This is a genomic window from Ectopseudomonas toyotomiensis, from assembly GCF_017167985.1.
Taxonomy (GTDB): domain Bacteria; phylum Pseudomonadota; class Gammaproteobacteria; order Pseudomonadales; family Pseudomonadaceae; genus Aquipseudomonas; species Aquipseudomonas toyotomiensis.
Map to the genome: position 1 here is coordinate 1,635,398 of NZ_CP070505.1, position 57,671 is coordinate 1,693,068.

General features: G+C 63.1%; 47 protein-coding genes (2 of these 47 running past the window's edge). 19 read left to right on the top strand and 28 right to left on the bottom strand.

Annotated features, from left to right (window positions below; translation table 11 throughout):
* The 4 genes from trhP to JWV26_RS07560 form a co-directional block, all read right to left on the bottom strand.
* A protein-coding gene (gene trhP, locus JWV26_RS07545) for a prephenate-dependent tRNA uridine(34) hydroxylase TrhP (protein WP_206418741.1) crosses the window boundary here: on the bottom strand, window positions 1-1,182 show its 5' portion. 126 nt of this gene lie to the left of the window's left edge; 1,182 of the gene's 1,308 nt are visible here — the first part of the coding sequence; its start codon is at window positions 1,180-1,182; the stop codon falls past the left edge of the window.
* Between the two features lie 244 nt (window positions 1,183-1,426).
* Window positions 1,427-1,933 (bottom strand): hypothetical protein, encoded by a 507-nt coding sequence (locus JWV26_RS07550; RefSeq protein ID WP_072424954.1) that lies wholly within the window; start codon window positions 1,931-1,933, stop codon window positions 1,427-1,429.
* A 91-nt stretch (window positions 1,934-2,024) separates the two neighbouring features.
* Window positions 2,025-3,794 (bottom strand): sodium:solute symporter family protein, encoded by a 1,770-nt coding sequence (locus tag JWV26_RS07555; protein WP_206418742.1) that lies wholly within the window; start codon window positions 3,792-3,794, stop codon window positions 2,025-2,027.
* A 3-nt stretch (window positions 3,795-3,797) separates the two neighbouring features.
* Window positions 3,798-4,058 (bottom strand): DUF4212 domain-containing protein, encoded by a 261-nt coding sequence (locus tag JWV26_RS07560; protein WP_013717468.1) that lies wholly within the window; start codon window positions 4,056-4,058, stop codon window positions 3,798-3,800.
* Window positions 4,059-4,304: 246 nt separating this feature from the next.
* Between JWV26_RS07560 and JWV26_RS07565 the strand changes: the two genes are divergently transcribed.
* Window positions 4,305-6,437 (top strand): TonB-dependent siderophore receptor, encoded by a 2,133-nt coding sequence (locus JWV26_RS07565; RefSeq protein ID WP_206418743.1) that lies wholly within the window; start codon window positions 4,305-4,307, stop codon window positions 6,435-6,437.
* A gap of 108 nt (window positions 6,438-6,545) precedes the next feature.
* On the opposite strand, the gene JWV26_RS07570 is transcribed toward JWV26_RS07565, so the two are convergent.
* The 4 genes from JWV26_RS07570 to JWV26_RS07585 all read right to left on the bottom strand — a co-directional run bounded on the left by JWV26_RS07570 (window position 6,546) and on the right by JWV26_RS07585 (window position 9,775).
* A complete protein-coding gene (locus JWV26_RS07570) occupies window positions 6,546-7,334 on the bottom strand; it encodes a PA3715 family protein (RefSeq protein ID WP_206418744.1) in 789 nt (262 codons plus the stop codon).
* A 144-nt stretch (window positions 7,335-7,478) separates the two neighbouring features.
* Window positions 7,479-7,781: a hypothetical protein gene (locus JWV26_RS07575; protein WP_206418745.1), complete on the bottom strand. Its 303-nt coding sequence runs from the start codon at window positions 7,779-7,781 to the stop codon at window positions 7,479-7,481.
* A 48-nt stretch (window positions 7,782-7,829) separates the two neighbouring features.
* Window positions 7,830-9,173 carry a cell envelope integrity protein CreD gene (gene creD / locus JWV26_RS07580; protein WP_206418746.1) on the bottom strand — a complete coding sequence of 448 codons (1,344 nt, stop codon included), beginning with the start codon at window positions 9,171-9,173 and terminating at the stop codon, window positions 7,830-7,832.
* Between the two features lie 179 nt (window positions 9,174-9,352).
* Window positions 9,353-9,775 carry a phage infection protein gene (locus JWV26_RS07585; RefSeq protein ID WP_206418747.1) on the bottom strand — a complete coding sequence of 141 codons (423 nt, stop codon included), beginning with the start codon at window positions 9,773-9,775 and terminating at the stop codon, window positions 9,353-9,355.
* A gap of 247 nt (window positions 9,776-10,022) precedes the next feature.
* Between JWV26_RS07585 and JWV26_RS07590 the strand changes: the two genes are divergently transcribed.
* Together JWV26_RS07590 and JWV26_RS07595 are read left to right on the top strand one after the other, a co-directional pair.
* Complete coding sequence (locus JWV26_RS07590) at window positions 10,023-11,654, top strand: VRR-NUC domain-containing protein (RefSeq protein WP_206418748.1); 1,632 nt, start codon at window positions 10,023-10,025, stop codon at window positions 11,652-11,654.
* Window positions 11,651-13,939, top strand: a complete 2,289-nt coding sequence (locus JWV26_RS07595; RefSeq protein WP_206418749.1) for an ATP-dependent DNA helicase — start codon at window positions 11,651-11,653, stop codon at window positions 13,937-13,939. Before JWV26_RS07590 ends, JWV26_RS07595 begins: the two co-directional genes overlap by 4 nt.
* Before the next feature lie 14 nt (window positions 13,940-13,953).
* Here the strand turns inward: JWV26_RS07595 and creC are convergent, their stop codons facing one another.
* The 6 genes from creC to JWV26_RS07625 all read right to left on the bottom strand — a co-directional run bounded on the left by creC (window position 13,954) and on the right by JWV26_RS07625 (window position 21,174).
* Entirely contained in the window at window positions 13,954-15,378 is a 1,425-nt protein-coding gene (gene creC, locus JWV26_RS07600) for a two-component system sensor histidine kinase CreC (RefSeq protein WP_072424946.1), read from the bottom strand.
* 3 nt (window positions 15,379-15,381) lie between these two features.
* Window positions 15,382-16,062 carry a two-component system response regulator CreB gene (gene creB, locus JWV26_RS07605; RefSeq protein WP_074917378.1) on the bottom strand — a complete coding sequence of 227 codons (681 nt, stop codon included), beginning with the start codon at window positions 16,060-16,062 and terminating at the stop codon, window positions 15,382-15,384.
* A gap of 276 nt (window positions 16,063-16,338) precedes the next feature.
* Window positions 16,339-16,779: a CBS domain-containing protein gene (locus JWV26_RS07610; RefSeq protein WP_017675802.1), complete on the bottom strand. Its 441-nt coding sequence runs from the start codon at window positions 16,777-16,779 to the stop codon at window positions 16,339-16,341.
* Between the two features lie 58 nt (window positions 16,780-16,837).
* Entirely contained in the window at window positions 16,838-18,868 is a 2,031-nt protein-coding gene (locus JWV26_RS07615; protein ID WP_206418750.1) for a methyl-accepting chemotaxis protein, read from the bottom strand.
* A gap of 318 nt (window positions 18,869-19,186) precedes the next feature.
* Entirely contained in the window at window positions 19,187-19,696 is a 510-nt protein-coding gene (gene rloA2 / locus JWV26_RS07620; RefSeq protein WP_017675804.1) for a retropepsin-like aspartic peptidase RloA2, read from the bottom strand.
* A gap of 239 nt (window positions 19,697-19,935) precedes the next feature.
* A complete protein-coding gene (locus JWV26_RS07625; RefSeq protein WP_021490381.1) occupies window positions 19,936-21,174 on the bottom strand; it encodes an HD-GYP domain-containing protein in 1,239 nt (412 codons plus the stop codon).
* Window positions 21,175-21,336: 162 nt separating this feature from the next.
* On the opposite strand from JWV26_RS07625, the gene JWV26_RS07630 reads away from it, so the two are divergent.
* From JWV26_RS07630 to aauR, 7 genes are all read left to right on the top strand, one after another.
* Complete coding sequence (locus tag JWV26_RS07630; RefSeq protein WP_206418751.1) at window positions 21,337-22,230, top strand: acyltransferase; 894 nt, start codon at window positions 21,337-21,339, stop codon at window positions 22,228-22,230.
* A gap of 257 nt (window positions 22,231-22,487) precedes the next feature.
* Window positions 22,488-23,396: a glutamate/aspartate ABC transporter substrate-binding protein gene (locus tag JWV26_RS07635; protein ID WP_021490383.1), complete on the top strand. Its 909-nt coding sequence runs from the start codon at window positions 22,488-22,490 to the stop codon at window positions 23,394-23,396.
* Between the two features lie 295 nt (window positions 23,397-23,691).
* Complete coding sequence (locus tag JWV26_RS07640) at window positions 23,692-24,438, top strand: amino acid ABC transporter permease (RefSeq protein WP_072424940.1); 747 nt, start codon at window positions 23,692-23,694, stop codon at window positions 24,436-24,438.
* Window positions 24,435-25,103 carry an amino acid ABC transporter permease gene (locus JWV26_RS07645; RefSeq protein ID WP_162843951.1) on the top strand — a complete coding sequence of 223 codons (669 nt, stop codon included), beginning with the start codon at window positions 24,435-24,437 and terminating at the stop codon, window positions 25,101-25,103. Before JWV26_RS07640 ends, JWV26_RS07645 begins: the two co-directional genes overlap by 4 nt.
* A complete protein-coding gene (locus JWV26_RS07650) occupies window positions 25,100-25,834 on the top strand; it encodes an amino acid ABC transporter ATP-binding protein (protein ID WP_017675811.1) in 735 nt (244 codons plus the stop codon). Before JWV26_RS07645 ends, JWV26_RS07650 begins: the two co-directional genes overlap by 4 nt.
* 73 nt (window positions 25,835-25,907) lie before the next feature.
* On the top strand, window positions 25,908-27,776 hold the full coding sequence (locus tag JWV26_RS07655) for a sensor histidine kinase (RefSeq protein ID WP_206418752.1): 1,869 nt from the start codon (window positions 25,908-25,910) through the stop codon (window positions 27,774-27,776).
* On the top strand, window positions 27,773-29,092 hold the full coding sequence (aauR, locus tag JWV26_RS07660; RefSeq protein ID WP_072424937.1) for a two-component response regulator AauR: 1,320 nt from the start codon (window positions 27,773-27,775) through the stop codon (window positions 29,090-29,092). Before JWV26_RS07655 ends, aauR begins: the two co-directional genes overlap by 4 nt.
* A 163-nt stretch (window positions 29,093-29,255) precedes the next feature.
* Here aauR and fdhA read toward each other — a convergent pair whose 3' ends face one another.
* The 8 genes from fdhA to JWV26_RS07700 all read right to left on the bottom strand — a co-directional run bounded on the left by fdhA (window position 29,256) and on the right by JWV26_RS07700 (window position 39,480).
* The gene (fdhA, locus tag JWV26_RS07665) at window positions 29,256-30,455 is read right to left on the bottom strand and encodes a formaldehyde dehydrogenase, glutathione-independent (RefSeq protein ID WP_021490386.1); all 1,200 of its coding nucleotides are present in this window, start codon (window positions 30,453-30,455) and stop codon (window positions 29,256-29,258) included.
* 271 nt (window positions 30,456-30,726) lie between these two features.
* Window positions 30,727-31,590 (bottom strand): formyltetrahydrofolate deformylase, encoded by an 864-nt coding sequence (gene purU / locus JWV26_RS07670; RefSeq protein ID WP_072424936.1) that lies wholly within the window; start codon window positions 31,588-31,590, stop codon window positions 30,727-30,729.
* Between the two features lie 123 nt (window positions 31,591-31,713).
* On the bottom strand, window positions 31,714-32,343 hold the full coding sequence (locus tag JWV26_RS07675; RefSeq protein ID WP_206418753.1) for a sarcosine oxidase subunit gamma: 630 nt from the start codon (window positions 32,341-32,343) through the stop codon (window positions 31,714-31,716).
* Window positions 32,336-35,359 carry a sarcosine oxidase subunit alpha gene (locus JWV26_RS07680; RefSeq protein ID WP_206418754.1) on the bottom strand — a complete coding sequence of 1,008 codons (3,024 nt, stop codon included), beginning with the start codon at window positions 35,357-35,359 and terminating at the stop codon, window positions 32,336-32,338. Before JWV26_RS07680 ends, JWV26_RS07675 begins: the two co-directional genes overlap by 8 nt.
* Window positions 35,356-35,682, bottom strand: coding sequence for a sarcosine oxidase subunit delta (locus JWV26_RS07685; RefSeq protein WP_072424933.1), 327 nt, complete (start codon window positions 35,680-35,682; stop codon window positions 35,356-35,358). The genes JWV26_RS07680 and JWV26_RS07685 overlap by 4 nt, the downstream gene beginning before the upstream one ends.
* Before the next feature lie 234 nt (window positions 35,683-35,916).
* Window positions 35,917-37,167 (bottom strand): sarcosine oxidase subunit beta family protein, encoded by a 1,251-nt coding sequence (locus JWV26_RS07690; RefSeq protein WP_021490391.1) that lies wholly within the window; start codon window positions 37,165-37,167, stop codon window positions 35,917-35,919.
* 66 nt (window positions 37,168-37,233) lie between these two features.
* Window positions 37,234-38,487, bottom strand: a complete 1,254-nt coding sequence (gene glyA, locus JWV26_RS07695; RefSeq protein ID WP_074917399.1) for a serine hydroxymethyltransferase — start codon at window positions 38,485-38,487, stop codon at window positions 37,234-37,236.
* A 693-nt stretch (window positions 38,488-39,180) separates the two neighbouring features.
* Complete coding sequence (locus tag JWV26_RS07700; protein ID WP_072424931.1) at window positions 39,181-39,480, bottom strand: hypothetical protein; 300 nt, start codon at window positions 39,478-39,480, stop codon at window positions 39,181-39,183.
* Between the two features lie 238 nt (window positions 39,481-39,718).
* Between JWV26_RS07700 and JWV26_RS07705 the strand changes: the two genes are divergently transcribed.
* Complete coding sequence (locus JWV26_RS07705) at window positions 39,719-40,759, top strand: threonine aldolase family protein (RefSeq protein WP_072424930.1); 1,041 nt, start codon at window positions 39,719-39,721, stop codon at window positions 40,757-40,759.
* 76 nt (window positions 40,760-40,835) lie between these two features.
* On the opposite strand, the gene gbcB is transcribed toward JWV26_RS07705, so the two are convergent.
* Entirely contained in the window at window positions 40,836-41,939 is a 1,104-nt protein-coding gene (gene gbcB, locus JWV26_RS07710) for a glycine-betaine demethylase subunit GbcB (RefSeq protein WP_072424929.1), read from the bottom strand.
* 313 nt (window positions 41,940-42,252) lie between these two features.
* On the opposite strand from gbcB, the gene gbcA reads away from it, so the two are divergent.
* Entirely contained in the window at window positions 42,253-43,545 is a 1,293-nt protein-coding gene (gene gbcA, locus JWV26_RS07715; RefSeq protein WP_196459282.1) for a glycine-betaine demethylase subunit GbcA, read from the top strand.
* A gap of 167 nt (window positions 43,546-43,712) precedes the next feature.
* On the opposite strand, the gene typA is transcribed toward gbcA, so the two are convergent.
* Together typA and thiI are read right to left on the bottom strand one after the other, a co-directional pair.
* Window positions 43,713-45,536 carry a translational GTPase TypA gene (typA, locus tag JWV26_RS07720; RefSeq protein WP_072424927.1) on the bottom strand — a complete coding sequence of 608 codons (1,824 nt, stop codon included), beginning with the start codon at window positions 45,534-45,536 and terminating at the stop codon, window positions 43,713-43,715.
* A gap of 150 nt (window positions 45,537-45,686) precedes the next feature.
* Window positions 45,687-47,141 carry a tRNA uracil 4-sulfurtransferase ThiI gene (gene thiI / locus JWV26_RS07725; protein ID WP_206418755.1) on the bottom strand — a complete coding sequence of 485 codons (1,455 nt, stop codon included), beginning with the start codon at window positions 47,139-47,141 and terminating at the stop codon, window positions 45,687-45,689.
* Window positions 47,142-47,469: 328 nt separating this feature from the next.
* On the opposite strand from thiI, the gene glnA reads away from it, so the two are divergent.
* The 5 genes from glnA to ntrC all read left to right on the top strand — a co-directional run bounded on the left by glnA (window position 47,470) and on the right by ntrC (window position 53,054).
* A complete protein-coding gene (gene glnA, locus JWV26_RS07730) occupies window positions 47,470-48,876 on the top strand; it encodes a glutamate--ammonia ligase (RefSeq protein ID WP_072424925.1) in 1,407 nt (468 codons plus the stop codon).
* A gap of 281 nt (window positions 48,877-49,157) precedes the next feature.
* Window positions 49,158-49,724, top strand: coding sequence for a DUF4124 domain-containing protein (locus JWV26_RS07735; RefSeq protein WP_072424924.1), 567 nt, complete (start codon window positions 49,158-49,160; stop codon window positions 49,722-49,724).
* A 5-nt stretch (window positions 49,725-49,729) separates the two neighbouring features.
* Entirely contained in the window at window positions 49,730-50,347 is a 618-nt protein-coding gene (locus JWV26_RS07740; RefSeq protein ID WP_079782579.1) for a DUF4124 domain-containing protein, read from the top strand.
* Window positions 50,348-50,535: 188 nt separating this feature from the next.
* Window positions 50,536-51,624 (top strand): nitrogen regulation protein NR(II), encoded by a 1,089-nt coding sequence (glnL, locus tag JWV26_RS07745; protein ID WP_017675830.1) that lies wholly within the window; start codon window positions 50,536-50,538, stop codon window positions 51,622-51,624.
* Window positions 51,621-53,054, top strand: coding sequence for a nitrogen regulation protein NR(I) (gene ntrC, locus JWV26_RS07750; RefSeq protein WP_072424922.1), 1,434 nt, complete (start codon window positions 51,621-51,623; stop codon window positions 53,052-53,054). The genes glnL and ntrC overlap by 4 nt, the downstream gene beginning before the upstream one ends.
* A gap of 124 nt (window positions 53,055-53,178) precedes the next feature.
* Here ntrC and JWV26_RS07755 read toward each other — a convergent pair whose 3' ends face one another.
* Window positions 53,179-53,577 carry an NINE protein gene (locus JWV26_RS07755; protein WP_072424921.1) on the bottom strand — a complete coding sequence of 133 codons (399 nt, stop codon included), beginning with the start codon at window positions 53,575-53,577 and terminating at the stop codon, window positions 53,179-53,181.
* 146 nt (window positions 53,578-53,723) lie between these two features.
* On the opposite strand from JWV26_RS07755, the gene JWV26_RS07760 reads away from it, so the two are divergent.
* Window positions 53,724-54,935: a putative DNA modification/repair radical SAM protein gene (locus JWV26_RS07760; protein WP_196459265.1), complete on the top strand. Its 1,212-nt coding sequence runs from the start codon at window positions 53,724-53,726 to the stop codon at window positions 54,933-54,935.
* Window positions 54,935-55,822: a TIGR03915 family putative DNA repair protein gene (locus JWV26_RS07765; protein ID WP_072424919.1), complete on the top strand. Its 888-nt coding sequence runs from the start codon at window positions 54,935-54,937 to the stop codon at window positions 55,820-55,822. The genes JWV26_RS07760 and JWV26_RS07765 overlap by 1 nt, the downstream gene beginning before the upstream one ends.
* Here JWV26_RS07765 and JWV26_RS07770 read toward each other — a convergent pair.
* Together JWV26_RS07770 and pilT are read right to left on the bottom strand one after the other, a co-directional pair.
* A complete protein-coding gene (locus JWV26_RS07770) occupies window positions 55,788-56,933 on the bottom strand; it encodes a PilT/PilU family type 4a pilus ATPase (RefSeq protein WP_045735677.1) in 1,146 nt (381 codons plus the stop codon). The genes JWV26_RS07765 and JWV26_RS07770 overlap by 35 nt on opposite strands.
* Before the next feature lie 127 nt (window positions 56,934-57,060).
* Window positions 57,061-57,671 carry the 3' portion of a type IV pilus twitching motility protein PilT gene (pilT, locus tag JWV26_RS07775; protein WP_003463935.1) on the bottom strand. Its footprint extends 424 nt past the window's final position, so only the last 611 of its 1,035 coding nucleotides appear in the window; its start codon lies beyond the right edge, outside the window; its stop codon occupies window positions 57,061-57,063.

Consider the following 57,671-nt stretch of genomic DNA (forward strand, 5'->3'; position numbering starts at 1 on the left):
AGTGAAGCGCAGGTTGCCCTGCGGGGTCATCAGCTCCAGCCCATCGCCCACGGCGAAACGATTCTTCACCCGCACCTCGACCAGTTCGCCACGGCGCTCGCCGGTCAGCTCGCCAACGAACTGCTGGCGCTCCGACACCGAGCTGCCGCGCTGGTAATTCTGGTATTCGTCGTGAACATGGCGGCGCAGGAAGCCCTCGGTGTAGCCGCGATGGGCCAGAGACTCCAGACTGCCCAGCAGGCTCGGGTCGAAGGGTTTGCCGGCCAGCGCGTCGTCAATGGCGCGGCGGTAGACCTGCGCAGTACGCGCCACGTAGAAGTGGCTTTTGGTACGCCCCTCGATCTTCAGCGAGTGCACGCCCATGCGCACCAGCCGCTCGATGTGCTGCACCGCGCGCAGGTCCTTGGAATTCATGATGTAGGTGCCGTGCTCGTCCTCATAGGCGGCCATTTCCTCACCCGGACGCCCAGCCTCTTCGAGCACGAAGGCCTGCGTCGTCGGTGCGCCCTGCCCTAGCGTCGGGTCGACCACGCGGACTATCTCGCCCAACTCGTTCTCGGTCGCGGGCGTGGTCTGGTATTGCCAGCGGCAGGCGTTGGTGCAGGTGCCCTGGTTGGGGTCGCGACGATTGATGTAGCCCGACAGCAGGCAGCGCCCGGAATAGGCCATGCACAGGGCGCCGTGGACGAACACCTCCAGCTCCATGCCCGGCACCTCACTGCGGATCTCCTCGATCTCTTCCAGCGCCAGCTCACGCGACAGGATCACCCGCGTCAGTCCCTGCTGGCGCCAGAACTCGACACTGGCCCAGTTCACCGCATTGGCCTGCACCGAGAGATGAATCGGCATCTGCGGATAATGCTGACGCACCAGCATGATCAGGCCCGGGTCGGACATGATCAGCGCATCCGGCGCCATCTCGATCACCGGCGCCAGGTCCTTGAGAAAGGTCTTCAGCTTGGCGTTGTGCGGGGCGATGTTGACCACCACGTAGAACTGCTTGCCCTGCGCGTGCGCCTCAGCGATGCCAAGGGCCAGGTTGGCGTGGTCGAACTCGTTGTTGCGTACGCGCAGGCTGTAACGCGGCTGACCGGCATACACCGCATCGGCGCCGTAGGCGAAGGCGTAGCGCATGTTCTTCAGGGTGCCGGCTGGCGACAACAGTTCGGGGAAACGGGGCATGACCGCAAGCTCGAAAAATCAGGGCTGGCGATTCTATGCAGGTGACAGGCGTGGATATTGATCTGGGTCTATCGGGCGCTGAAAAGCAGCCGAGTCAGGCACCATCGGTGAAGGGTCGGTGCGCACGGCGCACCCTACAGTGAAAGGCGTCCGCAAATAGGGAGTGGCCGCCCAGGTCACGCGCACCGATGCGCTTTCGGGTAGGGTGCGCTGCGCGCACCACCCCCGTAACGCACGGATAGCGCTAGCGACACACCTGACGATACAGCGCGTCTTCCTTGTCGATACGCTTGAGCTGGGCCAGCTGAGGCTGTTTCTTATCGTCCAGCGGCAACAACTCGCCGGTTGCGCAATTGAGCAGATGGGCGCGGTGCGAAACGTGGTCGATGTGCTGCTTCTCGAAGCGATAGAGCATGAACTCGGCCACCGGTGCGTCCGCCACCTGCTCGCGCACGACGCTCTTGCTGTCGAGCACGGTGAAGGCGGTGATCATCGGTACGAAGTAGCTCCACGGGCGCCAGAATACGTGGCCCGCTTCGGTCGCGACCACGACCGACTCCTTGGGCTGGCGCGCCTGCTGATGCTCGAACCAGGAATACTCGTAGAACACCTGATAACCCAGCATCCCCAGACCACCGAACAGCGGCACGATCCACTTCGGCAGTTTGTTACGCGTCAGTTTGCGCAGCAGCAGAGCGATACCGGCAGCGCCGAGCCCCGCCACCACGATGGCAAGCAAAGTCCACAACATATGGTTGTTCCCGAAAAAAGACGGGCCTCCAGTGGAGGCCCGTCTGTCAGACCCTGGACCATCGACAGATGGCGTCAGGCCAGGATTATGCTTAGTGGCTCAGAGCGGCACCAGCACCTTTGGGGGTACGTACGCTTTCCACCAGATCCTGGATTTCCTGCGGCGGCTCGGCGGTGACCATCGATACGCCGTAGGCCACGGCGAAGTTGATCAGGGCGCCGACGGTACCGAAGGAAGCCGGGGAGATACCCATGAACCACTGGTCCGGGGTGTTTGGCAGCATGTTGGTCCCCGGAATGAAGAACCAGCCCAGGTAGGTGAAGATGTACAGCAGGGTGATCACCAGGCCGGCGACCATGCCGCAGATCGCACCCTTGTCGTTCATGCGCTTGGAGAAGATCCCCATCATCAGCACCGGGAACAGGGTCGCCGCGGCGATACCGAAGGCCAACGCCACCACCTGCGCGGCGAACCCTGGTGGATTCAGGCCCAGGTAGGTCGCCAGCAGAATCGCGCAGGCCATGGAGATCCGCGCTGCGCGCATTTCCCCCTTCTCGCTGATCTTCGGATTGATCAAGGTCTTGATCAGGTCATGACTGATCGCCGAAGAAATCGCCAGCAACAATCCCGCAGCCGTCGACAGTGCCGCCGCAATGGCGCCCGCCGCGATCAGGCCGACCACCCAACCAGGCAGGTTGGCGATCTCCGGGTTGGCCAGAACCAGGATGTCGTTGTTCACGGTCAGCTCGTTACCGCTCCAGCCACGCTCCTGAGCGGTCGCGGTGAAGGCCGGTGCGGCATCGTTGTACATCTGGATGCGACCGTCGCCATTCTTGTCTTCCCACTTGATCAGACCGGTCTGTTCCCAGTTCTTGACCCACTGCGGACGCTCGTCATAGGACAGCGCCGGAGCAGAAGCGCCTTCCGGATAGATGGTGGTGACCAGGTTCAGACGCGCCATCGAGGCAACGGCCGGAGCGGTGAGGTACAGCAGAGCGATGAAGATCAGGGTCCAGCCAGCCGACCAGCGTGCGTCGGAAACCTTCGGCACGGTGAAGAAGCGGATGATCACGTGCGGCAGACCGGCAGTACCGATCATCAGCGACATGGTGAACAGCACCATGTTCAGCTTGTTGTCGACATCGGCGGTGTAGGCAGCGAAGCCCAGGTCACGCACCACTTCATCGAGCTTCTGCAGCAGCGGCACACCGGACTCGACGTGGTCACCGAACAGGCCCAGCGGCGGGATCGGGTTACCGGTCAGCTGCAGGGAGATGAAGATCGCCGGGATGGTGTAGGCCACGATCAGTACCACGTACTGAGCGACCTGGGTGTAGGTGATGCCCTTCATGCCGCCAAATACGGCGTAGGCAAATACCACCGCTGCTGCGATCCAGATACCAGTGGAGTTGCTCACTTCGAGGAAGCGCGAGAAGGCAACACCGGCACCGGCCATCTGACCGATCACGTAGGTCACGGAGATGATCACCAGGCAGATCACCGCAGTCAGGCGCGCGCCACGACTGTAGAAGCGATCACCGATGAAATCCGGCACGGTGAACTTGCCGAACTTGCGCAGGTAGGGTGCCAGCAGCATCGCCAGCAGCACGTAGCCGCCAGTCCAGCCCATGAGGAAAGTGGAGTTGGCATAGCCGCCGGCGGCAATCAGGCCCGCCATGGAAATGAAGGATGCAGCGGACATCCAGTCGGCGGCAGTCGCCATGCCGTTGGTGACCGGATGCACACCACCGCCAGCGACGTAGAACTCCTTGGTGGAGCCGGCACGCGCCCAGATGGCGATACCGATGTAGAGCGCGAAGGACGCGCCTACGAACAACATGTTGATGACGAACTGGCTCATGACTTACTCCTCGACGCCGAATTCTTTATCGAGTTTGTTCAGTCTCCACGCGTAGTGAAAAATGAGTCCGATAAACACGAGGATGGAGCCTTGCTGCGCGAACCAGAATCCGAGGTCGGAACCGCCGACGGAGATTCCCGCGACCATCGGGCGCAGAATCATGGCGAATCCGTAGGAAACCAGCGCCCAGACAATCAGGCTCCAGGTGATGAGCCGCACATTGGCCTTCCAATAGGCCGCGGCATTTGTTTGTTCAGAAGTCATAGACGCCTCCGGTTATTGTTATTCTGATGCAGCTTCAAGCTAGCAGCAGGCCAGCACCGACCGACAGATAGACATTGGTATTAGCCGCATCGCGACGTTTCGTGGATTCATTGCAAGCGCTGAAAACCCTAGTAGAGAAGCGGCATCTTTCAAGCGATTCACTGCGATAAATCCGCATTTGATAATGATTCTCTAAAACACTAGAATCCCGGGCCCTCACCTACCCCCGGCCCAAGGATTCACACCATGCGACGCCTGGTCGTACCGCTCCTCGCCCTGCCCGCTCTCACTTGCCACAGTGCCTTTGCCAGCACCGATAACGACACACCGCTGGCACTGGAAGAAATGCAGATCACCGCCCCTTCGGAACAAGCCGATGGCCCGGTAGACGGCTATCGGGCCACCCGCTCGGCCAGTGCGACCCGTACCGATACGCCGATCCATGAAATCCCACAGTCGATCAGCGTGGTCCCGGAACAGGTGGTGCAGGACATCGGCGCAGTGCGCCTGGAAGATGCGCTGGACTACGCCGGCGGCGTGGAGCGCGGCAACAACTTCGGCGGCCAGGGCCTGACCGAATTTCTGATTCGCGGTTTCAACAGTCAGGAGTTCTACCGCAACGGTTTCGCCGTCAACCGTGGCTACCCGAACATGCCCGACGCCAGCACCATCGAGCGCATCGAAGTGCTACGCGGCCCGGCGGCCATGCTCTACGGCCGCAGCGATCCTGGCGGCACCTTCAACATCGTCAGCAAGCAGCCACAGGCCGAGCGCCGCACCGTACTGGGTAGCCAGGTCAACAGCGAAGGCCTGCGTCGTGGCACCCTCGACACCACCGGTGCCCTGGACGAGCAAGCCGCCTTCACCTACCGCCTGAACCTGGTGGCCGAGGGCGGCGACAGCTTCCGCGATGATGTCGAGAGCGAGCGCTACAACGTCGCCCCAGTGCTGCGCTGGCAGCTCAACGAGGACACCTCCGTCACCCTCGAAGGCGACTACCTGCACAACCGCCACCCGCTCGACCGTGGCGTCACCCGCTATTCCAACCAGAACGGCAAGCTGCCGCGCGACCGCTTCCTGAGCGAGGAGTCCGCCGGCAAGCTGACCAACGAGAACGCCAGCACGCAACTGCGCATCGAGCACCTGCTCAATGACAGCTGGACCCTGCGCGGCGGCGTGCAGTATCTCGATGGCAAGATCTACGGCGGCGCCGTGGAGAACAACAGCAACGCCTACACCGGCTTGCCTGCAGGCGCCAGCAGCGTCGGGCGCAACTACAACGAGCGCTGGCTGAACTGGAATGACGTCAACGCCCAAGCCAACGCCGAAGGCAACTTCGACCTCGGCGGCTTCGCCCACACCCTGCTGGTGGGCGTGGAGTACGACAAGTTCAACTACAACTCGCTGATCATCCGCTCGCCGGGCGGCGGCGCTTACCCCATCGACCTGTACAACCCGGTGCACGGCCAGCCGCTGCCGGCGCTGACCCGTACCACCACGCATGATGCCGAAACGCTGGAGTCCTACGCCTTCTACCTGCAGGACCAGATCGCCCTGACCGAACGCCTCAAGGCGCAGGTGGGTGCGCGTATCGAGCGCTTCGAGCAGAGCTACGAAGACAAGCTCACCACCAGCGGCGACTGGGATCAGGCGCACAACGCCGTAACCCCGCGCTTCGGCCTGATCTACGACCTCACCGACGAGCTGGCGGTTTTCGCCAATACCTCGCGTTCGTTCAAGCCCAACCGTGGCGCTGACCGCCTGGGCAATGCCTTCGACCCGGAAAAAGGTGTCGCTCACGAGGTCGGTATCAAGTACGACATGGCCGACCGTGACCTGAGCCTGACCGCGGCGCTGTTCCATATCGTCAAGGAAAACGTGCTGACCAGCGACCCGCTGGATAGCACGCGCAGCGTCGCCGCCGGTGAAATACGCAGCCGTGGTTTCGATATCAACGTGGCCGGCAATATCACTCCGCAATGGCGGGTTATTGGCGGCTATGCCTACGTCGACGCCGAAGTCACCGAAAGCACCAGCGCCACCATGCCGGCAGGCTCGCGCCTGGCCAACGTGCCACGCCACAGCTTCAACCTGCTCGACACGTACGAGTTCGACAGCGGCACCCTGGCCGGCCTTGGCCTGGGCGTTGGCCTGAAATACGTCAGCGAGCGTCAGGGCCAGACCAGCAACAACACCTTCGACATGGACGGCTATGGCCTGGTCGACCTGTTGGCCTACTACCCGCTTACCGAGAACGTGCGCCTGAACCTCAACCTCAACAACGTCTTCGACAAACACTACGAAGAACGCGCCTGGAACGTCTGGAGCTATCCGGGCGAGCCGCGCACGCTGCAGGCGGGGATTTCGGTCAGTTTGTAAGGATGAGGCCGGGTGAACGATGCTCACCCGGCTTACCTCGTCGTAGCCCGGATGCAATCCGGGATGGCCTGTCGTGCTGCTCCCGGATTACATCCGGACCATGTGCCGTCAGAGCGGGTCGGAGACCAGCTCGATTGGCAGCAGATAGCGCTCTTCAGCGTACTCAATACGGAACTGAACGCGGCGTGTATCGGCTTCGATGGTCTGGCATTCGCCATCTGCCGCCTCCATTCGCCGGCCAGTATGAGTTCGCTTGAAGATCAGGTCGCGGTAGCCATTGCGGCCAACCTTGTCCGTAACGATGAGCACGCCCTTGGCCTCGTCGAACGAAGCCGTGCAATCGTCGTCTCGTTCACCGCCGAAGCTCTCCACCACCAGCCCTCCCATCAAGGTGCGCAACCCTTGCTCTTTCAACTCGTAGAGAGCGAGCTCGGTTTCCGCGAAAGGATTCAGTCGCGACCAGTTGCGGCGGCTGATCCGAACAGCAAACGCCAGGTCATCCCCACGCAGGCGATAAGGCGCAGTATCCAAGGCCAACCTGTCCGCATAGATCGCGTCCCAATCCAACCGATTGGGCTCCACCAGCCGTGCCAGAACCTGTTGCTCGGCGCTATTGAGCACCAGCACTTCCAGGTCCGCCTCGCCATGACTGTCGTGCTCTGCGCGCAGCAGTGGCATCGCGATCAGCGTCAGCTCAGGCCGCGCTGGCCAGACCTTGCAAATACTCTGTTCGGCATCCACCCGATAACGCCCGCGCTCATCCTCGAGCACCTGACTGGCTGTATGGCCTGGGTGGGCTATCTCGATCCAGGTGAGCAACTGCTGCCGGCAATCATCGGCCTGTACCAGGCTCGCCAGCAGCAGACCGCCGAGGGCGGTGGTCAGTCTCTTTTTCATCCTTGAAGTACTCCCGTTCAACGAACCGCGAGTCTACGCGGTGGTCCGCCCACTGCCCATGGCGCGCATCGCGAAACAACCAGGTGATGCGCAGCGCCAGCAGATGTCCGGCACGCGCCTCTTCGCGCAAACCGATATTCCCGCTCATGCCCGATACCACAGGCGCATGAAGCCCAGCGCCAGCAGCAGGCCAACCTGGCCCAATGCCGCGCATAGAGACAGAAAGGAACGCAACGTGCTGTTTTGCGCCGCGTCCTGAATGCCGGTCAGCGTGCTCCAGAAGCCCTCCGGCAGCACCATCAGGCTCAGGCTGGCCAGCGGTTTGCCGGTCAGCATCAGGCCGTCGATCAGGTTGAACCAGCCGCAGAACATCAAGCCGATCAGGATCATCACCGCCACCACCAGGCCGAGGCCCAGGCAGGCGGAAAATTGCATGAGAAGACGCATGGGATCACCTCCAGAGAAGGGGCGCGACACTCGCCGCGCCGATTGGATTCAGGCTTGCGGAGCGCTGCGACCGACGCCGTACCAATCCAGTTTGCGGGTCAGCACCATCACGCTGCCGAGTACGCCGAACACCAGCAGCGAGCCCATCAGCAAGGCGTAGTCTTCGGCATTGAGCAGGCCGTAGAGCATGGCGTACAGAGCGGCCAGCAGGCTGCCGAAGCCCAACCCGCGCCGCCAGCTGTGGAGCACGAAGCTGACGTAGAAACCGATAAGGCCGACGCAAGCGCTGGCTGACAACGCATAGGCCAAGGCGAAGTCCAGATGCTCGGAGAGCGACAACAGCAGCAGGTAGAACAGCGCCAGCGACAGGCCGACCAGCGCGTACTGCACCGGGTGCACAGCCAGGCGCTTGAGCACTTCGAAGAGGAAGAAGGTGGCGAAGGTCAGGGCGATGAACAGCAGCGCATATTTGATTGCGCGATCGGTCTTCAGGTACTGATCCACCGGGTCGACGAAACTCACCCCGAAGTTGCGCCCGAACAGATCCTGGCAACGGTCAGCCCCCACGCAGCCGCGCAATGCCTCTTCCAGATTGGTGGCGAAGAAGCTGGTCTGCCATTCGGCGCTGAAGCCCTTGTCAGAGATTTCGCGGCGGCTCGGCAGGTATTCGCCGACGAAGCTCGGGTGCGGCCAGTCGGAGGTCAAGTTGACCCGGCTATCACGCCCGACCGGCACGATCGACAATTGCTCGGTGCCCTGCAGCTTGAGGTCGAAGGCGAACTCCAGTGTCTGCCCACCCTGGGCATCCAGAGCCGGGAGCGGTGCATGCACACCGGCGCCGAAGTTATCGTCAGCACTGCCCGGCGCGAAGCTCAGGGTCTGGCCATTCAGACGCAGTTGCAGGTCGTTGCTGATGCCACGGATATCGCTGATGCCGACCGAGAGGAAGGGTTTCTCGAAGCGGTAGAAGCCCAGCTCGTCACCCAGTCCCAGGCGCGCCGGCAGGCGGAATTGGCCGCTGACCTGGCTGTCACTGCGGTACAGGCGCGCTTCATAGATGCCACGGGCACGCAGCTCGGTACCCACCTGACCTTCAAGCACGAAGCGCTCCGGAAGGAAGTACAGGCGACCGCGACGCTGACGCTCTTCGCTATAGCGCTCACCGGTCTTCTCGTTGGTCTTCCACTCATGGGTGGTCTTGATATACGGCAGCACCAGGATCGGCCCGGTGATCTGCTGGCGGTAGCTGGAGCTGCGGGCGATATCCTGCAGCACCTCATGGCGCAGGCCTTGGCGCTCGTCGACCAGGCCATCGATCATCAGCAGGGGAATCATCAGTAGCAGAATCAGCAGGGCAATGGCGCCCAGCTTGAAGCCCAGGGAACGGGTCATGGTACGGCTCTCCGTAGCGAGTGAAGGTACGGCAGAGTCTGGGCAAGGGCGGTGGGAGGCGTATGGGGCGAGCGTGGAGATTGTGTGGAGAATGGGTGAAAGAGAAAGGGCGCCGATTCAGGGCGCCCTTTCTAACTGCAATGCGGCATAAGACTGCTCCCGCGTGATGGATATCCGGATCAGCTGATACGGCTGGCACCTACGCGGTCGGCACCATCTTCGGCTACACGGTTCAGGCCTACGCGGTCAGCACCACCTTCGGCTACGCGGTTCGGACCAACGCGATCAGCACCACCTTCAGCTACGCGATTCAGGCCCACGCGGTCAGCACCACCTTCAGCTACGCGGTTCAGGCCCACGCGGTCAGCACCACCTTCGGCAACACGGTTCGGACCAACGCGATCAGCACCATCTTCAGCTACGCGGAAACGCTCCAGAGTACGTTCGGCACCGCCTTCGGCTACACGATTCACGCCGACACGATCTGCGCCATCTTCAGCGACTACAGGGGCTGCAGACTGTTGAGCGTTGATCTGCGGCAGGGCGAAAGCACTGGCGGACAGGGCGGCGATGACGAGGCTGGCGAGGATTTGCTTTTTCATGTTCGTTCTCCTGAGAGGGGTGAGTAACTGGCTACGGTTGCCATGTTACGCACGCCCCAGAACGGCAAAAGGCACATCTCGGGATAGTGACAATCGACGCCATCGATACCTGAAAAAGCGCTTATCGATCAGACAGATAGTTGCCACAGGCAGCAGAACAATGCCGCCCTCGCCTTCCATCCACCTCAGTACTCCAGCCGGTGAACGGCACTAGCATCTGTATAAAAAACCAGTGAAACTTTGCAGCATGCTCAGCCTCGACGCTCCCGAACTCTATTACTTGGCCAATTTCCGCAAGGCCCTCGCCTGGCTCGACGCCCATCACCGTGACCTGATGGATGACGTCGAGCACGCCTTCGTCGCGGACTTCCCCCAGGTGCCACTGCCCGCCCAGGCGCTGCTGGTACGTCTGGTGATGCGCAAGGGTGTGCACTTTCGTGTCAGCAAACTGCGCTATGCCGAGATCGGCGACATCCCGACCGCTGCCGCTCCGCTGCTGGAACTGGGCTGGCTGATCGACTGCGCCGCACTGAGCTTCGACGAACTCGGCGCCCTGCTGCTCAAGGACGAACTGGCCGCGCATTTCGCCAGCGATCTGCCACGCAGCAACCTGAAGAAGAGCGAAGTGCTCGACCATCTGCGCGAGCTGCACAGCGAACCCCGCAGCCTGGCCGACTGGTGCCCGCACCTGGACGAGCGCCTGCTGAGCCTGGCCATCGGCCCGCTGTGCGACCGCCTGCGCCTGATGTTCTTCGGCAACCTGGCGCAGGACTGGTCGGAGTTCGTGCTCGCCGACCTGGGCATTTTCCGTTACGAGCAAGTTCCGATCACCCCAGGTTCGCGCGGCTTTCGCCATCGCCAGGACGTCGACGACTACCTGCACCTGCGCACCTGCCGTGAGGCCTTCGAGGCGGGCATGGCGGTTGCCGAGGTGCTGCAGCAGCTCGGCGATTTCTGCAGCGACAGCCCGCATATCGGCGAACGCCACCAGCGCCTGCTGCTGCAACTGGCGCAACACCTGGAACGCGCCGGTGAACTTGAGTCGGCGTTAGCGCTGTACCGCGACACCCGCGCGGTGGGCTCACGGCAACGGCAGATCCGCGTGCTGGAGCGCCTGGGTCAGGATGCCGAAGCGCTGGTCCTGGCCGAGCAGGTGCTCAAAGCGCCGCACAATGCCGAAGAGCCGCAACTGGCCGAACGGGCACGCACGCGCCTGCGCAAACGCCTCGGCCTGCCGCCAGTAGCCAAGGCGGCGAAACTTGTCGAGGATCGCCTCGACCTGTGCCTGCCGCGCGCCGCCAGCGTCGAGCTGGCCGTGGCCATGCACCTGACCGAGCCGGATGCGTCCGTGCATTACGTGGAGAACACATTGATCTGCGGGCTGTTCGGCCTGCTCTGCTGGGAGGCGATCTTCGCCCCGCTGCCCGGCGCCTTCTTCCATCCCTTCCATACCGGCCCGGTGGATCTGCACCGCGCCGACTTTCACGCCCGCCGCGCCGAGCTGTTCGCCGCCTGTCTGGCACGTCTGGAGGACGGCAGCTACCTCGAGACCATGCGCCGCACCCACACCGAGAAATTCGGCATCCAGTCGCCCTTCGTGTTCTGGGAGCTGCTCGATACCGAACGCCTGGAACAGGCGCTGGCCTGCCTGCCACCGGCGCACCTGGGCGCCTGGTTTCGCCGCCTGCTGGCCGATATCCGCGAAAACCGCGCCGGCATGCCCGACCTGATCCAGTTCTGGCCGGCCGAGGGCCGCTACCGAATGATCGAGGTGAAAGGCCCGGGCGACCGCCTGCAGGACAACCAGAAACGCTGGCTGGCCTTCTGCGCCGAGCACGGCATGCCGGTCAGCGTGTGCTACGTGGAGTGGAGCGATTGAGCCTGCGCATCGCCGTGCGCGAGCTGTGCGAGTTCACCGCCAAGGAGGGTGATCTCGACCTGCGCTTCACCCCCTCACCCACCGCGCAGGAGGGCATGGCCGGGCACGCCACGGTGGTGAGCCGGCGCGGCCCGGATTACGTTGCCGAGCTGCCACTGATCGGCCAGTTCGAGGGGCTGACGGTCAGTGGCCGCGCTGATGGCTTCGACCCCGAGTTTCGCCTGCTGGAAGAGATCAAGACCCACCGCGGCGACATCTCGCGCATCCCGGCCAACCACCGCCTGCTGCACTGGGCGCAGGTGAAGATCTACGGTTGGCTGCTGTGCCAGGAACTGGGCTTCGAGGAACTGGATCTGGCGGTGGTGTACTTCAACGTCATGACCCAGCAAGAAACGGTATTCCGCGAGCGCCACAGCGCCGCGTCGCTGGGTGAATTCTTCGCCCTGCACTGCCGCCGCTATATCGATTGGGCGCGGCAGGAACAGGCGCATCAGCAGGCTCGCAACCAGGCATTGGAGGTGCTGGAGTTTCCCTACGGCGAATTTCGCCATGGCCAGCGACAACTGGCCGAGGCTGTGTATCGCGCTGCGCGTGACGGCCATTACCTGCTGGCGCAGGCCACCACCGGCATCGGCAAGACTCTTGGCACCCTGTTCCCGCAGCTCAAGGCCATGCCCGGCCAGCAGCTCGACCGCCTGTTCTTCTTGAGCGCCAAGACGCCGGGCCGGCGCCTGGCACTGGATGCCCTGCAACGCCTGCGCGAACCAGAAACGCCGCTGCGCGTGCTGGAACATGTGGCCCGCGACAAGGCCTGCGAACACCCGAGTAAGGCCTGCCATGGCGACTCCTGCCCGCTGGCCAAGGGCTTCTACGACCGCCTGCCGGCAGCGCGCAGTGCGGCGCTCAAGGAACGCTGGCTGGATCAGCAGGCCGTGCGCAATATCGCCATCGCCCACGGCGTGTGCCCCTACTACCTGAGCCAGGAGCTGTGCCGCTGGAGCGACGTGGTGGTGTGCGACTACAACTACTACTTCGACCTCGGCGCCCTGCTGCACAGCCTCACCCTGATCAACCAGTGGCGCGTCTGCCTGCTGGTGGACGAAGCGCACAACCTGGTGGAACGCGGGCGCGGCATGTACAGCGCCGAGCTGGATCAGGCGCGCTTCAAAGCCATGTGTCGCGAAGCGCCGAAGCGCCTGAAAAGCGTGCTGGAACGGGTCGACCGCCACTGGGATCAACTGCACCGCGAGCAGCAGGTGCCCTACCAGGTCTACCCGCTGGCGCCGGACTTGCTGCTCGCCGCGCTGGGCAAGGCGGTCAGTGCCATCACCGACCTGCTTACCGACCAGCCCGAAGGCAATGGCGGCGAGCTGCTCAGTTTCTACCTGGACGCCATGCTGTTCTGCCGCCTGGCGGAAAGCTTCGGCGCACATTCGCTGTTCGACATCAACCGCATCGAGGCCGGCAACGGGCGAAGTTATTCGACCCTGTGCATCCGCAATATCCTGCCGGCGCCCTTCCTCGGCCCACGCTTTGAGGACGCCCACAGTGCCACGCTGTTCTCCGCTACTCTCAGCCCCAACCCTTACTACCTCGACCTTCTCGGCCTGCCGGAAGAGACCCAGTGCCTGGACGTCGCCTCGCCGTTCAGCGCCGAGCAACTACACGTGCAGGTGGTGCGTAACCTGTCGACCCGCTACCAGCACCGCGACGCCTCGCTGGCGCCGATCTGCCAATTGATGGCGCGCCAGTACGCCGAACGCCCGGGCAACTACCTGGCGTTCTTCAGCAGCTATCAATATCTGGAACAGGTACTGCAGGAGCTGCGCCGCGACCACCCGCAGATCCCGGTATGGACGCAGTCCCGGCAGATGGACGAAGCGGCGCGTCAGGGCTTTATCGAACGCTTCCAGATCGGCGGACGCGGCATCGGCTTCGCCGTGCTCGGTGGCGTATTCGGCGAAGGTGTGGATCTACCCGGCGAACGCCTGATCGGCGCCTTCGTCGCCACCCTCGGCCTGGCCCAGCTCAACCCGATCAACGAAGAAATCCGCCAACGCATGGACGCTCTGTTCGGCAATGGCTACGACTACACCTACCTCTACCCCGGCTTGCAAAAGGTCGTGCAAGCCGCCGGCCGGGTGATCCGCACGCCGGAAGACCAGGGCGTGCTCTACCTGATCGACGACCGCTTCGCCCGCCCCGAAGTACGCAAACTGCTGCCGACCTGGTGGCAGGTTGAGCTGCTGCGCTTGCCCGTCACGCTGCCTTTGCTGGAAAGCTGACAACACGCACCAGATCAAGCGCCCGGCAGCTGCAGGATGACCTCCACGCCGCCCTCGACATTGCCGATGCGCAGCTCGCCGCCATGCAGCTCGGCCACCTCTTGGACGAAGTTCAGGCCCAGCCCGGTGCTCTTGCGGCCGCTGTTGGGACGGGCCAAGGAGTAGAAGCGCTCAGTCAGGCGCGCCAGGGCGTAGTCGGGGATGGCTTCGCCCTGGTTGAACAGGCGCAGGACGATACGCTCGCCATCGCGCTCGGCGGCGATGCGGATACGCCCGCCGGGCGGAGTGAAGTCGAGGGCGTTGTCCAGCAGGTTGGCCAGTGCCTGGCGTAGCAGGAAGCGCTCGCCGCGCAGGCTGAGGCCTGCTGGCACAACCTGTTCGATCTGCAGGTTGGCGGCGGTGATACGCGCCTGCTGCGCTTGCAGCAGCTCGCCCACCAGCGGCGCCAGCGGCACTGCCACGCGCTCTTCCAGACCTTGACGCTGCTCCACTTGAGCCAGGTGCAGCAGGCGTTCGATCAGGTTCTGCAGGCGCGCGCTTTCCTGCTGGATATTGGCCACGAACCGCTGGCGCTGCTCGACCGGCATGTCGCCGTCGAGCAGTTCGGCGGCGCCGCGGATGGCCGCCAGCGGGCTCTTCAGCTCGTGGGTCAGGGTGTGCACGTAGCGCTCGACGTAGGCCTTGCCTTCCAGCTCGGTGCGCATACGCTCCACCGCCTTGGCCAGTTGCCCCAGTTCGCCGCCGCGCACAGTGGGCATCTCGGCGCGTTGGCCCTCGCTGACAGCCTGGGCGTAGCGAGTGAGCTTGCCCAGTGCGGCGCTGAGCCACCAGGACAGCCCCGCACCAATCAACAGGCCAAGGCCGATCAACCCGGCACCGAGCCAGCCAAGACGCGTTTGCGAGCGCTCGATATAGGGCTGCAGGGTGCGGTTGGGTTTGGCCACCGAGACCACGCCGATGATTCGCTCGCCGTCCTTGATCGGCGCGGCGACATACATCACCGAAGAGTCGGGATCGTCCGGGTCTTCGCGGGTCGAGCGGGCGCCGTACTGGCCGCGCAGGGTCAGCAGCACATCGTTCCAGCGCGAATAATCCTGGCCGACCGCCAGGCCTGTGGAGTCGAGCAGGACGATGCCCTGGGCGTCGGTGACGTAGATGCGGTGGTTGACCTCGGCCTTGGTCAGCCCCCAGATGCTGGCCTGCGGCTGGCGCCGGCCATAGGCTTCCAGCGCTTCGTGCAGACGGCCTTGGCCGAGGGTGCCGGCCTTGACCTCGTCGCGCAGGATCTCGGCCAGCAGGTTGGCGGTATCGACCAGGGTTTCCTCGGTGCTCTGGCGTACGCCGGGGCGAATCTCGTCCATCACCGTGCTCAGCACGAACCAGCCGGCCAGGCCAACAAAGAGGAAGTAGACGAGGAAGATGCGCACGCCCAGTGGCATGACTCAGGCCTCCGGTTCGAAACTGTAGCCCAGCCCGCGATGGGTCTGGATCGGCTCTTCGCTCGGGGCGATGGCGCGCAGTTTGGCGCGCACACTCTTGATATGGCTGTCGATGTTGCGCTCGTAGCCGGCCTCGCTGGCCACGCCGAGGGCATCGAGCAATTGCTCGCGCGAATAGACCCGGCGTGGCTGACCGAGCAGCGTGCGCAGCAGGCGAAATTCGTGGCGGGTCAGGCTCAGGGCTTGGCCATGGTAGTGAATGCGAAAGGCGGCATCGTCGATCTGAAAGGTGCTTGGCGCGCTGGCTGCTGGTGCTTCTCGCGGCGCCACGCGCTTGAGGATGGCCTTGACCCGAGCGGCCACCTCACGCGGGCTGAAGGGTTTGACCACGTAGTCGTCGGCGCCGATTTCCAGGCCCACCACGCGGTCGATCTCCTCGCTGCGTGCGGTGAGGAAGATCACCGGCACCTCGGAGAAGCGGCGCAGGCGCTTGCACAGTTCGAAGCCGCTGATATCGGGCAGGCCGACATCGAGAATCGCCAGGTCGAAGGTGCCGTTTTCCAGTAGCGTCAGCGCCTCGCCGCCCAGGCTCGACCAGTGTGTGACGAAGCCTTCGGCCTGCAGGGCATAGACCAGCGTATCGGCAATCGCGGCTTCGTCTTCGACTATGAGTATCTGCGGCATCGGGCGTCCTGCACCTGTTGGGCAACGGCGGCAGACTGCCGGGGGCCGGATCATGCGTCAAGCAGGCGATAACGTAGGAAGGGGGCAAGCCGTCAGCGGAGGTTGGCGGGTTACACCCGCCCTACGCGACAGCGCCGCTGCGACTGCATGGATGCAGAAGGTAGAACGAAGCAGGATGCCAGAGTCGAAAGCGCCTCCCGCAAGGTTTTCGCTCACCTGGAGCCCAATCCGGGAAATCGTGCCATTCGTTCCCCGGATTGCATCCGGGCCACGCGCTCAGGGAATCTCGCCGCGGATGTACTGCTCCAGCTGACGGATCAGGTCGGCCTGTTCGGCAATGGTTTCCTTGACCAGGTCACCGATGGACAGCAGGCCAATCAGTTCGCCCTCGGCCAGCACCGGCAGGTGACGCAGGCGGCGCTCGGTCATCAGCTCCATGCAGTACTGCACGCTGTCACGCGGGCCGACGCTGATGACGTCGCTGGTCATGATTTCACTGATCTTGGTGTTGAGCAGCGAACGCTCGGCCAGCGCTACCTTGCGCACGTAGTCACGCTCGCTGACGATGCCTACCAGGCGCCCGCCGGAGAGCACCACCAGTGCCCCGACACCCTTTTCGGCCAGCACACGCAAACCGTCGAGCAGCGAATCCTCACGGTCGACGCTGTAAACGTAGGCATGGGCTTTATTGCGAAGAACTTCTGCGGCGGTTTTCATGCTGACGACTCCTTTTGTTGTTATCCGTTTTTAGCAGAGTTGGCCGCCGCGGTCAGCCTCACTCGAGGCTGAATCGTCCAGTATTCTGCGCCAGCCCTTCGCTGCCTCGGCGCAGTTGCTCGGCGGCGCTGCTCACGGCCTGGGCGCCATCGAGCAGTTGTCCGGCGGCCTGATCGACCTGCTGGATATTGCCACTGACCTCATCGGCGGTGGCCGCCTGCTGCTCGGCAGCCGTGGCGATCTGCGCCAGGCGGTCGCTGACGCGCTGCACCGAGTCGACGATGTTCTGCAATTCATCACCCATGGCCAGCACGCTGCCGATGTCGCCGTCGGCCTGGCTGCAGGCTTCTTCCATCAGGGTGACCGACTGACCAACCACGCGCTGCAGGTTGTCCACGGTCTGGGCGATTTCCTGGGTCGAGTCCTGGGTGCGCTTGGACAGCGAGCGCACTTCGTCGGCAACCACGGCAAAGCCTCGACCGGCCTCGCCCGCGCGCGCCGCCTCGATGGCGGCATTGAGTGCCAGCAGGTTGGTCTGCTCGGCAATGCCCTTGATCACCTCGACCACGCGGTTGATCTGCTGGGTCTGATCACGCAGTTGCTGCAACGCAGCGGCGCTGTCGCCGAGACGGCTGCTGAGGTGGCGCATGCTGGCGCTGGTGCGCTCACTGCGCTGGTTGCTGCTCAACGCCACCTCGCGTGTCTGCTGCGCTTCCACCGCTGCCTGCTCGCAGCTTTGCGCCACGCTCTGCGCGGTGGCGGCCATCTGCGTCGCGGCGGTGGCGATCTGGCTCATCTGCGCCTGCTGCTGCTCGACGGCGTCCAGCGCATCACGCGCCTGACCACCGAGCAATTGCACCGTGCTGTCCAGTTGCTGGCTTTCGCGGTTGACGCCCTGCAGCGAGTCGCGCATCTGCTCGACCGCAGTATTCAGCGCCTGGGCGATGGCGGCCAGGTCGTCACGGCCGTTGACCTCCATGCGCACGCGCAGGTCGCCGTCACGCAGACCACGCGCGGCTTCGATAATGTTGCTGGTACTGATGCGGATCGAGGCGTTCAGGCATATCAGTACGTACATCGCCAGCAGGGTCAGCACGATGAAGGCGCCGATCACCTCGATCATCGAGTGCAGCGCCTGCTGCCGGTAATGACCGAGGCTGGCGCTGAACTGCTGATAGAGCGCTTGCTGCAGGCCCTGCAGCTGGCTCTCCAGCGCCTCGACGCGCTGCACGAACTGCTCGGGCGTGAGCGCCATCGGGCTGGCTTCGAACATGTCGCGATCGATCTGGGTGAGGAAGTCGTCGAATGCCTTGAGCGAGGCGTCAAAGGGCGCGCTCAGCTGGCGCATGGCCTGCGGCGCCTCGCGTGACAGGGTGATCTGCGCCTTGACCAGTTGCGCCCGCTGCTCGTCGAGGCTGCGGCGCAGGTCGCGGATCAGCACCCGGCTCTGCAGGGTGAAATGCTGCGAAACCACGGCGCCATGACCCTGAGCGGCGAAGGTGCCAAGCTGCTCGAGCAGCCGCGGCATGACGTAGGTGATCTGCTCCATCATCAGGTAGGTGTCGAGGCGCGGATCGAGAATCAGGGTGCTGTCGGTCGCCACCTGCTCGCGCAGGGCGATCAGGTACAACAGCGCCTTCTGGTAGCGCTCCAGTGCATCGGGCAAGGGAACCTTGGTCAGCCCAGCAGCTCGCAGACCGTCGCGCTCACCCTGCAGGGCCTGGAAATGCTGGCGCGCCTGATCACTGATCAGCTCGCTCTGCAGCGGCTCGGCGGCCTGCTGCAAAGCCTCGTCGAGCCTGGCCTCGCGCTGCTGCAGCAGCCCCTGCGCGGCATTCTCGGTGCCTTTCCAACGCGCCAGCAGGGTGCGCTGGGCAATCAGCTCATGCTGCACCTGCGCCATGCGCTCCAGCGCTTGCGCACCTTCCACCTCGAAGTCCACGGACTGCAGACGTGACAAGTAATCACTGCTGATGACCCACAACGCGTATCCGAGCGGAAGCGCGAACAACAGGAACACCAGCTGAAACTTGTGGGCAAAACTGAAACGCTGCAGCAGCCGTACACCCGGCTTGAGTACTCCCGTCATAGCGACACCTCAACGACCTAAAGGGCCTACAGGCCTGGCAAAGAATTGCATATAGCAAAAAGCAGGCCCGACGCTAACGCCGATCAGATGAGGTTCCCAAAGTAGCCGTTGGTAGGAGCCCCGCCCCGGGGCGAAGCTTCTCGAGTCCGCTCCGCCTGGGTTCGCGGCGGAGCGCCGCTCCTACGTGTGCGGTGCATTGAGGCTCAACTGAGTGGCGCTAGGTCCAACACCCCTGGGGGCAAGGAAGTCGATACTGGGCACTCTCGACGAGTGTAATGGCCAATGAGTATCAGCCTTTTCCGAAATGCGACAATTAACTCAGCATTGGGGACGATCGCGGGTGTAACGCTCGGCCGGGTCCACGGCTGCACCAAGATCGCGCATGGCGCTGGCACCGATCAGCAGCGGATAGCTGAAGGTGCTGCGATCCGTCAGGTTGACTTCGATGGTGCGTTCCTCTTCGCCCAGGCAGATCGGCATCTCGATCACCGGACGCTGCGAGTAGGCGACTTCCTTGATTTCGGCGTCACTCTCTTCAGCGCGCTTCTTGATCTCGGCGATGCGCACCAGCGGGTGTTCGTAAACCGTATCCTCGGCGCCATCGACGGCCAGGCGGAAGCGTACCCAGTCTTCGCCGTCGCGCTTGAAGGGTTCGATGTCCTTGGCCGATAGCGACGCGGTCATTGCGCCGGTGTCCATCTTGGCCTTGAGGGTCTGGCCCAGAGCAGGGAGCTTGATCAGTTCGTAACGGCCGTAAAGGTCCGGTTGTTCATCGGCCATGGTCGGCAGACTGATGGCGGCGGCCAGCAGGAGCAGAGCGTATTTCAAGGTCAGGTCCTCTCGTTTGCTGTGACCGAACCTACGACTGCCAGGCGCCTGCCGCGTTCCACCAGAAGCGTTACAACATGCTGCGTGCAAGCGCTATTTTTTAACCTGAGGTTTCCGCACGCCGTCAGGGAAACACTGAAAAAATCGTCATGCCCGCGCAAGCGGGTATCCAAAATCTGCGAAGCATCTGGGCTCACGCCTTCGCGGGAGTGACGACAGATGGCTTTTGCAGAGCAGCCTCAGCGGCCGCGCCCCTCCAGATCCATCCCACTCCACAACTCGTCGAGCCGCTCAAAGCCCCACTCTTCGGCCGACTCACGCCCGACGATGCGGTCCTGATCGGTGATCTTGCTCAGATCGACGACGCTCTGCGGCAACGGCAAACGTGACTTGGCCGAGAAGAACACCTTGACCCTGGGCGCCAGCAGCGCCTTGGGATTCTGCTCCATGACTACCGCCAGGCGTCCACTCTGCAAACGCACCAGCGCGCCGACCGGGTAGATGCCGACGGTCTTGACGAAGGCCTGGAACACCAGCTCGTCGAAATGCCCCTTCCACTCGGCCATCTTGCGGATCGACTCGGCCGGGTCCCAGCCCTGTTTGTAGGGACGGTTGGAGGTGATGGCATCGTAAACGTCGCAGACCGCGCCCATTTTCGCCATCAGGCTGATCTGCTCGCCCTGCAGGCGGTGTGGATAACCGCTGCCATCGACCTTCTCGTGGTGATGCAGGCACACGTCGAGGACCAACGCACTGACCTGTTTGCTGGCGATCAGAATGCCGCCGCCCTCCTCCGGATGCTTGCGCACCTTGGCGAACTCGTTGTCGGTGAGCTTGCCGGGCTTGTCCAGCAGCTCCTGCGGTACGGCCATCTTGCCGATATCGTGCAGCAAACCGGCCAGCCCGGCCTCGCGCACAGCCGCTTCGGGCAGGCCGAGCTGGCGTGCCAGGGCGATCATCAGCGCGCACACCGCGACCGAGTGCATGTAGGTGTATTCATTGCTGTGCTTGAGCCGTGCCAGGCTGATCAAGGCATTGGGGTGGCGCATCACCGACTCGGAAATTTCCTCGACCAGCGATTCGGCCTGCTCGAACTGCAGCGCCTGGCCCATGCGCGCATCACAGAACATGTCCATCACCGCCTGCTTGGAGCGCGCGCAGAGCTTCACGGCCTGCTCCAGCTCCTGCTCCATCGACAGCGCCTTGACCTTGGGCGGCTCGATAGCGGCCAGTAACCGCGCCTCGGCTTCGCACTCGACCTCGGCTTCTGTGGCGGCCTTCACGCCAACGGCGACATCGCTGCCCTTGCTGACGTCGATCCACAACTCGGTGATCGCACTATCGCGAATACGAGCGAGGTCTTTTTCGGAGTTGAGGACAAACTTGGACTTCCAGAAGGGATGATCCATCCAGGAGCCGCAGAACTCCTGGATGAACATTCCGACGCGTAGATCAGCGACGGCGATCCGTTTGAGCATGGTGCATACCGGCAGGTTGAAGCGCCTTCCGTGGGCGGGATGTCCCGTGGTGACGATCATTGGCTTATAGACGCTGATCTGGCAATAGGCCAGTGGGGGGAGCTTTGAGCAAAATGCCGTGCTTGCATAAGATGGCCGCTCACTGCCCGCCATGGAGTCGACATGCGCCCTCTGCTGACCGGCCTTGCCAACATCGTCCTGCTGCTCGCCAACACCCTGATCCTGATCGGCCCGTTGCTGCTGATCGCCCTCGCCAAGCTCGTCTTGCCCGGACAAAGCGCCCGCGACACCTGTTCGCGCGGGGTGATGTGGGTGGCCGAATTTTGGGCGGAGAACTGCAAACGCATCTTCGCCCTGCTGACGCCGACACACTGGGACATCCGCGGCAACGCCGAGATGCGCAGAGACCGCTCCTACCTGGTGATCAGCAATCACCAGTCCTGGGTCGACATTCCCGCCCTGGTGCAGGCCTTCAACCGCAGGACGCCCTACTTCAAGTTCTTCCTCAAGCAGCAACTGATCTGGGTGCCCTTTCTCGGCCTGGCCTTCTGGGCGCTCGATTACCCCTTCATGAAGCGTTACTCCAAGGCGTTCCTGGACAAGAACCCGCACATGAAGGGCAAGGATCTGGAGATCACCAAGGCTGCCTGCGAGAAGTTCAAGCGCCTGCCGGTCACCGTGGTCAACTATCTCGAAGGCACCCGTTTCACTGCGGCCAAGCAGGCGCAGCAGGAGTCGCCCTACCGCTACCTGCTCAAGCCCAAGGCCGGCGGCGTGGCGTTCGTACTCGCGACGCTGGGTGAACAGATCGACGCCGTGCTGGACGTGACGCTGGTGTATCCCGGCAGGCAGGTGCCAGGGTTCTGGGCACTGCTCAGCGGCCAGGTGCCGAAGGTGATCATGGATATTCAGACACTCGAACTCGACCCGGCGCTGTGTCAGGGCGATTACGAGAACGACCCGGTTTTCCGCCTGCAGGTGCAGGACTGGGTTTCGGACCTGTGGCTGGCCAAGGACAAACGCATCGAGCAGTTGCGCAGCGAAAAACACGACTGACCGTCGGCACCGAACCGGGCATCGTTCGGATTTCCGAATACGCCCGCACGCGTTGGTCGGAAGAGCGAACGAGCAACAAATGAAGACAACCTGAAGTTAAAAACTTAATTCATACAAATCAAATACTTAACGAATTATCGAAGCCCTCGAACACGCTGGCACACAACCTGCTCAAGTCACTGCAGGAATGCAATAGACCTTCCATGAGCAAAGTGGCGCACCCCGCCATCACAACAACAACATCGAGGATTCGATTCATGCGTACCTTCCACCGTGTACTGAGCGTGGCCATTGCCGCCGCCGTCCTTTCCACCCCGGTAACCGCTGCGGAACTGACCGGCACCCTGAAGAAGATCAAGGACAGCGGCACCATCACCCTGGGCCACCGCGACTCGTCCATTCCCTTCTCCTACTTCGGCGACAACTCGCGCCAGCCGATCGGCTACTCCCATGACCTGCAGCTGAAGGTGGTCGAGGCGATCAAGCAGGAACTGGGCATGCCGGACCTGAAGGTACGCTACAACCTGGTCACTTCGCAGACCCGCATCCCGCTGGTGCAGAACGGCACCGTCGACCTGGAATGCGGCTCCACCACCAACAACATCGAGCGCCAGCAGCAGGTCGATTTCTCCGTTGGCATCTTCGAGGTGGGCACCCGCCTGCTGGCCAAGAAGACCAGCGGCATCAACGATTTCGAAGACCTCAAGGGCAAGAACGTGGTGACCACCGCCGGTACCACGTCCGAGCGCCTGATCAAGTCGATGAACGCCGAGAAGAAGATGGGCATGAACGTGATTTCCGCCAAGGATCACGGCGAGTCCTTCCTGATGCTCGAATCCAACCGCGCCGTCGCCTTCATGATGGACGACGCCCTGCTCGCCGGCGAAATGGCCAAGGCCAAGAAGCCGGATGACTGGGCCGTGGTCGGTACCCCGCAGTCCTTCGAAATCTATGGCTGCATGGTGCGCAAGGGCGATGCCGGCTTCAAGCAGGTGGTCGACAAGGCCATCAGCGCCACCTTCGCCTCCGGCGAGATCAACGACATCTATGCCAAATGGTTCCTCCAGCCGGTGCCGCCGAAGGGCCTGAACCTGAATTTCCCCATGAGCGACGAGCTGAAGAAGCTGATCGCCAACCCGACCGACAAATCTGCAGAACAGATCTGACGGTGATGCGCCGCCATGCTCACAAGGCGTGACGGCGCGGGGACTCCGGGGAAGCCAGCGGCTTCCCCTACCTAATTCCTGACGAAGCCGAGACCGTCCGCCCAGGCGGATACGGGCAGCTGTTGCCCGCCTTACGCTTCGCCATCGTCGCCGTACCCAGGATCTCGCGAGCTGAAGCCGCTTGACTCGCGTTGCTCACCCTTCGGGCCAGCCTGCGGCTGTTACTCCCGTTGGTCGTAGCAACGCAGCAGGGCCGACGCGCAGCAGATCCTGTCCTCACGAGAGGGTATCTGTAATGAATTACAACTGGGACTGGGGTATTTACTTCAAGTCCACCGGCATCGGCAGCGAAACCTACCTGGACTGGTTCATCACCGGCCTGGGCTGGACCATCGCCATCGCCCTGGCCGGCTGGATCATCGCCCTGGCGCTGGGCTCGCTGCTCGGCGTGATGCGTACCCTGCCGAACCGCTGGCTGTCTGGCCTGGCCACCGCCTACGTGGAAATCTTCCGTAACGTGCCGCTGCTGGTGCAGCTGTTCCTCTGGTACTTCCTGGTGCCGGACCTGCTGCCCGAACCACTGGAACTGTGGTTCAAGCAGGATCTCAACCCGGCCACCTCGGCCTATCTCTCGGTGGTGGTGTGCCTCGGCCTGTTCACCGCCGCGCGGGTCTGCGAACAGGTACGCACCGGCATCGAGGCGCTGCCCAAGGGGCAGACTGCCGCCGCTTACGCCATGGGTTTCCGCCTGCCGCAGATCTACCGCAACGTGCTGCTGCCGCAGGCCTTCCGCATCATCATTCCGCCGCTCACCAGCGAGTTTCTCAACATCTTCAAGAACTCTTCGGTGGCCTCGTTGATCGGCCTGATGGAGCTGCTGGCGCAGACCAAGCAGACCGCCGAATTCAGCGCCAATCTGTTCGAGGCCTTCACCCTGGCCACGCTGATCTACTTCACCCTGAACATGAGCCTGATGATGATCATGCGCATGATCGAGAAGAAGGTTGCCGTGCCCGGCCTGATCTCCGTAGGGGGTAAATGATGGATTTCAGCGAAATCATCCCCGCCCTGCCGGGCCTGTGGGACGGCATGGCGATGACCCTGCAACTGATGGCCCTGGGCATCCTCGGCGGGGTGGCACTGGGCACTCTGCTGGCCCTGATGCGTCTGTCGCACAGCAAGCTGCTGGCCAACATCGCCGCCACTTACGTCAACTACTTCCGCTCGATCCCTTTGCTGCTGGTGATCACCTGGTTCTACTTCGCGGTGCCATTCATCCTGCGCTGGATCACCGGCGAGGACACCCCGGTGGGCGCCTTCAGCTCCTGCCTGGTGGCCTTCGTGATGTTCGAGGCAGCCTACTTCTGCGAGATCGTCCGCGCCGGCATCCAGGCCATTCCCAAGGGTCAGATGGGTGCCTCCCAGGCGCTCGGCATGAGCTACGGCCAGAGCATGCGCCTGATCATCCTGCCGCAGGCGTTCCGCAAGATGACGCCGCTGCTGCTGCAGCAGAGCATCATCCTCTTTCAGGACACCTCGCTGGTGTACACCGTGGGCCTGATGGACTTCCTCAACGCCGCCCGCTCGCGTGGCGACATCATCGGCCAGCCCCATGAGTTCCTGATCTTCGCCGGCCTGGTCTACTTCACCATCAGCTTCGCCGCCTCGCGCCTGGTCAAGCTTCTGCAAAAAAGGTTAGCCGTATGATTTCCATCCAGAACGTCAACAAGTGGTACGGGGACTTCCAGGTGCTGACCGATTGCAGCACCGAGGTGAAGAAGGGCGAAGTGGTCGTGGTGTGCGGACCGTCCGGCTCGGGCAAATCGACCCTGATCAAGTGCGTCAACGCGCTGGAGCCGTTCCAGAAGGGCGACATCAACGTCGACGGCACCTCCATCGCCGACAAGAAGACCAACCTGCCCAAACTGCGCTCGCGCGTCGGCATGGTGTTCCAGCATTTCGAGCTGTTCCCGCACCTGACCATCACCGAAAACCTGACCATCGCGCAGATCAAGGTGCTCGGCCGCAGCAAGGAAGAAGCCACCAAGAAGGGCCTGGCCCTGCTCGATCGCGTCGGTCTGGCTGCCCATGCGCACAAGCATCCTGGTCAGCTCTCCGGCGGCCAGCAGCAGCGCGTAGCCATTGCCCGTGCCCTGGCCATGGACCCGGTGGTAATGCTGTTCGACGAGCCGACTTCGGCGCTCGACCCGGAGATGGTCAACGAAGTGCTCGACGTGATGGTGCAGCTGGCCCAGGAAGGCATGACCATGATGTGCGTGACCCACGAGATGGGTTTCGCCCGCAAGGTCGCCGACCGGGTGATCTTCATGGACGCCGGGCAGATCGTCGAGGACTGCCCCAAGGAGGAGTTCTTCGGCGACATCAACGCCCGCTCCGAGCGCGCCCAGCAGTTCCTGGCGAAGATCCTCCAGCACTGACCTGTCGCGCCTGACGTAGCCCGGATGCAATCCGGGCTACACATCCACATATCTGGCCAGTCTGGGGAGGACTATGATGCAATGCCTGCCCGCCCCTTCTCGCGCCGATCTGACCGTGAAACCGCGCCTGCTCCGTCACCTGTCGCTGATTCTGCTGTTCCTGCTGCTGGTGCTCGGCTGCGGCTACGCCGCCTATCACATCAGCGACCGCGCCGGCATCCGCGCGCTGGCCGAGAACGGCGAGCGCCAGCTGGAGCTCAACGCTCGCGCGGTGGAAAGCGAAATCACCAAGTACACCTACCTGCCCAGCCTGCTGGAACTGGAAGGCAACGTCTCGCGCCTGCTACTCGCGCCCACGGCCTACCGCCGTCATCACGTCAACATGTACCTGCAGGGCCTCAACGAACGCAGTGGCAGCCTGGCCATCTACGTGCTCGACCCGGACGGCCGGGTGATCGCTACCAGCAACTGGGACGAGGCCGACAGCTACCTCGGCGAGGACCTGTCGTTCCGCGCCTATTACCAGGACGCCATCAAGGGCCGCCCCGGCCGCTTCTACGGCATCGGCAGCACCACCGGCGAGCCCGGCTACTACCTGGCACATGGCCTGCGCGAGGGCCAGCGCATCATCGGCGTGGCAGTGGTCAAGGTGCGCCTCGACGCCCTCGAGGAGCGCTGGCAACGCGCGCTGCTGGAGGCCTACGTCAGCGACGAGAACGGCATCATCATCCTCGCCAGCGATCCGATGGTGCGCCTGAAGTCCGTGCGTCCGCTTGACGATGCAACCAAGGAGCGCCTGGCGCGCAGCCTGCAATATCACTGGGCGGCGCTGGAAGAACTGCAGCTGTTCAACCGCTCGCCGCTGGATGAAGGCATCGAACAGGTCAGCTTCGCCACCGCCGGCGTGCCCGCCAACTATCTGCTGCAGACGCGCCGCCTGGAAGACACACCCTGGCACCTGACCCTGCTCAGCCCGCTGCAGGAACAACGCAGCGCGGCCATGAGCCACGGCATGCTGGCGGCCGTGGCGGCGGCCCTGCTGGCCTTTCTGCTGATCGCCTGGAACGAGCGGCGCAAGGTCATCGCCACCCGCCTGGCCGCCCGCGAGGCACTACAGGCGGCCAACGACGAACTGGAACGCAAGATCACCGAGCGCACCGCCGACCTGCAGGCCAGCAACGAGCGCCTGCAAGCCGAGGTGCGCGAGCGCCAGCAGGCTGAGACAACCCTGCGCCAGGCCCAGGACGAGCTGGTGCAAGCCGGCAAGCTGGCGGTGATCGGGCAGATGTCCACCAGCATCGCCCACGAACTGAACCAGCCTCTCGCGGCGCTGCGCACCCTCTCCGCCAATGCCGTGCGTTTTCTCCAGCGTGGCGCCCTGGATGTTGCCAGCAGCAATTTGCAGAACATCGCCGAGCTGGTCGATCGCATGGGCAAGATCACCGCCAGCCTGCGCGCCTTTGCCCGCCGTAGCGGCGACCAGGGCGAGGCGTCGCTGCAGCAGGCGGTGGACGCGGCGCTGCTGCTGTTGCATCCGCGCCTGCAGCGCACCCGCGTACAGATCCACCACGCGTTCACCGAGACGTGCCTGAATATCGAGCAGATTCGCCTCGAGCAGATTCTGGTCAACCTGATCAGCAACGCCCTCGACGCCCTGCAGCCGCAGACCGACCGACAGATCTGGCTGAGCGGTGCCAGCGAGGCCGAGCATTACCAACTGGAGGTGCGCGACAATGGCCCCGGTATCGCCCCGGAAACCCGCGCGCACCTGTTCGAGCCCTTCTTCACCACCAAGCCGGGCGAACAGGGTCTGGGCCTCGGCCTGACCCTTTCTGCCAGCCTCGCCGCCGCTGCCGGCGGCAGCCTCACCGTGCGCCACCCCGAAGAGGGCGGCACCGCCTTCGTCCTCAGCCTGCCCTACCCGCGAGAGCCACAAGCATGAGCGACCGCCTCACCGTCCTGATCGTCGAAGACGATCCCCATGTGCTGCTCGGCTGCCAGCAGGCCCTGGCGCTGGAAGACATCCCCAGCATCGGCGTCAGCAGCGCCGAAGAAGCGCTGGCGCAGGTCGATGCGGACTTCGCCGGCATCGTCGTCAGCGACATCCGCTTGCCCGGCCTCGATGGTCTGGCGCTGCTCACCCGCCTCAAGCAGCGCGACGCAAGCCTGCCGGTGGTGCTGATCACCGGCCACGGCGATATCGGCATGGCGGTCAGCGCGATGCGCGACGGCGCCTATGACTTCGTGGAAAAACCTTTCTCCCCCGAACGCCTGGTAGACGTCGCCCGCCGCGCTCTGGAGCAGCGCAGCCTGGCACGCGAGGTCAGCGCCCTGCGCCGCCAACTGGCCGGGCGCCAGGCGCTGGAGCAGCGCATCATCGGTCGTTCGCCAGCCATGCAGCAGTTGCGCGAACTGATCGCCAACGTCGCGGACACCAACGCCAACGTGCTGATCGAGGGCGAAACCGGTACCGGCAAGGAGCTGATCGCCCGCTGCCTGCACGATTTCAGTCGACGCCAGCATAAGCAGTTCGTCGCGCTCAATTGCGGCGGCCTGCCGGAAAGCCTGTTCGAGAGCGAGATCTTCGGCCACGAGGCGCATGCCTTCACCGGCGCCGGCAAACGCCGCATCGGCAAGATCGAACACGCCGACGGAGGCAGCCTGTTCCTCGACGAGATCGAGAGCATGCCGATCAACCTGCAGATCAAGCTGCTGCGCGTGTTGCAGGAGCACAGCCTGGAGCGGCTTGGCTCGAACCAGTCGATCACGGTCGACTGCCGGGTGATCGCCGCAACCAAGGCGGATCTCGGCGAGCTGGGCAAGCGCGGCGAGTTTCGCAGCGACCTGTATTACCGCCTCAACGTGGTGACTCTGGAGCTGCCACCGTTGCGTGAACGCCGCGAGGACATCGCCCTGCTGTTCGAACACTTCCTGCAACTGGCGGCGCTGCGCTTCGACCGCGGCGTGCCGGAGCTGGATCGACACACCCTGGCGGCGCTGACCGCCCACGACTGGCCCGGCAACGTGCGCGAACTGCGTAACGTTGCCGAGCGCTTCGCCCTCGGCCTGCCTGTGTTCAAGAAAAGCGGCCAGACCGACAGCAACGCGCTGGGCTTCAACGAAGCCGTGGAGGCCTTCGAACGCAACCTGCTGGGTGCGGCCCTGGAGCGCCACGCCGGCAACCTCAGCCAGGCGGCGCAGGCACTCGGCCTGGCCAAGACCACGCTGTTCGACAAGGTGAAGAAGTACGGGCTGTAACCACTGCCCCCGCGGTAGGAGCGGCTTCAGCCGCGAAAAAGGCGAACCCGGAATGACCTCATACCAAACAAAAAGGGAGCCCGCAGGCTCCCGAAAGACGACACCAACAACTGCGCCTTTGCCGAGAAAGGTAGCGGCCTGGGACTAAGCCCAGGTCACGCCGTCACGCCGCACTGAAGGTCTTGTGCGGGTCGATGACGAATTTCTTCGGCACGCCAGCATCGAACTCGCCGTAACCACGCGGCGCATCGTCCAGGCTGATCACCTGCACACCGACCACTTCGGCGATGTTGATGCGATCCCACATGATGGCCTGCATCAGCGCGCGGTTGTACTTCATCACCGGCGTCTGGCCGGTGTGGAAGCTGTGCGACTTGGCCCAGCCGAGGCCGAAGCGAATGCTCAGGCTACCGATCTTCGCCGCCGCATCCACCGCGCCCGGATCTTCGGTGACGTAGAGGCCGGGAATGCCGATCTTGCCGGCTACGCGCACGACCCCCATCAGCGAGTTGAGGACCGTGGCCGGCGCCTCCTGCTGGGCACCGGCATGGCCGTGGCCACGCGCTTCGAAGCCCACGGCATCGACCGCGCAATCCACTTCCGGCTCGCCCAGCAGATCGGCGATCTGTTCGTGCAAGGGGGTGTCCTTGGACAGGTCGGCGATTTCGAATCCCTGAGCCTTGGCATGAGCCAGGCGCGTTGGATTCACGTCACCGACGATCACCACCGCAGCACCCAGCAGGCGCGCCGAGGCGGCAGCGGCCAAACCGACCGGACCCGCGCCAGCGATATACACCGTGCTGCCCGGTCCGACACCGGCAGTGACCGCGCCGTGGTAGCCGGTGGGCAGGATGTCGGACAGGCAGGTCAGGTCACGGATCTTTTCCATGGCCTTGTCGCGATCCGGCAGCTTGAGCAGGTTGAAGTCGGCGTAGGGCACCAGCACGTATTCGGCCTGGCCACCGGTCCAGTCGCCCATGTCGACGTAGCCGTAGGCGCCACCGGCACGCGCCGGGTTGACGGTCAGGCAGACACCCGTGTGCTGCTCCTTGCAGGAGCGGCAACGGCCACAGGCGACGTTGAAGGGTACCGAGACCAGATCACCGATTTGCAAACGCTCGACGTCGCGGCCCTTCTCGATCACCTCGCCGGTGATCTCATGGCCCAGCACCAGGCCGACCTGCGCAGTGGTACGGCCACGCACCATGTGCTGGTCGGAGCCACAGATATTGGTGGAAACGACTTTGAGGATGACCCCGTGCTCGATCTTCTTGCCGCGCGGGTCCTGCATTTTCGGGTAGTCGATCTTCTGCACTTCGACCTTGCCCGTACCGAGATAAACCACACCACGATTACCAGACATGCGTAACTCTCCTTTCTTGTTGTGGACACAAGACGCGACCGATTGGCCACGCTGCCTTGCACTGGAGCTTGTTGCGTCTGTTGCCGGAAACCGCCATTGAAACTTGGCAGGGCGGGTTCCGTAGGGTGCGCTATGCGCACCGATGTTCTTGCATTGACTGCCGGTGCGCGCGCACCGAATAGCGACCGTAGGGTGGGCCGGGCGGCGTTCCGCTTTAGCCCACCGAAAAGACCTGTGGGCTGAAGCCCACCCTACGCGGCTGCAATTGCCCTCAAGCGTTGAGCACCACCGTGCGGTTGGCGTTTAGGAACACACGGCGGTCGATGTGGTAGCCGACGGCACGGGCCAGGGTCAGGCATTCGATGTCGCGGCCCTTGGCGATCAGGTCTTCGGGGTAGTGGGCATGATCCACCGCCTCCACGCCCTGGGCGATGATCGGCCCCTCGTCGAGGTCATTGTTGATGTAGTGCGCCGTGGCGCCGACCAGCTTGACGCCCTTCTGGTAGGCCTGGTGGTAGGGCTTGGCGCCTTTGAAGCCGGGCAGCAACGAGTGGTGGATATTGATTGCCCAGCCGTCCAGTCGGCGGCACAGCTCGGGCGAGAGCACCTGCATGTAGCGGGCGAGCACCACCAGTTCGGCGCCGGTGTCCTCGATCACCTGCAGTACCTTGCGCTCTTGCGCCGGCTTGTCGGCCGGATCGAGCGGGAGATGGTGATAAGGAATGCCGTGCCAGCGCGCCAGCGGTTCGAGATCCGGGTGGTTGGACACCACCGCCACCACGTCCATGGCCAGTTGGCCGATGCGCTGGCGATAGAGCAGATCGTTCAGGCAATGATCGGCCTTGGATACCATCAACACCACCTTGGCGCGGTAGCCAGGCGGGGTAAGCTCGACCTGCATGTCGAAGGGCGCCAGGCGCTCGGCCACACCAGCACGGAAGGCGGCCTCGTCGAAATCCTGCGGCTGACGGAATTCGACACGGATGAAGAAGCGCGAGGACAACCGATCATCGAAGCTGTGATGCTCGGTGACGTAGCAGCGCTGTTCGAAGAGAAAGCGCGTCACCGCGTCCACGGTGCCGAGCACGCTCGGGCAATGAGCGGTGAGAATCCAGGTGTCAGGGGTGCGGCTCATGGTAGGGGCTCCGCTGAATGGCTCCCCTCTCCCATTTATGGGAGAGGGGCTGGGGGAGAGGGTAAAGCGGCCCTCTCCCTAACCCTCTCCCGCAAACGGGAGAGGGGACGGTTCGCGTGCGGCTCAGGCCTCGATCGCCAACCCATACTCGGCGCTGGCATCCTGCAGCCACAGCCAGAAGTAGTCGGCGAAGCTACGACGGATCACCAGCTCCCAGGTCTCCTCGCCAGTGTGGCGAATCACCAGCTGGGACTTGGCGAACACGGTGCCCACCGCCTTGCCCACCGGGAAGTTGCTCGGATGCACGTCGTAGCTGGTGGACTTCATCAGCAGCTCGCGCACCTTCGGCCCGGACAGCTCCAACAGGGTCTGCCCGCCGCTGACGTTGACCACCGAGAAGTGCTGACCGTCCAGCGCCGCACGCAGTTTGCGCTCGACCTCGAACTCGCTGCCGCCAGGCACGATCAGCAGCCACTCGTCCGGGCCCAGCCACTGCAGCGAGGTATCGCCGTCGGCGACCAGGGTCAGCGCCACCGGCAGCTCCAGACCCAGGGCCTTGTGCACGCTGCCAGAGAAGGCGGTGTCGCGGGCGTCGCCACGGATCACCAGGTGACCGCGCAGCTTCTTCTCGCGCAGGGTGATGCCGGCGTTCTTGCGCCCCTTGCCGACCAGTTCGTGCAGGCCGGCATGGTGCAGCGGCGATTGCCCGGCGATGTCGGCGGGACGTTGTTGGTAGACGTTGACGTTAGACATTCTGGCGATCCCCTTTCGGGTCATAGAACACGGAGCTGCAGATTTCGGCTTCGATCACGCTGCCATCGGCCAGCGGCGCGAACACGCGCTCGCCCATGCGCTTGAGGCCGCCTTTGACCACCGCCATGGCGAAGCTGTAGCCCATGGCCGCGCTCATGTAGCTGGAAGTGACGTGGCCGACCATCTGCATCGGGATGGACTGTTTCGGATCGAACACCAGTTGCGCGCCTTCCGGCAGCACCTGGTTCGGATTGACCGGTTTCAGCCCGACCAACTGCTTGCGGTCCTCGCGCAGGCAGTCGTCGCGGTTCATGCCACGCTTGCCGATCCAGGAGAAAGGTTTGGTGCGACCGACGCACCAGCCCATGTTCAGATCGTCCGGGGTCACCGAGGCATCGGTGTCCTGGCCGACGATGATGAAGCCTTTCTCGGCACGTAGTACGTGCATGGTCTCGGTGCCGTAGGGAGTCAGGTCGAACTCCTTGCCGGCTTCGATGATCTGCTCCCACACGCCCAGGGCGTAGTCGGCCTGCACGTTCACCTCGTAGCTCAGCTCGCCGGTGAAGGAGATGCGGAACACCCGCGCCGGCACGCCACCGACCAGACCTTCCTTCCAGCTCATGAACGGGAAGGCATCCTTGTCCAGGTCGATGTCGGTGACCTTGGCCAGCAGCTTGCGGCTGTTGGGGCCGGACAGGGTCATGGTGGCCCAGTGGTCGGTGACCGAAGTGAAGTACACCTTCAGCTCCGGCCATTCGGTCTGGTGGTAGATCTCCAGCCATTCCATCACCCTCGCCGCGCCGCCAGTGGTGGTGGTCATGACGAAATGGTTGTCGGCCAGACAGGCAGTGACGCCGTCGTCGAAGACCATGCCGTCTTCCTTGCACATCAGGCCGTAGCGCGCCTTGCCCACGTCCAGCTTGGTCCAGGCGTTGGTGTAAACGCGATTGAGGAACTCGCGCGCATCCGGGCCCTGAATGTCGATCTTGCCCAGGGTGGAGGCATCGAGGATGCCCACGCTGTTGCGCACAGCCAGGCACTCACGAGCCACGGCAGCATGCAGGTCCTCGCCATTCTTCGGGAAGTACCAGGGGCGCTTCCACTGGCCAACGTCCTCGAACTCGGCGCCGTTCTTCACATGCCAGGCCTGCATCGCGGTGTAGCGCTTGGCATCGAACAGCTCGCCACAGTGGCGACCGGCTACGGCGCCGAAGGTCACCGGCGTGTAGTTCGGACGGAACATGGTGGTACCCATCTGCACGATGCTGATGCCCATCGAGCGCGCGGCGATGGCCAGGCCGTTGATATTGCCCAGCTTGCCCTGGTCGGTACCGAAGCCCAGTGCGGTGTAGCGCTTGACGTGCTCGACCGACTCGAAGCCTTCACGCGTTGCCAGCTCGATGCCGGCCGCGGTGACGTCGTTCTGCAGGTCGACGAACTGCTTCGGCGCACGCGCCGTGGACTTGTCGTGCGGCACCTGGAACAGCGCCAGCATCGGTTCTTCCTGACGCACCTCGGCCTGTGGCAGGCTGCCACTGACGGCCTTGTAGCCGGTCTCGGCAGCCGCCTTGGCGCCCGCCTCGAAGCCATTGGCAAGCACGTCGCCGAGGGCGAACACGCCATTCACCGCACCGGCGTCGATGCGCTGCTGGATGCCGTTGCCCGGCCCGGGCACGAAACCGAGGATGTCCTCGCGCCATTCGGGGCGACCACCCAGGTGCGACGCCAAGTGCACCACCGGGCTGTAGCCACCGGAGCTGACGATCAGGTCGCAGTCGAGCACTTCACCAGGGCTGGTGACCTTGTGTGCCTTGGCATCGATCGCGCAGATGCGCGCACCGGTGACGCGCTTGCTGCCACGCGCCTCGACCACTGCGCTACCGGTGAGGATGCGCACGCCACGCGCACGCGCTTCCTCGACCCAGCTGCCGCGCGGGTTGCTGCGCGCATCGGCGACAGCCACCACCTTGCGCCCGGCATCGAGCCAATCGAGCACCACGCGGTAGGCGTAATCATTGTTGGTCGACAACACCAGTTCCTGCCCCGGCGCCACGCCATAACGACGCACGTAGGTCGACACGGCGCCAGCCAGCATGTTGCCGGGCACGTCGTTGTTGGCGTACACCAGCGGCCGCTCATGGGCGCCACTGGCCAACACCACACGCTTGGCACGCACGCGGTGCATGCGCTGACGGGCCTGGCCCATCGGCGCGGTTTCACCGAGGTGGTCGGTCAGACGCTGGTGGATGGTGAGGAAGTTGTGATCGTGGTAGCCGTTGACCGTGGCGCGGGGCAGCAGGGTCACTTCCGGCATTGCCTGCAACTCGGCGATGGCCTGCGCCACCCAGTCGGCGGCGGGCTTGCCGTCGAGGGTCTCGCGGGTATCGAGCAGGCTGCCGCCGAACTCTTCCTGTTCGTCGGCGAGGATCACCCGCGCGCCGCTGCGGCCAGCAGCCAGCGCGGCGGCGAGACCGGCCGGACCAGCGCCGACGATCAGCACGTCGCAGTGCTGGTTGAGCTGGTCATAGATGTCCGGGTCGACCTCGGTGGGCGAACGGCCTAAGCCTGCGGCCTTGCGGATGTACTTTTCGTAGGTCATCCACAGGTTCTGTGGATACATGAAGGTCTTGTAGTAGAAACCGGGCGGCATCATGCCGCCGCCAACCTTGCCGAGGATGCCCATCAGGTCGGTGTTGACGCTCGGCCAGCCATTGGTGCTGTTGGCCACCAGGCCGCTGTACAGCGCCTGCTGGGTGGCGCGCACGTTGGGGATCTGCGCCGCCTCGGTGGAGCCGATCTGCAGCACGGCGTTGGGCTCTTCCGCGCCCGCAGCGACGATGCCGCGTGGGCGCGAGTACTTGAAGCTGCGGCCGACGATGTCGACGCCGTTGGCCAACAGCGCGGCGGCCAGGCTGTCGCCGGCGAAGCCCTGATAGGTCTGGCCATTGAAGGTGAAGCTCAGCGCCTGACTGCGGTCGATGCGACCACCCTTGGCAAGACGATTGACCTGGCTCATGCCGTTACTCCTTCTGCCACGGCTTGCTTGTCGGTGGCCCCGGCTGCGGTGACCGAAGGCTTCTCGCCGACCTTGTAGGTCTCGAGGATCTCGTAGGTCACGGTGTGGCGGGTGACGTTGAAATACTTGCGGCAACCGGCCGCGTGCACCCACAGCTCGTGGTGGATACCGCGCGGGTTGTCGCGGAAGAACATGTACTCGCCCCACTCTGCATCCGTGCAGGCATCGGGATCGAGCGGGCGAGCGATGTGCGCCTGGCCCTTGGCGTGGAATTCTTCTTCGGAGCGCAGTTCGCCACAGTAGGGGCAGAAGATGTGCAGCATGTTGGCCTCCTGAAACGCTTCCCCGCTCGCAGATGCCAACGGGGTTTATCTTGCCTCCCCTCTCCCTTCGGGAGAGGGGCTGGGGGAGAAGGTTTTTGTCTCCCCTCTCCCACTTGTGGGAGAGGGGTCGGGGGAGAGGGCATTCGGTGTGAACCGCAACGCCCTCTCCCGGCCCTTCGGGCCACCCTCTCCCATGAATGGGAGAGGGTCATCAGCTTTGCGCTACGCGCGCTTTTAGTGGGCCACGGCAGCGGCGCCGTGCTCGTCGATCAGTGCGCCAGTGTGGAAACGGTCGATGGAGAACGGCTTGGCCAGTGGGTGCATTTCACCCTTGGCCAGGCTGGCGGCGAATACGTGACCGGAACCCGGCGTGGCCTTGAAGCCACCAGTACCCCAACCGCAGTTGAAGAACAGGTTGTCCACCGGAGTCTTGGAAATGATCGGGCAGGCGTCGGGGCTGGTATCGACGATGCCGCCCCACTGGCGATTCATGCGCACCCGCGAGAGCACCGGGAACATCTCGACGATGGCCTGCAGGGTGTGTTCGATGGTGCCGTAGGAGCCGCGCTGGCCGTAGCCGTTGTAGCCGTCGATGCCGGCACCGATGACCAGGTCGCCCTTGTCCGACTGACTGATGTAACCGTGCACGGCGTTGGACATGATCACGCTGTCGATGATCGGCTTGATCGGCTCGGATACCAGCGCCTGCAGCGGGTGGGATTCCAGCGGCAGGCGGAAGCCAGCGAGCCCCGCCATATGCCCGGAATTACCGGCAGTGACCACACCGACGCGCTTGGCACCGATGAAACCCTTGTTGGTCTCGACACCGATCACCGCACCGTTCTGCTTGCGGAAACCGGTCACCTCGGTGTTCTGGATCAGGTCGACGCCCAGGGCATCGGCGGCACGCGCGTAACCCCAGGCCACGGCGTCATGACGGGCGACGCCGCCGCGACGCTGCACGGTGGAGCCCATCACCGGATAACGGGTGTTCTTGCTGCAGTCGAGGTAGGGAATCTCCTCGGCCACCTGCTTGGCATCCAGCAGTTCGCCATCCACGCCGTTGAGGCGGTTGGCGCTGACGCGGCGCTCGGCGTCACGCATGTCCTGCAGGGTGTGACAGAGGTTGTACACGCCACGCTGGGAGAACATGACGTTGTAGTTGATGTCCTGCGACAGACCTTCCCACAGCTTCATGGCGTGTTCGTAGAGCTGCGCGGACTCATCCCACAGGTAGTTGGAACGCACGATGGTGGTGTTACGCGCGGTGTTGCCGCCGCCGAGCCAGCCCTTCTCGACCACGGCGACGTTCTTCACGCCAAATTCCTTGGCCAGGTAATAGGCCGTGGCCAGGCCGTGGCCGCCACCACCGACGATGACCACGTCGTACACCGGCTTGGGCGTCGGGTTGCGCCACATGCGCTGCCAGTTCTCATGGTGGCTGAACGAGTGCTTGAACAGGCCGAAGCCGGAATAACGTTGCATGGGCATGCTCCAGGGTTCTACTCCCCTCTCAGCGTTACGCGAGAGGGGCCGAGAGAAAGGGTTGGCTTAGCGATACACCGGATAGTCCGCGCACAGCCCGGCCACCAGCTTGGCCACCTGCGCCTCGACATCGGCATCGCCGAGGTGATCGAGGATGTCGCAGATCCAACCGGCCAGCGCCTGGCATTGGGCAACCTTGAAGCCGCGGGTGGTGACGGCCGGCGTACCGATGCGGATGCCCGAGGTCACGAACGGCGATTGCGGGTCGTTGGGCACGGCGTTCTTGTTCACGGTGATACCGGCACGGCCCAACGCAGCGTCAGCCTCCTTGCCGGTCAGGCCCTGCTTGATCAGGCTGAGCAGGAACAGGTGGTTGTCGGTGCCGCCGGACACCACCTCGTAGCCGCGCTCGATGAACACCCTGGCCATGGCCTGGGCGTTGTCGATGACCTGCTGCTGGTAGGCCTTGAACTCCGGCTCCATGGCTTCCTTGAAGCACACCGCCTTGGCCGCGATAACGTGCATCAGCGGGCCACCCTGGGCGCCGGGGAAAACGGCGGAGTTGAGCTTCTTCTCGATCTCTTCGTTGGCCTTGGCCAGGATCAGGCCGCCGCGCGGGCCGCGCAGGGTCTTGTGCGTGGTGGTGGTGACCACGTCGGCAAAGGGAATCGGGTTCGGGTACAGACCCGCAGCAACCAGGCCCGCCACGTGGGCCATGTCGACGAACAGCAGTGCCCCGACCTTGTCGGCGATGGCACGGAAACGCGGGAAGTCGAGGGTCTTGGAGTAGGCGGAGAAGCCGGCGACGATGATCTTCGGCTTGTGCTCCACGGCCAGGCGCTCGACCTCGTCGTAGTCGATCAGCCCGGTGGCGGTGTCCAGGCCGTACTGCACGGCGTTGTAGAGTTTGCCCGAGGACGACACCTTGGCGCCGTGGGTCAGGTGGCCGCCGTGGGCCAGGCTCATACCGAGGATGGTGTCGCCGGCATTGAGCAGCGCCAGGTACACGGCGCTGTTGGCCGAGGAACCGGAGTGCGGCTGGACGTTGGCGTAATCGGCGCCGAACAGCTGCTTGGCGCGGTCGATGGCCAGTTGCTCGACCTTGTCGACGTACTCGCAGCCACCGTAATAACGCTTGCCCGGATAACCTTCGGCGTACTTGTTGGTCAGGCCGCTGCCCTGCGCTTCCATCACCCGCTGGCTGCAGTAGTTCTCCGAGGCGATCAGCTCGATGTGCTCTTCCTGACGGCGTTCTTCCTGATCGATCGCCGCGAGCAACTCGTCGTCGTAACCCTGAATCTGATCCTGCTTGCTGAACATCTCGACTCTCCTGCAGCGCCTATGGGCGGCGGTCTTGGACGGGCGGGCCAGCAAGGCCCTGTGCAGCGATGGTAGGGCCGCCCCTGCCCCCTCAAATGCCTGCCAACGCCGCGAGAGCATTCGTTTGCGACATGGCCTTGTCGCAATCAGGCGCGTCGCGGGTGCGCCGCTGGCTTGCACACAAATCACGGGGATCAAGCTGTGGATAAGCCGTGCATAGCGCGTGTCGCCCCAGCAACTGCAAGGGTTTCCTGGCAGCGCTCATTTCCTGATCGATATCAATCAGTTAACAATGCAGAGAATGCACAGAAGCGGTGGACTAGCCTGTGGAAAAGCTGTCAGCAGATGGCTGCCGCCCTCGCCAGCTCTGCACGTGAGAGCGCTGTTCGATATCCGTACACGCACGCCGGCTCCCTGGCTTATCCACCAGCGACATGAACGAGAGGCGGGATCGGTTGGGGATATGCACAGAAGATGTGGATGAAACTGTGCATAGGCTGTTCGACAAGGGCGCGCGCCCAGAGCCACCGCGGCCTGTCGGGATACGGCTAAAAATCGAACAGGATCAAGGAGATAGATCAGGCTTGTGCACAAATACTGTGGGCGGCGCTGTGCATGGCCTGTGGAAACATGGCGCCAGGCAAGGGCCCATGGGGCTCCGGCGCCAGCGCCTGCTATTTGCTCAACGACGCCTTACGGCTTGAGCTTGCCAGCACAGCTGCTGGAGGCATTCACCAGACGCTGCTGCATGGCAGGGTCAGGTGGGGACTGGCGGCTGATTTCCTGCAATTCAGCTTCACTGAATTCCTGGCTGACCTTGGTCGCGGCACAGTCGCAATAAGCGCGCAATTGTGGCTCCTCGTAGCCTGCCGGTGCGCCAGCGATGCACTGCTGAACGAACTCGGTCTTGGCATTATCCGACCACTCGGCGGCGGCAACGGGCAGCGCCACGGCCAGCGGCAGGGCAAGGGCGAGCAGGTGACGATAAGTCATGGGAAACTCCTTCTCTTGATTGCGGAGAGCGGATCGACTGCCGCCCTCTGGTAAGTGTGAACCCCGCTACAAGCCCCAAGTTCCATCTGCGAGCCGAACGGTTGGCCACGAACCGACCCGGCAGTACGCTTCAGCGCAACAACTCGTCGCCGCGACGGACGCCTGACCGCCAGCCGCAGGTTAAAGTGAGCGCTTTGTCGGCAGACCCGCCGGCAGGTTTTTCAGAAGGAACGCGCCAATGCCCGACAATGCCCAGCAATTCGCCAGCGACAACTACTCCGGCATCTGTCCCGAAGCCTGGGCCGCCATGGCCGAGGCCAACCAGGGCCACCAGCGCGCCTACGGCGATGACGAATGGACGGCGCGTGCCGCCGACCACTTCCGCCGCCTGTTCGAGACCGACTGCGAAGTGTTCTTCGCCTTCAACGGCACCGCCGCCAACTCCCTGGCCCTGGCCTCGCTGTGCCAGAGCTACCACAGCGTGATCTGCTCGGAGACCGCCCACGTCGAGACCGACGAGTGCGGCGCGCCGGAGTTCTTCTCCAACGGCTCCAAGCTGCTGCTGGCCAAGACCGAGAACGGCAAGCTGACCCCGCAAGCCATCCGCGAGATCGCCCTCAAGCGTCAGGATATTCACTACCCGAAGCCGCGCGTGGTCACCCTCACCCAGGCCACCGAAGTCGGCACCGTGTACCGCCCGGAAGAAGTCCGCGCTATCAGCCAGGTCTGCAAGGAGCTGAATCTCAACCTGCACATGGACGGCGCGCGCTTCTCCAACGCCTGCGCCTTTCTTGGCTGCAGCCCGGCGGAGCTGACCTGGAAGGCTGGCGTGGACGTGCTGTGCTTCGGCGGCACCAAGAACGGTATGGCGGTAGGTGAAGCCATCGTCTTCTTCAACAAGGATCTGGCCGAAGACTTCGACTATCGCTGCAAGCAGGCCGGCCAGTTGGCCTCGAAGATGCGCTACCTGTCCGCGCCCTGGGTCGGCATCCTGCAGGATGATGCCTGGCTCAAGTACGCCAACCACGCCAACCGCTGCGCGCAGTTGCTGGCCACGCTGGTCGAGGACGTGCCCGGTGTCAGTCTGATGTTCCCGGTGGAGGCCAATGGCGTGTTCCTGCAACTGTCGGAGCCGGCCATCGCCGCCCTCACCGCTCGCGGCTGGCGCTTCTACACCTTCATCGGCGCCGGCGGCGCGCGCTTCATGTGCAGCTGGGATACCGACGAAGCCCGCGTGCGCCAGCTGGCCGCCGATATCCGTGAAGTGATGAGCGCCTGAAACGCCATAAGCCCCACGAGTGGGGCTTATGGCTAAGTAGCCCGGATTTCATCCGGGCTACAAACCTTCATGGCGATCAATAGTCGATCGCCACATCGCCTTTCGGCACACTGCAGCACGACAGGATGTAGCCCTCGGCGACGTCCTCGTCGGTGATGCCGCCGTTGTGCTCCATCTCCACTTCGCCTGCAGTCTTCATTACCTTGCAGGTACCGCAGATACCCATGCCACAGGCCTTGGGAATATGCAGGCCGAGTTTGGCGGCAGCGGCGTGCACGGTTTCGCCGGGCACCACGCGAATGCTCTTGCCAGTGCTGGTGAACTCCACCTGGTGCAGGTCGGCCAGCGGCACATCCGGCGCATCGGCCGCCTCGGCAGCCAGCTCCTTGACCTCGGCGCGAATCTCCGGCGGCGTCGGGCCGAAGGCCTCCTCGTGGTAGCGATTCATGTCGTAGCCAGCCGCCTCGAGCAGGCGCTTGATGGCGCTCATGTAGGGCGTCGGGCCGCAGCAGAAGATCTCGCGATCAAGATAATCCGGAGCGATGAGCTCCAGCATCGGCTTGTTCAGGTAACCGCGATAACCCGCCCAGGCTTCACCCAGACCGTGCTTCTCGCAGATAACGTGCAGGCTGAAGTTGTTGATGCGCGCCGCCATGTGCTCCAGCTCGCGCTGGTAGATGATGTCCTTCGGCGAACGAGCGCTGTGCACGAAGACCATGTCGACATTGGCGTTGGTGTCGTAGAACCAGCGCGCCATCGACATCACCGGGGTGATGCCGACACCACCGGAAAGAAACAGCACCTTGTCGGTGGGAAAATCGATGGCATTGAACAGGCCTACCGGCCCATGCACTGGCACCTCGTCGCCTTCCTTGAGGTTGTCGTGCAACCAGTTCGATACCTTGCCGCCCGGCACCCGCTTGATGGTAATGGAGAAGCTGTAAGGCACCGAAGGCGAGCTGGAGATGGTGTAGGAGCGCATGATCGGCTGGCCGTCGATCTCCAGCTCCAGGGTGACGAACTGCCCGGGCTTGAAGAAGAACAGCACGGGCTGGTCGGCCATGAAGCAGAAGGTGCGCACGTCCCAGGTTTCCTGGATCACCTTGACGCAACGCACCAGATGGCGACCGTTGGTCCAGGTCTGCGTCGTAACCGGATTGAGGAAGGCGTTGGTGGTCATGAACGGCTCTCCACGCGGCCGGATATCGGCCTATATGCGGCGGATTGTGCGAAAGGCTGCCGGTCGTCATTTATCTACCAGCGACATCCGCATGCTTATCGCGACCTGCCCGATAGCACGGGGCCTGGCGCGTCGGAAACAAATCTGGCCATGTCGCCCATGGATAAGGTTTTACCTGTTGCCGGCTCCACACTCCGCTCACCAAGCATGCACGCCCATTGCAGGCAGCAGCGAACGATCGAGACCTTGCGGCACATACCGTATCAGCCACTATTTCCGGCAGGCGCGAGGCGCCCGCCAATGAGGAGCCACCATGGACTGCACCCAAAACCTGAGCCTGGGCGACCCGCTGGAACCCGTGCGCAAGGCCACCGCACAGATGCTGAACGAACGCGACCACAGCTTCTCGCTGCCGCAGCCGTTCTACAGCGACGAACGCCTGTTCCAGGTCGACATGCAGGAGATCTTCAACAAGGAATGGCTGATCGCCGGCATGACCTGCGAAATCCCGGCCAAGGGCAACTTCCTCACCCTGCAGATCGGCGATAACCCGATTCTGGTCATTCGCGGCGCCGAAGGACAGATCCATGCCTTCCACAACGTCTGCCGTCACCGTGGCTCGCGCCTATGTGTCTCGGACAAGGGCAAGGTCGCCAAGCTGGTATGCCCTTACCACCAGTGGACCTACGAGCTGGACGGGCGCCTGCTGTTCGCCGGCACCGAAATGGGCGCCGATTTCGACCTCAAGGACTACAGCCTGAAACCGGTGCAGTGCAAGACCGCTGGCGGCTACATCTTCATCTCCCTGGCGGAAAATCCGCCGGCCATCGACGAGTTCCTCGCCACCCTGGCGCATTACATGGAACCCTACGACATGGAAAACACCAAGGTGGCCGTGCAGACCACCCTGATGGAAAAGGCCAACTGGAAGCTGGTGCTCGAGAACAACCGCGAGTGCTACCACTGCAATGGTTCGCACCCGGAACTGCTAAACACCCTGCTGGAATGGGATGACGTCACCGATCCGCGCGCCAGCCAGGCGTTCAAGGATCAGGTCGCCGAATGCACCACCCGCTGGGACAAGGACAAGATCCCCTACGCCCACGCCAGCTTCGGCCTGCGCAACCGCATCGTGCGCATGCCCCTGCTCAAGGGCACCGTATCCATGACCATGGACGGGAAGCAGGGCTGCAAGAAACTCATGGGCCGCATCACCGACCCTGACCTGGGCTCCATGCGCATCCTGCACCTGCCGCATTCGTGGAACCACTGCATGGGCGACCACATGATCGTCTTCACCGTTTGGCCGATCAGCGCGCAGCAAACCATGGTCACTACCAAGTGGCTGGTGCACAAGGATGCCGTCGAAGGTGTCGACTATGACGTCGCCCGCCTGCGCCAGGTGTGGGATGCCACCAACGACCAGGATCGCCGCCTGGCCGAGGAAAACCAGCGCGGCATCAACTCCACCGCCTACCAGCCGGGCCCGTACTCGAAAACCTACGAGTTCGGCGTGATCAACTTCCTCGACTGGTACAGCGAGCGCATGCTCAACAACCTCGGCGACACCCCGGCGCAATCGCTGCGCCAGGTGGCGGGCGAGTGATGACGCTCAGCCTGCTGGTGGTGATCGCGCTGGCCGCCTATGGGCTGCTGGCCTGCAGGCCACAGCGCGGCTGAAGCCGCTCAACACCTAACGGCGCCCCAACAAAAAGCCCCGCCAGATCGCTCTGGCGGGGCTTTTCATTTAAAGCCGAGGCGAGTCGCTAAGCGTCAGGCCTTGTTGGCTTTCTTGGCAGCGCGGGTACGCTCGCCTTCGTCGAGGATCTTCTTGCGCAGACGGATCGACTTCGGCGTCACTTCGCACAGCTCGTCATCCTGGATGAACTCCAGCGCCTGCTCCAGGGTGAAGCGAACCGGCGGCACCAGGGCGATGGTTTCGTCCTTGCCCGAAGCGCGCATGTTGTCGAGCTTCTTGCCTTTGGTGGGGTTCACACCCAGGTCGTTGTCGCGACTGTTCAGGCCAACGATCTGACCGTTGTAGATTTCCTGGCCATGCTCGACGAACAGCTTGCCGCGCGCCTGCAGGGTTTCCAGGGAGTAGGTCAGGGCCTTGCCGGTATCGATCGACACCAGTACGCCGTTCTGACGCCCAGACATGCTGCCCGGCTTGACGGTGTCATAACGATCGAAGATCGAGGTCAGGATGCCGGCGCCGTTGGTCAGGGTCAGGAACTGGTTACGGAAACCGATCAGACCGCGAGCCGGGATGTTGTATTCCAGGCGCACACGGCCTTTGCCGTCCGGCGACATGTTGGTCAGGTCGCCCTTACGCAGGCCCATTTCTTCCATGACCTTACCCTGGGATTCCTCAGGGATGTCGATGGTGACGTTCTCGAACGGCTCCTGCTTGACGCCGTTGACTTCGCGAATGATCACTTCCGGACGGCCAACGCCCATTTCGAAACCTTCGCGACGCATGGTTTCGATCAGAACCGAGAGGTGCAGCTCACCACGGCCGGAGACCTTGAACTTGTCGGCGCTGTCGCCTTCTTCAACACGCAGAGCCACGTTGTACAGCAGCTCCTTGTCCAGGCGCTCCTTGATGTTGCGGCTGGTGACGAACTTGCCTTCCTTGCCGCAGAACGGCGAATCGTTGACCTGGAAGGTCATCGAGACGGTCGGCTCGTCAACGGTCAGCGGCTTCATTGCTTCGACATGGTTGATGTCGCACAGGGTGTCGGAGATGAACAGCTGATCCATACCGCTGACGCAGACGATGTCACCGGCGGTGGCTTCTTCGACGTCTACGCGGTGCAGGCCGTGGTGGCCCATCAGCTTGAGGATACGGCCGTTACGCTTCTTGCCGTCGACGTCGATGGCAGTCACCGGGGTGTTCGGCTTGACCTTGCCGCGAGCGATGCGGCCAACGCCGATGATGCCGAGGAAGCTGTTGTAGTCCAGCGCGGAGATCTGCATCTGGAACGGGCCGTCGAGGTCGACGTTCGGTGCCGGCACGTGGTCAACGATTGCCTGGTACAGCGGGGTCAGGTCTTCGGCCATGGCGGTGTGGTCGAGACCGGCAATGCCGTTCAGGGCGCTGGCGTAGACGACCTGGAAGTCGAGCTGCTCATCGGTGGCACCAAGGTTGTCGAACAGGTCGAAGATCTGGTCCATGACCCAGTCAGGACGCGCGCCCGGACGGTCGATCTTGTTGATCACGACGATCGGCTTGAGGCCGGCTTCGAAGGCCTTCTTGGTCACGAAGCGGGTTTGCGGCATCGGGCCGTCCTGGGCGTCGACCACCAGCAGTACGGAGTCGACCATGGACATCACGCGCTCGACTTCGCCACCGAAGTCGGCGTGGCCGGGGGTGTCGACGATGTTGATGCGGTAGTCGTTCCACTTGATGGCGGTGTTCTTGGCCAGAATGGTAATGCCGCGCTCTTTTTCCTGGTCGTTGCTGTCCATCACGCGCTCGTCGTTGAGCTCGTTACGCTCAAGGGTGCCGGACTGACGCAGCAGGGCGTCGACGAGGGTGGTTTTGCCATGGTCGACGTGGGCGATGATGGCGATGTTGCGCAGATTTTCGATCACTGTGTGTATCTCGATCAGAGGATTCGGTGTGTCGCCCAGCCTGGACGACGAATATGAAGAAAACTGTTTCAGCGAGCTGAATGGGGTTTCACCGCTGGCGAACGGTCGGGAGGGCGATGGCGGATACTTCCGCCATTGAGCCCCGGCGTTCTATGCCGGACGATAAACGCGCACATTGGCATGTCCCTCGCTCAGCAGATGGTGGGCATGCAGACGGCTCATCACGCCCTTGTCGCAATACAGCAGGTACTGGCGGTTCTCATCCAGTTCCTTGAATTTGTTGTTCAACGCATAGAACGGCAGCGCCTGCACTTCGATGCCCGGCACGTCCAGCGGCTCGTCTTCGGCGGCATCCGGGTGGCGGATATCGATGACGATCTGGCCGGCCAGTGCTTCACGTACTTCCTCGACCTGCACGTCCTTGCCCAACTCGTCGATCACGCGGTCGATGGGCAGTTGGGTGGCGCGTTCGAGGGCGCGATCGAGGATGGCCATGTCGAACTGCGCCTCCTCGTGCTCGATGCGGTAACCGCGTGCCTTGGTGGTCGGGTTGACCGAGATCACGCCGCAGTACTCAGGCATGTTCTTGGCGAACTCGGCGGTGCCAATGCGCGTGGCAGTGTCGATGATGTCCTGCTTGTGGCTGGCGATCAGCGGGCGCATGACCAACATGTCGGTGGCCGAATCGATCACCGCGAGGTTGGTCAGGGTCTGGCTGGAAACCTGGCTGATCGCCTCGCCGGTGACCAGCGCCTCGATCTGCAGCTTTTCGGCGACACGGGTGGCAGCGCGCAGCATCATGCGTTTGAGGATCACGCCCATCTGGCTGTTGTCGACCTTGCCGAGAATCTCGCCGACCACTTCCTCGAACGGCACGCTGACGAACAGCACGCGCTGCGAGCGGCCGAACTTCTGCCATATATAGTGCGCCACTTCCATCACGCCCAATTCGTGGGCACGACCGCCGAGGTTGAAGAAGCAGAAGTGGCTGACCAGGCCGCGACGCATCATCTGGTAGGCCGCCACGGTAGAGTCGAAGCCACCGCTCATCAGCACCAGGGTCTGCTCCAGCGAGCCCAGCGGATAACCGCCGAGGCCTTCATGACGGTTGTGCACCACGAACAGGCGCTGGTCGCGAATCTCCATGCGCACTTCGACGTCCGGCTTCTTCAGGTCAATGCCGGCAGCGCCGCACTCAAGGCGCAGGCGCGAACCGACATGACGCTCGACATCGATGGAGGAAAACGCGTGCTTGCCACCGCGCTTGCAACGCACGGCGAAGATCTTGCCCGGCAGCTGCTCGGCGTAGTGACGCTTGCAGTGCTCGGTAATCTCGTCCAGATCGCCCAGCGGGTATTCATTGACCTCGAGAAACAGGCCGATGCCAGGCGTGTTGCGCAGGCGTTCGGTCATCTCGGCGAGCAGCTTGGGATCGTCCAGATCGGTTTCGACCTCGAGGTTGTCCCAGACACCGGTCACCCGCAGTTCGGGGTCAAGATCGCGCAGCACGGAGCGAATGTTCTTCCCCAACTGGCGGATGAACTGCTTGCGCACCGGGCGGCTCTTGATGGTGATTTCCGGGAAAACTTTGACGATGAGCTTCATGAATAGGCCGCCCACTTAGGGGACGAAAAAACAGGGGCGCGGATTATAGCGGAAATTGTTCAAGCTTTGACCAAAAATACTGCACCAACCACACAGCGCACCAAAATGGATCTTCATCGAAATTAAAGGCCCTTAAATGGTGCAAATATTTCTGACGAATTACCGCGCAGACGGCGCAGCACCTGAGTTTCGCGGCTTCTGCCCAATAAAGGGCACTGGCATGCAATTTGCTCCCTTGTGAGGCAGGTCGCCCTGGAGGACTATCCCGCCGGGCTTCACCGCATCTTCAAGGCTTATCGATAAGAGCCTTTTCCACCTGGAGGACAACATGTCTAAGGCTGTTCAACTGATCAAAGAACACGACGTGAAGTGGGTAGACCTGCGCTTCACCGACACCAAGGGCAAGCAGCACCACGTGACCATGCCGGCCCGTGACGCCCTGGACGAAGATTTCTTCGAGCACGGCAAAATGTTCGACGGCTCCTCCATCCATGGCTGGAAAGGCATCGAAGCCTCCGACATGATCCTGATGCCGGTAGACGATACCGCCGTTCTGGACCCGTTCACCGAAGAGCCGACCCTGATCCTGGTCTGCGACATCATCGAGCCGAGCACCATGCAAGGCTACGACCGCGACCCGCGCTCCATCGCCAAGCGCGCTGAAGAGTTCCTCAAAGGCACCGGCATCGGTGACACCGTATTCGTTGGCCCGGAGCCCGAGTTCTTCATCTTCGACGAAGTGAAGTTCAAGTCCGATATCTCCGGCTCGATGTTCAAGATCTACTCCGAGCAAGGCTCCTGGATGACCGACGGCGACGTCGAAGGCGGCAACAAGGGCCACCGCCCAGCCGTCAAAGGCGGTTACTTCCCGGTTCCGCCGTGCGACCACGACCACGAAATCCGTACTGCCATGTGCAACGCCATGGAAGAAATGGGCCTGGTCGTCGAAGTGCACCACCACGAAGTGGCCACTGCCGGTCAGAACGAAATCGGCGTGAAGTTCAACACCCTGGTGGCCAAGGCTGACGAAGTTCAGACCCTGAAGTACTGCGTACACAACGTCGCCGACGCCTACGGCAAGACCGCCACCTTCATGCCGAAGCCACTGTACGGCGACAACGGCTCGGGCATGCACGTGCACATGTCGATCTCCAAAGACGGCAAGAACACCTTCGCTGGCGAAGGCTATGCCGGCCTGTCCGAAACTGCTCTCTACTTCATCGGCGGCATCATCAAGCACGGTAAGGCCCTGAACGGCTTCACCAACCCGTCGACCAACTCCTACAAGCGTCTGGTTCCGGGCTTCGAAGCTCCGGTGATGTTGGCCTACTCGGCTCGCAACCGCTCCGCCTCGATCCGTATCCCGTACGTTGCCAGCCCGAAAGCCCGCCGCATCGAAGCGCGCTTCCCGGACCCGGCTGCCAACCCGTACCTGGCCTTCGCTGCCCTGCTGATGGCCGGTATCGACGGCATCCAGAACAAGATCCACCCGGGCGATGCAGCCGACAAGAACCTGTACGACCTGCCGCCGGAAGAAGGCAAGCTGATCCCGCAGGTTTGCGGCAGCCTGAAAGAAGCCCTGGAAGAGCTGGACAAGGGCCGCGCGTTCCTGACCAAGGGCGGCGTGTTCTCCGACGACTTCATCGATGCTTACATCGAGCTGAAATCCGAAGAAGAAATCAAGGTGCGCACCTTCGTACACCCGCTGGAATACGACCTGTACTACAGCGTCTAAGCCAGTTTCGCGCCGCCTCGTGCGGTGCTCTCGAAAGCCCCGCCCGGCCCTGCCTGGCGGGGCTTTTTCATTTCCGCCGTAGGGTGCGCCGCGCGCACCGAGAACCCGAGGCCCAGCAGCAGATAGTGCGTACAGCCCTGGCGACCCCACGACACCCAACGGAATCCGCGCCCATGGCCCGAGCCGATTTGTAGCCAAACATCACAGCCATGGCGCCCTGCGCTTGCCAGGAACAGCCAGCAGTGCAAGGCTTAGCGCATCATCCGCGGAAGGATCGGCCCATGCGCCCGTTACTCGCCTGCCTGCTGCTTGCCCTGGCCTTACCGGCCAGTGCGCAGATCTACAAATACATCGACGCCAACGGCAATACGGTCTTCACCAACCAGCCGCCCGATGGCGCAGCAGCCGAGAGCGTCAACCTGCCGCCAACCAATACGGTAGAGATGCAGACGCCCAGCATTCCTGCAGACACCAGCGGCGACACCTCAGCACAGAGCGCGGCCCCTTACTCCGTGTTGAGCCTCACCGGTATCCCGGATGATGAAGCCATGCGCGCCAACAACGGCACCTTCGTCGTCGGGGTGAACATCCAGCCACGCCTGCAACCCGGCCACCAGCTACGGCTGATTCTCGATGGCGAGCCATACGGCCAGGCCAGCAATGTACCGAGCCTGCAGCTGACCAATGTCGAGCGCGGCGAGCACAGCCTGGCGGTGGCAGTGGTCTTGGGTGACCGCATCATCCAGCAGAGCGCCACCGAAACCTTTACCGTGCAGCGCATCAGCGTCAACAGCCCTGCCCGTCCACCTGTCACGCCACCGCGTCCGACCCCAAGACCTGCGAACTGATCACGATGCGTACACTGCTGCTCTGCCTGCTGTTCATCACCCAAGCAGCTTCGGCCCAGGTCTATACCTATATCGATGCTGAAGGTAACCGCGTTTTCACTGACAAACCGCGCAGCAGCAATGCCGAACGGGTGATGCTCGCGCCATCCAACAGCGCGCAAATGAGCCAGCCCCAACCCACGGTGCGCATGGCCCCGCCACCTGCGGTAAGCAAACCGACCGTGCACTATCAGGTGCTGCGCATTCTCGTGCCGGAGCCGGACGCCTCGATCCATAACGGTTCCGGCGACATGATCGTCACCCTCAACAGCGAGCCGGGCCTGCTGCCCGGCCACAGCTATCGGTTGCTGCTCGATGGCGAGCCCCAGGGCGAGACAAGCCGCAGCCCGGTCTTCTCCCTGCAGCACGTCGACCGCGGTACGCACCAACTGGTGGCAGAAATCATCGACTCCGCTGGGCTCATCGTCGAACGCACGCCAGCACAGCCCTTCCACATGCACCGCATGACCCTGGCGCAGAAGCGCAAGATCAATCCGTGCAAGAAGGATGAATACGGCGTTCGCCCCGAATGCCCGCTGAAAGACAAACCCAAGGAAGAGGTCAGCATCCTTCCCTTCTTCTGAATTCGATCGCACCTTAATGGTGCAATCGAGCGCACCACCTCCTAAGCTCTCCCTGTTTTGGGTCGCTTTTCCCCGCCCTGCTTCGCCGCAGCACCACCAAAACCTGGCAGACCGCACAAATAATGCGTCTTTTCGGGGCCTTGGTTTGCTTCTTGCATTTTCCTGCCCATTGCCGGAAAGCACTGCCTATGACCATCAATGACGCGCTGCACCGCCTGCTACTCGACAACCTGACCACCGCTACCCTGCTGCTCAACAGCCAGCTGTGCCTTGAGTACATGAACCCGGCGGCGGAAATGCTCCTGGCCGTCAGCGGCCAGCGCAGCCATGGTCAGTTCATCAGCGACCTGTTCACCGAATCGCCAGAGGCGCTGTCGTCGCTGCGACAGGCGGTGGAGCAGGCACATCCGTTCAACAAGCGTGAAGCCGTACTGACCTCGGTCACTGGCCAGACGCTGACCGTCGACTACGCCGTCACCCCACTGTTCAGCAAGGGTGAAACTCTGCTGCTGCTGGAGGTGCACCCGCGTGATCGCCTGCTGCGCATCACCAAGGAAGAGGCGCAGCTATCCAAGCAGGAAACCACCAAACTGCTGGTGCGCGGCCTGGCCCATGAAATCAAGAATCCACTCGGCGGCATTCGCGGCGCAGCACAACTGCTGTCGCGCGAACTGCCCAACGAAGAGCTCAAGGACTACACCAACGTCATCATCGAAGAGGCCGACCGTCTGCGTAACCTGGTCGACCGCATGCTCGGTTCGAACAAGTTGCCGTCGCTGGCGATGACCAACGTGCACGAGGTGCTCGAGCGCGTCGCCAACCTGATCGAAGCGGAAAGCCAGGGCAGCATCACTTTGGTGCGCGATTACGACCCGAGCATTCCGGATCTGCTGATCGACCGCGAACAGATGATCCAGGCCGTGCTCAATATCGTGCGTAACGCCATGCAGGCCATCGCCGGGCAGAAGCACGACATGGGCCTCGGGCGCATCAGCCTGCGTACCCGCACCCTGCGCCAGTTCACCATCGGCCACACCCGTCACCGCCTGGTGGTCAAGGTCGAGATCATCGACAACGGCCCCGGCATCCCGCCTGAGCTGCAGGAAACCATCTTCTATCCCATGGTCAGCGGGCGTGCCGACGGCACCGGCCTGGGCCTGGCCATCACCCAGAACATCATCAGTCAGCACCAGGGTCTGATCGAGTGCGAGAGCTATCCCGGCCACACCGTATTCTCGATCTTCCTACCGCTGGAACAAGGAGCGCCCACGCCATGAGCCGCAGTGAAACCGTCTGGATTGTCGACGACGATCGTTCCATCCGCTGGGTACTGGAAAAGGCCCTGCAACAGGAAGGCATGACCACCCAGAGTTTCGACAGTGCAGACGGTGTACTCGCCCGCCTGACCCGCCAGCAGCCGGACGTGATCATCTCTGACATCCGCATGCCCGGCGCCAGCGGCCTCGACCTGCTGGCCCGCATCCGCGAACTGTACCCGCGCCTGCCGGTGATCATCATGACCGCGCATTCGGACCTGGACAGCGCGGTGGCCAGCTACCAGGGCGGCGCCTTCGAATACCTGCCCAAGCCGTTCGACGTCGACGAGGCCGTCTCGCTGGTCAAGCGCGCCTTCCAGCACGCCCAGGAACAACAGAGCCTGGCCGCGCCCGCAGCACAGGCGCGCACGCCGGAAATCATCGGCGAAGCACCGGCGATGCAGGAGGTGTTCCGCGCTATCGGCCGCTTGAGCCATTCCAATATCACCGTGCTGATCAACGGCGAATCCGGCACGGGCAAAGAGCTGGTGGCGCACGCCCTGCACCGCCATAGCCCACGCGCAGCAGCGCCGTTCATTGCCCTGAACATGGCGGCAATTCCCAAGGACCTGATGGAGTCCGAGCTGTTCGGCCACGAGAAAGGCGCCTTCACCGGCGCGGCCAACCAGCGCCGCGGTCGCTTTGAGCAGGCCGACGGCGGTACGCTGTTCCTCGACGAGATCGGCGACATGCCGGCCGACACCCAGACGCGCCTGCTGCGCGTGCTGGCCGATGGCGAGTTCTATCGAGTTGGTGGCCACACCCCGGTGAAGGTTGACGTGCGCATCATCGCCGCCACCCACCAGAACCTGGAAACCCTGGTACAGGCCGGCAAGTTCCGTGAAGACCTGTTCCACCGCCTCAATGTCATTCGTATCCACATTCCGCGCCTGGCCGACCGCCGCGAGGACATCCCTACCCTGGCTCATCACTTCCTCGCCCGCGCCGCGCAGGAACTATCGGTAGAACCCAAGCTGCTCAAGAGCGAAACCGAGGATTACCTCAAGCACCTGCCCTGGCCGGGTAACGTGCGCCAGTTGGAGAACACCTGCCGCTGGATCACCGTCATGGCCTCAGGCCGTGAGGTGCATGTCGACGACCTGCCACCGGAGCTGCTGACCCAACCGCAGGACGCCGCACCAGTGACCAACTGGGAGCAGGCGCTGCGCCTGTGGGCCGACCAGGCCCTGGCACGCGGCCAGTCCAACCTGCTCGACAGCGCCGTGCCGGCCTTCGAGCGCATCATGATCGAGACCGCGCTCAAGCACACTGCTGGCCGCCGCCGCGACGCCGCCCTGCTGCTGGGTTGGGGTCGCAACACCCTGACGCGCAAGATCAAGGAGCTGGGCATGAAGGTCGACGGCGGGGATGACGACGACAGCGACGACTGATCCCGCCAGCATTACGAAAAAGGGCATCCCATGGGATGCCCTTTTCATTTCCCCGGATTGCATCCGGGCTACGACGCGACGACCGAAGGGTGCGCCGCGCGCACCGCCAATTGTCGCCTCCCGATCAACCGCGCTGCGCGTTCTTGATCGAGATCTGCGTATTGAGCGTCCAGAAGTCGTAGAGCACGCCGATCAGGAACAGGCCGCCGGTGAACAGGTAGATGATCCCGGTGATCCACTTGCCCTGGTACATGCGGTGCACACCGAACACACCGAGGAAGGTCAGCAGAATCCACGCGACGTTGTAGTCAGTATCACCTGCGGTAAAACGCAGGTCGGCCTCGCGATCCATCGAGGGAATCAGGAACAGGTCGATGATCCAGCCGATGAACAGCAAACCGAGGGTGAAGAACCAGATGGTGCCGGTCACCGGCTTGCCGTAATAGAAACGGTGCGAACCGAGAAAACCGAAGATCCACAGCAGGTAGCCGATCAGCTTGCTATGGGTGTCCTGTCGTTGCATGGCGAACTCCTTGTGCGAGATGCAGCTATGACGCTGTGCGCCGAATGAAGGTTTCATTTGCAATGAGGCAGCGCAATACAAGAATGGCTTGATAGCTGTACGACGCCCATATACTGTATAAAAAAACAGTATAGATATCGACTGCCATGCAACTGATCGAAAAGCTCACCATCCTCGCCGACGCCGCCAAGTACGACGCCTCCTGCGCCAGCAGCGGCGCACCCAAGCGCAGCTCCAAGGGCAAGGACGGCATCGGTTCGACCAATGGCATGGGCATCTGCCACAGCTACACGCCGGACGGTCGCTGCGTGGCATTGCTTAAGATCCTGCTGACCAACTTTTGCCTGTACGACTGCCAGTACTGCATCAACCGACGCTCCAGCGACGTGCCGCGTGCGCGTTTCACGCCCGAGGAAGTGGTGACGCTGACCTTGGACTTCTACAAGCGCAACTGCATCAGCGGCCTGTTCCTAAGCTCCGGCATCATCCGCTCGGCCGACTACACCATGGAGCAGTTGATTCGCGTCGCCAAGCTGCTGCGCCAGGAGCACCAGTTCCGTGGCTACATTCATCTGAAGACCATCCCCGATGCCGCGCCGGAACTGATCGCGGAGGCCGGGCTGTACGCCGATCGCCTCAGCGTCAATATCGAGCTGCCGACCGAGACCAGTCTGGTGCGCCTGGCGCCGGAAAAGAACGTCAGCAGCATCCACCAGGCCATGCACAACATTCATCAGGGCGAGCGTGAGGCCCAGGAAGAACGCCGCGCGCCGCGCTTCGCCCCGGCTGGGCAAAGTACGCAGATGATCGTCGGCGCCGATGCCACCGACGACAGCACCATCCTGCACAACGCCCAGAGTCTGTATCAGGACTATCGCCTGCGCCGCGTCTACTACTCAGCGTTCAGCCCGATTCCGCAAAGCCCGAAAACCGTGCCGTTCGAGGCTCCACCACTATTGCGCGAGCATCGCCTGTACCAAGCTGACTTCCTTATGCGCGGCTACGGTTTCAACGCCACTGAACTGCTGGCCGGCCCCGGCAACCTGGCACTGGATATCGACCCCAAGCTGGCCTGGGCGCTGGCCAACCGCGAGCAGTTTCCCGTCGACCTCAACCGTGCAGACGAATCATTGATCGCTCGCGTGCCCGGCATCGGCGTGCTCAGTGCACGGCGCCTGGGCGCGCTGCGTCGTGAACGGCGCATCCGCTTCGAGGACCTGACCCGCCTGCGCTGTGTATTGGAAAAAGCCAAACCTTTCATCGTCACCCAGGATTACCGACCACCGCGTGCCGAACACGAATCCGTGGTGCTGCGCCAGCAACTGCGCGACACCCCGGCGCAGATGGCGTTGTGGTGATGCACAGCCTGCGCTTCGACGGTACCTTCGCCACCTGGCGACAGGCTGCGCGCCGCGCACTGCTGCAAGGCCTGGCGCCACATCAGTTGCAGTGGCTGGACGAAGAGGCGCCACCCAGCCTGTTCGATCAACCTGCTGAACGCACGCCGGAACCTAGCGGCCGCCTGCGCGTTTCCCCCGAACTGCTCGATTTGCTGGAAAGCGCCGCGCAATACCGCGGCGATGAACGCTGGAGCCTGCTCTACCGCGTACTCTGGCGCTTCGTGCAGGGCGAGCGCAGCGCCGTGCTGGCCGGCGACCCGGATGGCAGCGAGCTGCACCGCCGGCTCAAGGCGGTACGCCGCGAGGCGCATCATCTGCATGCTTTCGTGCGTTTTCAGCCGTGCAAGGTTGCTGGCGCACCGGACTTCGTCGCCTGGTTCGAACCCGCGCATGACATTCTCGCCTCGGCCAGTGGTCACTTCGCCGAACGCCTGGGCAAACACAGTTGGCTGATCGCAACGCCGCGCGACGGCGTGTACTGGGATGGCCAACACCTGCAGCACGAGCGCCGCTGCCCGGCGCAATGGCAAGCCTGGGCACAGCAGCCAGGGGATGACGGTCAGGCCCTGTGGCGAGCCTATTACGGCAGCACCTTCAACCCGGCGCGGCTTAACCGCACGGTGATGCAGCAACATCTACCACTGAGATTCTGGAAGCACCTGCCAGAAGGCCCGCTGATTCCACAACTGATGAGCGAAGCACGCGCCGGCGCACAGCGCGATGGCCAGGCATTGGTGCTGGCCGGCAGGAAGGGCAAACGCATCGCCCAGATAAACGAAGGGGACGCAGCGCGTCCCCCGTCAGCCAGCGTCAGCGGAAGCGACGCCCCGGATCTTCCTCGCTGACCTCCAGCGCCAGGCCCTGGGCCATGCTGGTCAGGTGATCGCCATCGGTTTCCGAGCCGAGCTTGATCATCAGGCGCAGGTCGTTGGCCGAGTCGGCGTAGAGCAGCGCATCTTCGTAGGTGATCTCGCCCTGGGTGTAGAGGTTGTACAGCGCCTGGTCGAAGGTCTGCATGCCCTGCTCGGTGGAGCGTTTCATCAGGCCCTTGAGTTCATGCACCTCGCCCTTGCGGATAAGGTCGGCGGCCAGCGGGGTGTTGATCAGCACCTCGATCACCGCGCGACGGCCCTTGCCGTCCGGGGTCGGCACCAGTTGCTGGGCGACGATGGCCTTGAGGTTGAGCGACAGGTCCATCCACACCTGGTTCTGCCGGTCGGCCGGGAAGAAGTTGATGATGCGGTCCAGCGCCTGGTTGGCGTTGTTGGCATGCAGAGTGGCCAGGCACAGGTGGCCGGTTTCGGCGAAGGCCACGGCGTGGTCCATGGTCTCGCGGGTGCGCACCTCACCGATGAGGATCACGTCAGGCGCCTGACGCAGGGTGTTCTTCAGCGCCACTTCGAAGGACTCGGTGTCGATGCCCACTTCACGCTGGGTGACGATGCAGCTCTGATGCTGGTGAATGTACTCGATCGGGTCTTCGATGGAGATGATGTGGCCACTGCTGTTCTTGTTGCGGTAGCCGATCATCGCCGCCAGCGAGGTGGACTTACCGGTACCGGTGGCACCGACGAACAGCACCAGACCGCGCTTGGTCAGCGCCAGCTTCTTGAGTATTTCCGGCAGCTTGAGGTCGTCGATGGTGGGGATATTGGTCTCGATCCGGCGCAGCACCATGCCCACCAGGTTGCGCTGGTAGAAGGCACTGACGCGGAAACGACCGATGCCGCGGGCACTGATGGCGAAGTTGCACTCATGGTTCTCGGCAAAGTCGCGGCGTTGTGCCTCGTTCATCACGCCCAATACGGTCTCGCGGGTCTGCTCCGGCGACATGGCATTCTTGGTCACCGGCATGATCTTGCCATTGACCTTCATCGACGGCGGTACGCCAGCGGTAATGAACAGATCGGAGCCGCCTTTTTCGACCATCAGGCGCAACAGTTTTTCGAATTCCATCGTCGTTCTCGCAGCTTCGTGTGCAATACCGTTCGGCAGCCATCTGCCGAATCATGGGAGCGAGCTCTGCCCGCGAACAGGGTGACGCCAAAAGCGTCGCGAGCAGGGCTCGCTCCTACATCTGTTCCTAGAAGTTTTCCGGGCTCTTGGCCTTCTCGCGCGCGCTGTCGCGGCTGACCAGCCCTTTGGACACCAACGTCTTCAGGCAGGCATCGAGGGTCTGCATGCCCAGCGCGCCGCCGGTCTGGATCGCCGAGTACATCTGCGCCACCTTGTCCTCTCGGATCAGGTTACGGATGGCCGGCGTACCGATCATGATTTCGTGTGCCGCTACGCGACCGCCGCCGATCTTCTTCAGCAGAGTCTGCGAGATCACCGCCTGCAGTGATTCCGACAGCATCGAACGCACCATCGACTTCTCCTCGGCCGGGAACACGTCGACCACACGGTCGATGGTCTTGGCCGCAGAGGTGGTGTGCAGGGTGCCGAACACCAGGTGACCGGTTTCCGCGGCGGTCAGTGCCAGGCGGATGGTTTCCAGGTCGCGCATCTCGCCCACCAGGATGATGTCCGGGTCTTCACGCAGCGCCGAGCGCAGGGCTTCGGAGAAGCCGTGGGTGTCGCGATGCACCTCACGCTGGTTGACCAGGCACTTCTTCGACTCGTGGACGAATTCGATGGGATCTTCGATGGTGAGAATGTGGTGGTACTTGTTGCTATTGAGATAGTCGAGCATTG

What these genes read in the sequence shown, in the direction of transcription:
- JWV26_RS07550 (WP_072424954.1), bottom strand. Translation starts at nt 1,933, where the DNA reads ATGTTGTGGACTTTGCTTGCCATCGTGGTGGCGGGGCTCGGCGCTGCC.
- JWV26_RS07555 (WP_206418742.1), bottom strand. Translation starts at nt 3,794, where the DNA reads ATGAGCCAGTTCGTCATCAACATGTTGTTCGTAGGCGCGTCCTTCGCG.
- JWV26_RS07560 (WP_013717468.1), bottom strand. Translation starts at nt 4,058, where the DNA reads ATGACTTCTGAACAAACAAATGCCGCGGCCTATTGGAAGGCCAATGTG.
- JWV26_RS07565 (WP_206418743.1), top strand. Translation starts at nt 4,305, where the DNA reads ATGCGACGCCTGGTCGTACCGCTCCTCGCCCTGCCCGCTCTCACTTGC.
- JWV26_RS07570 (WP_206418744.1), bottom strand. Translation starts at nt 7,334, where the DNA reads ATGAAAAAGAGACTGACCACCGCCCTCGGCGGTCTGCTGCTGGCGAGC.
- JWV26_RS07575 (WP_206418745.1), bottom strand. Translation starts at nt 7,781, where the DNA reads ATGCGTCTTCTCATGCAATTTTCCGCCTGCCTGGGCCTCGGCCTGGTG.
- creD (WP_206418746.1), bottom strand. Translation starts at nt 9,173, where the DNA reads ATGACCCGTTCCCTGGGCTTCAAGCTGGGCGCCATTGCCCTGCTGATT.
- JWV26_RS07585 (WP_206418747.1), bottom strand. Translation starts at nt 9,775, where the DNA reads ATGAAAAAGCAAATCCTCGCCAGCCTCGTCATCGCCGCCCTGTCCGCC.
- JWV26_RS07590 (WP_206418748.1), top strand. Translation starts at nt 10,023, where the DNA reads ATGCTCAGCCTCGACGCTCCCGAACTCTATTACTTGGCCAATTTCCGC.
- creC (WP_072424946.1), bottom strand. Translation starts at nt 15,378, where the DNA reads ATGCCACTGGGCGTGCGCATCTTCCTCGTCTACTTCCTCTTTGTTGGC.
- creB (WP_074917378.1), bottom strand. Translation starts at nt 16,062, where the DNA reads ATGCCGCAGATACTCATAGTCGAAGACGAAGCCGCGATTGCCGATACG.
- JWV26_RS07610 (WP_017675802.1), bottom strand. Translation starts at nt 16,779, where the DNA reads ATGAAAACCGCCGCAGAAGTTCTTCGCAATAAAGCCCATGCCTACGTT.
- JWV26_RS07615 (WP_206418750.1), bottom strand. Translation starts at nt 18,868, where the DNA reads ATGACGGGAGTACTCAAGCCGGGTGTACGGCTGCTGCAGCGTTTCAGT.
- JWV26_RS07625 (WP_021490381.1), bottom strand. Translation starts at nt 21,174, where the DNA reads ATGCTCAAACGGATCGCCGTCGCTGATCTACGCGTCGGAATGTTCATC.
- JWV26_RS07630 (WP_206418751.1), top strand. Translation starts at nt 21,337, where the DNA reads ATGCGCCCTCTGCTGACCGGCCTTGCCAACATCGTCCTGCTGCTCGCC.
- JWV26_RS07635 (WP_021490383.1), top strand. Translation starts at nt 22,488, where the DNA reads ATGCGTACCTTCCACCGTGTACTGAGCGTGGCCATTGCCGCCGCCGTC.
- JWV26_RS07640 (WP_072424940.1), top strand. Translation starts at nt 23,692, where the DNA reads ATGAATTACAACTGGGACTGGGGTATTTACTTCAAGTCCACCGGCATC.
- JWV26_RS07645 (WP_162843951.1), top strand. Translation starts at nt 24,435, where the DNA reads ATGATGGATTTCAGCGAAATCATCCCCGCCCTGCCGGGCCTGTGGGAC.
- JWV26_RS07650 (WP_017675811.1), top strand. Translation starts at nt 25,100, where the DNA reads ATGATTTCCATCCAGAACGTCAACAAGTGGTACGGGGACTTCCAGGTG.
- JWV26_RS07655 (WP_206418752.1), top strand. Translation starts at nt 25,908, where the DNA reads ATGATGCAATGCCTGCCCGCCCCTTCTCGCGCCGATCTGACCGTGAAA.
- aauR (WP_072424937.1), top strand. Translation starts at nt 27,773, where the DNA reads ATGAGCGACCGCCTCACCGTCCTGATCGTCGAAGACGATCCCCATGTG.
- fdhA (WP_021490386.1), bottom strand. Translation starts at nt 30,455, where the DNA reads ATGTCTGGTAATCGTGGTGTGGTTTATCTCGGTACGGGCAAGGTCGAA.
- purU (WP_072424936.1), bottom strand. Translation starts at nt 31,590, where the DNA reads ATGAGCCGCACCCCTGACACCTGGATTCTCACCGCTCATTGCCCGAGC.
- JWV26_RS07675 (WP_206418753.1), bottom strand. Translation starts at nt 32,343, where the DNA reads ATGTCTAACGTCAACGTCTACCAACAACGTCCCGCCGACATCGCCGGG.
- JWV26_RS07680 (WP_206418754.1), bottom strand. Translation starts at nt 35,359, where the DNA reads ATGAGCCAGGTCAATCGTCTTGCCAAGGGTGGTCGCATCGACCGCAGT.
- JWV26_RS07685 (WP_072424933.1), bottom strand. Translation starts at nt 35,682, where the DNA reads ATGCTGCACATCTTCTGCCCCTACTGTGGCGAACTGCGCTCCGAAGAA.
- JWV26_RS07690 (WP_021490391.1), bottom strand. Translation starts at nt 37,167, where the DNA reads ATGCAACGTTATTCCGGCTTCGGCCTGTTCAAGCACTCGTTCAGCCAC.
- glyA (WP_074917399.1), bottom strand. Translation starts at nt 38,487, where the DNA reads ATGTTCAGCAAGCAGGATCAGATTCAGGGTTACGACGACGAGTTGCTC.
- JWV26_RS07700 (WP_072424931.1), bottom strand. Translation starts at nt 39,480, where the DNA reads ATGACTTATCGTCACCTGCTCGCCCTTGCCCTGCCGCTGGCCGTGGCG.
- JWV26_RS07705 (WP_072424930.1), top strand. Translation starts at nt 39,719, where the DNA reads ATGCCCGACAATGCCCAGCAATTCGCCAGCGACAACTACTCCGGCATC.
- gbcB (WP_072424929.1), bottom strand. Translation starts at nt 41,939, where the DNA reads ATGACCACCAACGCCTTCCTCAATCCGGTTACGACGCAGACCTGGACC.
- gbcA (WP_196459282.1), top strand. Translation starts at nt 42,253, where the DNA reads ATGGACTGCACCCAAAACCTGAGCCTGGGCGACCCGCTGGAACCCGTG.
- thiI (WP_206418755.1), bottom strand. Translation starts at nt 47,141, where the DNA reads ATGAAGCTCATCGTCAAAGTTTTCCCGGAAATCACCATCAAGAGCCGC.
- glnA (WP_072424925.1), top strand. Translation starts at nt 47,470, where the DNA reads ATGTCTAAGGCTGTTCAACTGATCAAAGAACACGACGTGAAGTGGGTA.
- JWV26_RS07735 (WP_072424924.1), top strand. Translation starts at nt 49,158, where the DNA reads ATGCGCCCGTTACTCGCCTGCCTGCTGCTTGCCCTGGCCTTACCGGCC.
- JWV26_RS07740 (WP_079782579.1), top strand. Translation starts at nt 49,730, where the DNA reads ATGCGTACACTGCTGCTCTGCCTGCTGTTCATCACCCAAGCAGCTTCG.
- glnL (WP_017675830.1), top strand. Translation starts at nt 50,536, where the DNA reads ATGACCATCAATGACGCGCTGCACCGCCTGCTACTCGACAACCTGACC.
- ntrC (WP_072424922.1), top strand. Translation starts at nt 51,621, where the DNA reads ATGAGCCGCAGTGAAACCGTCTGGATTGTCGACGACGATCGTTCCATC.
- JWV26_RS07755 (WP_072424921.1), bottom strand. Translation starts at nt 53,577, where the DNA reads ATGCAACGACAGGACACCCATAGCAAGCTGATCGGCTACCTGCTGTGG.
- JWV26_RS07760 (WP_196459265.1), top strand. Translation starts at nt 53,724, where the DNA reads ATGCAACTGATCGAAAAGCTCACCATCCTCGCCGACGCCGCCAAGTAC.
- JWV26_RS07765 (WP_072424919.1), top strand. Translation starts at nt 54,935, where the DNA reads ATGCACAGCCTGCGCTTCGACGGTACCTTCGCCACCTGGCGACAGGCT.
- JWV26_RS07770 (WP_045735677.1), bottom strand. Translation starts at nt 56,933, where the DNA reads ATGGAATTCGAAAAACTGTTGCGCCTGATGGTCGAAAAAGGCGGCTCC.